The following is a 57,353-nucleotide window of genomic DNA, read 5'->3' as shown; positions in this document are numbered from 1 at the left end:
TCGACGTCCCGGTCCGCTACGTCGGCTTCGACATCCCGAACGAGTTCGTCGTCGGCTACGGCCTCGACTACGCCGAGCGCTACCGCGACCTGCCCTACATCGGCACGCTCGACCCGTCGGTCTACGCCTGAGAGCGTGTTTGGAAATTCTAGTGGGTTGAGGGGGTCGTGTGTTTCTGCTGGCGGGTGGCGGGGTATCCACGGGCGATGCGGCGGGTGATGGTGTTGATCGCGGCCCAGCGGATCATGGCTTCGGATGTGGTGGGGTGGCGTTCGTAGTCTCGGGCCAGGCGTCGGTGTGCGGTGAGCCAGGCCAGGGTCCGTTCGACCACCCACCTTCGTGGGAGGACGGTGAATCCGCGCTGCTCGGGTGGCTTGCGGATGATCTCGATCGTTGTCTGCAGGATCGTGGCGGCCCAGTCGAGCAGTCGCCCGGCGAAGCCGGCGTCGGCGTAGACGAACCGCACCCTGGTGCGCAGGTAGAGGTTGAGCAGGATCGGCTTGGCGCCGTCGCGGTCCTGTACCGAGGCCGAGCACACCATCGTGGTCAGCAGCAGACCGAGGGTGTCGGTCACGATGAACCGTTTCCGTCCGCCTGTCTTCTTCCCGGCGTCGTAGCCGCGGGAGTCCTGGCCGACGGTGTCGGCGCCCTTGACCGACTGGGAATCGATGATCCCCGCACTCGGCTCCGGATCACGGCCCTCGGCGATACGTAACTGCCCCCGCACGACCGGGAGGATCTTCTCGGTGACCTTCTGCTGTTCCCACTGGTTGAAGTACCAGTAGACGGTCTGCCAGGGCGGGAAGTCCACCGGCAACGCCCGCCAGGCACACCCGGTCCGCACGACATACAAGATCGCGTCCAGCACGTCCCGACGAGCATGAGCAACAGGCCGCCCCCGCCGCGCGAGCGGCGGTAACAACGGCTCGATCACCACCCACTGGGCATCACTGGTGTCCGAGGGGTACCGGCGCGGTCGTTCCTGCATGCCGACCACGATGGAGCACCCCAGCCGTGTCGACCATCCCGACACACCCACCATTTCCAAACACGCTCTAAGGTCCCCGCATCCGCGGGGGCGTCGCGACCGTCCGCCCCGTTCCGCCCGAAGGAGACCCCGTGCGTCGCACGATCCTGGCCCTGGCCGCCGCGCTGCTGGCCCTCACCACCCTCGTCGGCTGCAGCAGCGGTGGGTCCGACACGCTGCGCGTCGGCACCGAGGGGACCTACAGCCCGTTCAGCTTCCAGGGCCCCGACGGGCAGCTGACCGGCTACGACGTCGAGGTCGCCCGTGCCGTCGGCGCCAAGCTGGGCAAGGAGGTCGAGTTCGTCCAGACCCCCTGGGACTCGATCTTCGCCGCGCTCGAGTCGCAGCGGATCGACCTCGTCGCCAACCAGGTCACGATCAACGACGAGCGGAAGGCGAAGTACGACCTCTCGACGCCCTACACCGTGTCCGAGGGCGTGATCGTCACCCGCGCCGACGACACCGCGATCCGGAGCCTGGCCGACCTGCGGGGCCGCACCACCGCCCAGTCCGCGACCAGCAACTGGGCCGAGGTCGCCCGCGGCGCCGGGGCGAACGTCGAGGCCGTCGAGGGCTTCGTGCAGGCCGTCCAGCTGCTCAAGGACGGCCGCATCGACGCGACGGTCAACGACACCCTGGCCGTCGGCGAGTACGAGAAGTCGACCGGGGACAAGGGCGTCAAGGTCGCCGCCACCACCGGGGACACCAGCGAGCAGGCCTTCGCCGCCCGCAAGGACAGCGGCCTGATGCCCGACGTGGACCGGGCACTGGCCGAGCTGCGGGCCGACGGCACCCTGGCGCAGCTGTCCGAGAAGTACTTCGGCAGCGACGTCAGCGGGAAGTAGATGGATCCCGCCACCTGGGAGCTGATCGGCCGCAACCTGTGGCCGATGCTGAAGGCGACGGTCACGATGACCATCCCGCTGACGGCGATCAGCTTCGTGATCGGGCTGGCGCTGGCCCTGCTGCTGGCGCTGGCCCGGATATCGTCGATCGCGGCGTTGTCCTGGCTGGCCCGCGCCTACATCTCGGTCGTGCGCGGCACGCCGCTGCTGGTCCAGCTGTTCATCGTGTTCTACGCGCTGCCACAGCTCGGGCTGGTGATCGACCCGTTCCCGTCGGCGGTGATCGCGTTCAGCCTCAACGTCGGTGGCTACGCGGCCGAGATCATCCGGGCGGCGATCCTGTCCATTCCGAAGGGGCAGTGGGAGGCCGCGCAGACCATCGGCATGGGGTACGCGACGACGCTGCGCCGGGTGATCCTCCCGCAGGCCGCGCGGACCGCCGTCCCGCCGTTGTCGAACACGCTGATCTCGCTGGTCAAGGACACGTCACTGGCCTCGACCATCCTGGTGACCGAGCTGCTGCGGGTCGCCCAGCTGGCCGCGGCGCCGACGTTCGACTTCTTCGCCCTCTACGGCGTGGCCGCGGTGTACTACTGGATCGTCTGCCTGATCCTCTCGTCCGTGCAGGTGCGGGTGGAGGCGCGGCTGGAGAGGTACGTGGCGCGATGAGCGACCTGCTGACCGTCCGGGGCCTGCGCAAGTCCTTCGGGACGCTGGAGGTCCTGCGTGACATCGGGTTCGACGTCCCCGCCGGGACCGTGACCGCCGTGATCGGGCCGTCCGGCTCGGGCAAGACGACGGTGCTGCGCACCCTGAACGCGCTGGACCGGGCCGACGCCGGGGTGATCACCATCGGCGATCTCGCGGTCGACTTCGGCGCCCCCGTCGACCGGGCCACGCTGGCCCGGTTCCGGTCCCGGACCGCGATGGTGTTCCAGTCGCACAACCTGTTCCCGCACCGCACCGTCCTGGAGAACGTCATCGAGGGCCCGGTGATCGTGCAGAAGCGGCCCCGGGCCGAGGCGACCGCGGACGCCCGGCGGCTGCTGGACCAGGTGGGGCTGGCCGAGAAGGCCGACCAGTACCCCTACCAGCTCTCCGGCGGCCAGCAGCAGCGCGTCGGGATCGCCCGTGCGCTGGCCCTCGACCCGCAGCTGATGCTGTTCGACGAGCCCACCTCGGCGCTGGACCCCGAACTCGTCGGCGACGTCCTGCGGGTGATCAAGGACCTCGCGACGGCGGGCCGGACGATGGTCATCGTCACCCACGAGATCCGCTTCGCCCAGCAGGTCGCCGACCAGGTCCTCTTCGTCGACGGCGGGGTGGTGGCGGAGTCCGGTCCGCCGTCGCAGGTGCTGGTCGAGCCGGCGCAGCCCCGCACCCGGCAGTTCCTGAAGCGGATCCTGGACCCGCTCTAGACCTCGGGCGGAGCGCCGCCTTCATCGCCGTGGACCTCGATCCACTCCTCGCGGAACCGGCGCAGGAACTCCTCCAGGGCCGCGTGCCGCCGCTCGCCCATCTCGCGGCCGGCGGCGGTACGCAGCTCGCCACGCAGCCGGAGCAGCTTCTCGTGGAAGTGGGCGACGACCGAGCCGGTCGGCCCGGACCGGTAGCCACCGCTCGCGACGCCCGCCCCCGGGTCCCACAGGGGTTCGCCGATCGCGCCGCCGTAGGCGAACGCGCGGGCGATGCCGGTGGCGCCCATCGCGTCGAGCATGTCGGCGTCGTGCAGGCAGGCGGCGATCCGGTCCGCGGTGGGCGCCGTGGCCGCCTCGGAGAACGAGTACCGGCCGGTGGCCTCGACGGCGTCGAGCACCGGGTCCCACAGCTGCTCGGCGACCCCGCCGCGGCGCAGTGCGTCCCGGGCGTCGTTGCGGACCTCCGCGGGCGCGACGACCCGGCCGAGCCGGGCCTCGGCGGCCCGGTGGTGGTCGTGCACGTACGCGGCGACGGCGGCGACGAACCCGTCGAGCCCCTCCCGCACCGCCAGCCGGGCCGACAGCCCGGCGACCCGGTCGAGGTGTCCGAGGTCGTGCGCGACGTCCGCACCGGCCATGTCACCGGCGACGACGTCGCGCAGCCGCCGCAGCTCCCCGGCGCCGCTCACGCCGGGCTCCCGGCCGCGACGACACGGGGCTCGGTGTCGGCGACCGAGCCGCGACGCAGCCACAGCAACCCGGCGACCAGCAGCCCCAGGGCGCCGCCCGCCGCGTACCCGCCCGGCCCGACGAGGTCGATCATGACGCCGGACAGCGCCTGCCCGACCGAGACACCGAGCACCGCGGCCATCACCATCCAGTTGAACGCCTCGGTCGCCGCCCCGGCCGGAGCGGTCTGCTCGACGCCGAGGGAGTGCGCGGTCACCTGCGGGGTGATCAGCGCGCCTGCCGCCATCATCACCACGGCCAGCAGCACCAGCGAACCGAGCGGGGAGACGAGCCCCATCGCCGTCACCAGGACGGCGAAGCCGGCGAGCAGGACCGGCAGCCGCAGGTGCAGCGGCCTCGGCCAGGGCCGCATCCCGTAGAGCACCCCGGTCAGCACCGAGACCACCGACCAGAGCGAGAGCAGGAGCCCTCCGGCGGCGGGCGAACCGGCGAACGCGGTCGCGGCGATCACGCCGACCTCGGCGGTCCCCGCCACCAGCCCGAACCCGAGCGACGCCAGCGCCACCGTCCGCAGCCCGGGCCGCCGGAACACCCCGAGCAGCCCGGCCTCGACCGGCAGCGACCCGTCGGCGCGCTCGGCGCGGATGCGGGCCGAGCGGCGGCGTACGGCGGCGGTGAGCGCGAACCAGGTGGTGCCGACGATCTCCGCGGTCGCCGCGGCGACGAGCGCGGTGCCCGGCCACGGCGTCGCCACCACCAGCACAGCGGCCAGCGCGGGCCCCATGATGAAGAAGATCTCGAGGCTGATCGCCTCGTAGGTGTAGGCGGCCTCGCGGCGCGGCCCGGGCGGGGTCAGGTCCGACCACAGCGCTCGTGACGACCCCTCGAACGCCGGCGTGACGAGCCCGGTGACGACCGCGACCGCCACGGCGAGCGGCAGCGCCGCCCGGAACTCGATGCTCAGCACCAGCCCGGTGACGCACAGCAGGTACGCCGCGACGAGCACCAGCATCGGCCGGGTCGGGCCCAGCCGGTCCAGCACCCTCCCCTGCACGACCGTGCCGACGGCGGTCCCGACGAGCAGCGCCGCGGAGACCGCTCCGGCGACGGCGTAGGAGCCGTGGACCTCGCGGACGTAGAGCAACGTGGCGAGGCTGTGCATCGCGATCGGGAACCGACCGAGGACGGAGGCGCAGACCGGCGCGGCCGCCCCGGGGGTCCCCAGGGCGGCGCGGTAGTCGGAGAGGGCGGCGGGCACGCCCCAGGATCACATGTTCTGGGACGTCCGTACCAGAGAATTCAGCGAGCGCGTCGCGCGAGCCGCTCCGGCTCCAGGATCAGCACGCTCTTGCCCTCCAGCCGCAGCCAGCCGCGGTGTGCGAAGTCGGCGAGCGCCTTGTTCACGGTCTCGCGGGAGGCGCCGACGAGCTGGGCGATCTCCTCCTGCGTGAGGTCGTGGGTGACCCGCAGCAGACCCGACTCCTGGGAGCCGAACTGGCGCGCGAGCTGCAGCAGCGACTTCGCCACCCGGCCCGGCACGTCGGTGAAGATCAGGTCGGCGAGCATGTTGTTGGTGCGGCGCAGGCGGCGGGCCAGCACGCGCAGCAGCTGCTCGGCGATCTCCGGCCGCTTGCCGATCCACTCGCGCAGCGCGCTGCGGTCCATGGTGTAGCAGCGCACCTCGGTGACCGCGGTCGCCGACGACGTGCGCGGGCCCGGGTCGAAGATCGACAGCTCGCCGAACATGTCCGACGGACCGGCCACCATGAGCAGGTTCTCCCGGCCGTCGGGGGACTTCCGGCCGAGCTTCACCTTCCCACCCGACACGATGTAGAGGCGGTCACCGGGCTCTCCCTCGGAGAAGATGACCTGCCCGCGGGAGAACTCGGCAGTCTCCAGAGCTTCCGCCAGCGCCTCGGCGGCCTGGGGCTCCACACCTTGGAAGATCCCTGCCCGGATCAGAACCTCGTCCACTGCAATGCTCCTCGTTCACCGGCCGTGTCGTCACGGCGGGTCGTCGGCGCGTCAGTGTAGAGGTCTTCGCCACACACGTGCGCACCACTGGCCCGATCGGATTGACATCCGATCGGGTCCGATTCGTCGCGGGGCGCTGTAGCGCCTCCTGCACCCGATCTTGTCAGGCCGACGGGACCTGGCTCCGACGAGCCCCCCGACGGCGCCGGTTGCGCAGCCGGAACAGCTCCAGCGCGCGGCCCGTGCCGGACCGGAACAGGGCACGGACCTCGTCCGGCCGGGGCTGTTCGAGCATCTCGTCCAGCTCGTCCTGGCGCACGGTGGACTCCCGCATGCGGGACTCCACCCGCTCCATGCCGAGCGCGAAGAACATCACGAGCAGCGGGACGAGAACGCTCAACCAGGCAGTCATGGCGACTCCGATCCTCTCGTACGGGTTCGGAGCCCGGCCGGTCGGGGGTGGTCGCGTCGGAGGCTTCGTGACGCGTTCGTGACCTCGTAGCCCGTTCGGCGCACACCCGACCGGGGGCGGGCGCCGCTCGTCGGACGCGTCGCCGCGCCGGACGGTCGACCACGCTCCGACGCGAACCGGACCGCGCGCGGCGACGAGCGGTGCACAGCGCGACACCGTGACACGACTGTCGGTGCCCACCCGTACGCTCGGTCACGTGAGCACCTCCGCCGGACGGACGTCGCGGGCGTCGCGGCCCACCCCCCGCGCCGCAGCCGGTCTGGCCGCGCGCGTCGCGGCCGGGGAGAGCCCGATCGGGCGAGCACGCCGGGTCAACCGCATCCTGCGGGCGTTGGCCGAGGCCTACCCGCACGCGCACTGCGAGCTGGACTTCACCACCCCGCTCGATCTCGCCGTCGCGACGATCCTGTCCGCGCAGTGCACCGACGAGCGGGTCAACCAGGTCACCCCGGCACTGTTCGCCCGGTACCCCACCGCCGCGGACTACGCCGGCGCCGACCGGACCGAGCTCGAGGAGCTGATCCGCTCCACCGGCTTCTACCGGAACAAGGCGACGTCACTGATCGGGCTCGGGGCCGCCGTCGTCGAGCGGCACGGCGGGGAGCTGCCGTCGACGCTGGACGAGCTGGTGAAGCTGCCGGGCATCGGGCGCAAGACCGCGAACGTCATCCTCGGCAACGCGTTCGGCGTCCCCGGGATCACCGTCGACACCCACTTCGGACGCCTGGTGCGCCGCTGGGGCTGGACGACCGAGGAGGACCCGGTCAAGGTCGAGCACGCGATCGGCGAGCTCGTCCCGCGCCGGGACTGGACGATCGTGTCCCACCACGTGATCTTCCACGGGCGCCGGGTCTGCCACTCACGCAAACCGGCCTGCGGCGCCTGCACGCTCGCGGCGGACTGCCCCGCCTTCGGCCTCGGCCCACCGATCCGGGCGAGGCCGCGGCGCTGGTCAAGGGGCCGGAACGGGACCATCTGCTCGCACTCGCGGGGATCGCGGGGCCCTCCGGGGACGGCCGGTGACCAGGACAGGCGCCTCCCGCTCCGAGATCGTGTCGACCGTGGTCGTCGTCGTCCTGGTGGCGATCGCGGTCTGGGCGCTGTGGCCCTCGGGATCCACCACGGGCGGGGGCGCCGGCAGCGATCCCGCGGCGAGCGCGGCCCCGGCGACCGGCCCGAGACCGACCTCGCCGCCGCGGACCCGCAGGCGCTGGCCGCCGCGGGTTCCTCGGCCCGGCTGGCCCCCTGCCCGTCCCGTCCGGCGCGACACCGGCCGGTCCGCTCGCCGGGATCACCGTGCCGTGCCTGGGCGCCGACGGCCGCACCGACCTGGGCCGCCCTGGCCGGGCGTCCGACGCTGGTCAACTTCTGGGCGTCGTGGTGCGTGCCGTGCCGCGAGGAGCTGCCCGCACTGCAGGCCTACGCGCAGCGGCCCGGCGCACTGCCGGTGCTCACCGTCGACGTGCAGGACGACCCGGTGGCCGCGCTGACCCTGTCCGCGCAGCTGGGGGTCACCCTGCCGGCCGTGACCGACCCGCAGCGGGCCGTGCGCCGCGCGCTGGACACCCCGCCGCTGCTGCCGGTCAGCTACGTGACCCGCGCCGACGGCGGCGTCGCGATGGTGGACCCGCCCGTCCCGTTCCGGACCGCCGACGACGTCGCGGCCGCCGTGGAGCGGTTCCGGTGACCGCGCACGCGGACATTCCGCGGGTGCCCGAGCCCGACCCCGCGGCGACGCCGGCGTCGCTGCGCCCGCTCGTCGACGGGGCGCTGGGCCTGGACCCGGCCTGGTTCGGGTGGCGACGCCTACCGCCCGACAGCGGCGAACCGCGCCGGGCCTCGGTGCTGATGCTGTTCACCGACGCGGAGTCCGGGGGACCGGACGTGCTGCTCACCGAGCGCGCGGCGACGCTGCGCTCGCACGCCGGGCAGGTCGCCTTCCCCGGCGGCAGGCTCGACCCGACCGACACCGGCCCGGTGCACGCCGCCCTGCGGGAGGCCCGGGAGGAGACCGGGCTGGACCCGTCGGGGGTCGTGCCGCTGGCCGTCCTGCCCGACCTGTTCATCCCGCCCACCGGCTTCCTGGTGACCCCGGTGCTGGCGCACTGGGCGTCGCCGTCGCCGGTGCGGGTGGTCGACGCCGCCGAGGTCGCCCGGGTCGTCCGGGTCCCGGTGGCGGTCCTGACCGACCCGGCGAACCGGTTCACCGTGCGCGGCCCCAGGGGGCACACCGGCCCCGCCTTCGACGCCGCGGGCCTGATGGTCTGGGGTTTCACCGCGGGCCTGCTGTCCGCGCTGCTGCAGCGGTCCGGTTGGGAGCGTCCGTGGGACGCCGGCCGGGTCCTCGATCTCGACGACGCCTGGGCCCGGGCCCGGCGGCACGAACCGGAAGGAGTCCGGGTGGACGACCACGGCGTGGTGGACCGGTGAGCATCAGCTGGGTCGACGTCGTCGTCGTGATCCTCGCTCTGCTGGCCGCGGCGTCCGGCTGGCGGCACGGGGTCGCGGTGGCGCTGCTGTCGTTCGCCGGCGTGCTGACCGGCGCGGTGCTGGGGCTGCGGCTCGCCCCGTTGCTGGCCGGGCAGGTGGAGTCCCAGCAGGGGAAGGTGCTGCTCGGGATCGGTGTGGTGGTGCTGCTCGTCGCGCTCGGTGAGGCGACGGGCGTCTATCTCGGACGGTTCATCCGCGACCGGATCCGCGGCGAGGGCACCCTGAAGGTCGACTCCACGCTGGGCGCCGGCGTGCAGGCGGTCGCGGTGGTGGTGGCGGCCTGGCTGATCGCGCTGCCGCTGTCCTCGACGAGCTTCTCCACCCTGACCAGCGGCCTGCGCGACTCGCGGGTGCTCGCCGGGGTGGACGACGTGATGCCGGACGCGGCACGCAAGCTCCCCGCCGAGCTGCGCCAGCTCCTCGACGACTCCGGCTTCCCCGACGTCGTCAGCCCGTTCTCGCGGACACCGGTCGCCGCGGTCGGCCCGCCGGACTCCGCGCTCGCGCAGTCGCCGGTGGTCACCGAGGTCCGCGACCGGGTGCTGAAGGTGCGCGGGCGCGCCCCGTCCTGCCGTCGCGCGCTGGAGGGGACCGGGTTCGTCGTCGCCCCGCAGCGGGTGATGACCAACGCCCACGTCGTCGCCGGGACCTCCAGCACCACCGTCGAGGTGACGACGTCCAGCGGACGGACCCGCCAGCTCGACGCCCAGGTCGTCTACTACGACCCCGAGGTCGACGTGGCCGTGCTCGACGTGCCCGACCTCGACGAGCAGCCGCTGCAGTTCAGCCCGGACCCGGCCGCCGTCGGCGACGACGACGTGATCATCCTGGGCTACCCGCTGGACGGCCCGTACACGGTCACCCCCGGCAAGATCCGCGAGCGGATCCGGCTCCGCGGACCGGACATCTACGAGCAGGGCAGCGTGCTGCGCGACGTCTACACCGTCCGCGCGGTGGTGCGCTCCGGGAACTCCGGCGGTCCGATGATCACCCCCGACGGGCGGGTGGTCGGCGTCGTGTTCGGCGCCGCTGGACGACACCGAGACCGGTTTCGTACTGACCGCCGAGCAGGTCGGCCAGGCGTTGAACGTGGCGGCGAGCGGCGCGTCGTCCCCCGCCGACACCGGGAACTGCGCCTCCTGACCCCACCCCACGTCGTTCCACGATCCGGGAGGGAATGGCCGGATCGTGGGACGGATGCTTAGCGTGGGTACATGACCTCCGTCGACGTGACCCGCACCCGGCGTCGCTGGCTGGTGCTCACGGTGGGGGTGTTCGCGCAGACGGCGGCCTGCTCGTTCGTCTACGGGCTGCCGTTCGTGGTGCCGCTGCTGCGCGACTCGGCCGGGCTGACGCTGGCGCAGGCCGGTGCCTACGTCGGGGCCCCGACGGTGGGCCTGCTGTGCACCCTCGTCCTGTGGGGGGCGGCCGCGGACCGGTCCGGTGAACGCGGCGTGATGACGATCGGGCTCGTGCTGTGCGCGCTGGCCGTCGGGGCGGCCGCACTGCTCCCGCTCGGGCCGGGCCCGGCGCTGCTGGTGCTGCTCGGGCTCGGCGGGGCGGGGCCGCGTCGGTGTTCGCCGCCAGCGGCCGGATGGTGATGGGGTGGTTCGCCGTCCACGAGCGCGGGACCGCGATGGGCATCCGGCAGACCTCGCAGCCGCTGGGGGTCGCGCTGGCCGGCCTGACCCTGCCGACGCTCGGCGCGGCCGTCGGGCCGTTCCGGGCGCTGGCGCTGCCCGCGGTGCTGTGCCTGGTCGCGGCGGTGCTGGTGCTGACGCTGGCCCCGGATCCGCCCCGACCGCAGCGGCCTGCCGGTGCGGAGCCGGAGCGTTCCCCCGTACCGGACGTCCGTGCTGTGGCGGGTGCACGGCGCCAGCGCGCTGCTGGTCGTCTCGCAGTTCGCGGTGTCGGCGTTCGGCACCGAGTACCTGGTCCGGGAGCAGGGCTGGCACGTCGCCGCGGCGGGCGCCTTCGTCGCGTGCGCCAGGTCGCCGGCGCGGCCGGGCGGATCGCGACCGGGGTCTGGTCGGACCGGGTCGGGTCGCGGCTGCGCCCGATGCGCCAGGTCGCGGTGGCCGCGACCCTGGTGCTGCTGCTGTTCGCCCTCGGCGACGCCGTCGCCGGGTGGCTGGCGGTGACGATGCTGGCCGTCGGGGCGGTCGTCACCGTCGCCCCGAACGGCCTGGCGTTCACCAGCACCGCCGAGATCGCCGGCCCGGCCTGGTCCGGGCGTGCTCTGGGTGTGCAGAACACCGGGCAGAACGCCGTCGCCTCGGTCGTGCCGGCGGCCCTGGGGCTGCTGGTCGGCACGACCGGCTACGCGGCGGCCTTCGCGATCGCCGCGGTCGCGCCGCTGGCCGCGGTGCTGGTCACCCCGGTCCGCGAGGAGCGACGGCGTCAGGGCGACGGCGTGTAGGCGAAACCGTCCCCGGCCCGGCGGACACGGCCGGGGGGAAACGCGGGACGGCAGCGGCAGCCCGGACCCCATGGGGCCCGGACGGCCGGTGTGCCGGCTCAGCGGGTGATCGTCTGGTCCCGCCCGGGGCCGACGCCGATCGCGGACACCGGCGCGCCGGTGAGCTCCTCGATCCGCGCCACGTAGGCCTGGGCGGTGGCCGGCAGGTCCTCCCAGGTGCGGGCGGCGGACAGGTCCTCGACCCAGCCGGGCATCTCCTCGTAGACCGGGACGGCGTGGTGGAAGCCGGTCTGGGTCATCGGCATCTCGTCGACGCGGTGGCCGTCGACCTCGTAGCCGACGCAGATCGGCACCGACTCCAGCCCGGACAGCACGTCCAGCTTGGTGAGGAAGAGGTCGGTGATGCCGTTGACCCGCACCGCGTAGCGCCCGATGACGGCGTCGAACCAGCCGCAGCGCCGCGCACGGCCGGTGTTCACACCGACCTCGCCGCCGGTCTTGCGGAGGAACTCGCCCATCTCGTCGTGCAGCTCGGTCGGGAACGGGCCGGAGCCGACGCGGGTGGTGTAGGCCTTCAGGATCCCGATCACGCGGGTGATCTTGTTCGGGCCGATGCCGGACCCGACCGACGCGCCGCCCGCGGTCGGGTTCGAGCTGGTCACGAAGGGGTAGGTGCCGTGGTCGACGTCGAGCAGGGTGCCCTGCGACCCCTCCAGCAGCAGTGTCTCGCCGCGCTCCAGGGCCTCGTTCAGGAGCAGCCGGGTGTCGACGATCTTGTCGGCGAACTCCTTCGACTGCTCCAGGACGGTGTCGACGACCTCGTTGAAGTCCAGCGCGCGCCGGTTGTAGACCTTGACCAGGATCTGGTTCTTCAGCTCGAGCGCGGCCTCGACCTTCTGGTGCAGGATCTTCTCGTCCAGCAGGTCCGCGGCGCGGACGCCGACCCGGGCGACCTTGTCCTGGTACGCCGGGCCGATGCCGCGACCGGTGGTGCCGATCTTGGCCTTGCCCAGGTAGCGCTCGGTGACGCGGTCGATCGCCACGTGGTACGGCATGATCAGGTGCGAGTCGGCCGAGATCAGCAGGCCGGAGGTGTCGACGCCGCGCCGCTCCAGGCCCGCCTTCTCCTCGATCAGCGCCTCGGGGTTCACGACGACCCCGTTGCCGATCACGTTCTTCACGCCCGGGGACAGGATCCCGGACGGGATGAGCTTCAGCGCGAAGTCGCGACCGTCCGGCGTGACGACGGTGTGGCCGGCGTTGTTGCCGCCCTGGTAGCGGACGACCCAGCCGAACTGTCCGCCCAGCAGGTCCGTCGCCTTGCCCTTGCCCTCGTCGCCCCACTGGGCGCCGATCAACACGATTGCGGGCATGTAAGAGACTCCAGTTCACACACGCTCGTCACGGTCGCGGACCCGGGCGTGATTTCCGGTTTCCGCGGCGAGGAGGGTACTCGATCAGTGGTTCCGACCGATCCCGAAGCGGTGCTCCTCGACTGCCTGCCGCAGCGGCGTCACCGTCTTCCCTTCCACGGTATCCGGCCCGGCGCGCGGCGGGAACGCCCACCGTCGTCGCTGGTGTCCGATCCCGCGGTGCGTTCGGTCACCGTGGGTCCGCGCCCCGGGAAAGCGGAGGTCGACGCCCTCCTCCCGGCGCGGCGGCTCATCGTGCACGGTGACGACGCCGACCTCGCCGCCGTCCTGGTCCGGTTGCTGCGGCGCGACGCCCTCGACACCGAGGTCGCCTACCTGCCGGTGTCGCGCCGGGCCCGCGCCGCCGCGAACTGGGGACTCCCGACCCGGTTCGACGACGCCGTCGCCCTGGCCCGGTCCGGCGCCGCCCGCGAGATGCCGCTGGTGCGCGACGACAACGGCGGCGTCCTCGCCGGCCGCGGGGAGATCCCCGACCTCTACGGCGAGGCCTACTGCGATGCGACGCGGGTGCTGCACGGCCGCGTGAAGAGGCTCGTCGTCGACGCAGGGCCGGAGGGAGTCCAGGTGCGTGCGGGGCGTGGGGTGACCGGAGCGACCGGGCGGGCGATCCAGATCGGGACGACGGGTGCGACGCCCGTCCGGGACGGCGTCCCGCACCCGCGGGAGATCAAGCGCTGGGCCTGGTACAAGCACACCGAGCCGTGGCGACCGGTGCTGCCGGGCTGATCAGCGGCCGGGGTCCTCGGGGGCGAGGACGGCGTCGGTCGCGGTGACACCGACGTCGAACACCTCGTCGGTGGGGACGACGTAGCGGTTGCGGTGGTCCTGCCCGTCCGCACGACCTCCCGGGACGCCACCGGTCATCGGGCCGTAGCCGGCGGCGCCACCCCGTGCCTCCGCCGCCCGGGTGCCGGTCCACTGTTCGGTCGCACCGCCGCTCCGCGGGCCGGTGGTACGGGGCTCGGTGCCCCACGCCGTCCCGGGCCCCACACGGCTCCCCGGAGATTGCGGCTCGGCCGACGCCCCCGGCAGCCGCGCGGCGCCGCGGGAATCGCCGAACGGGGAGCCGTAGCCGCCGCGGCCCGATCCGGTGCCGCCGCCGTAGGAGCCGGTCCCGCCGGGTCGGGGCTCCGTGACGGGCCGGACGAGCTGCTGCCGCCGGGCCTGGTCGCCGAACCGGCGTGCCAGGTCCTCGCGGGTACGGGCGGCGTCCAGCATCGGGGCCCGGGTCGGGATCCGCGTGCGGTCCGATGCGGGCGGGGTGCGGAAACCCGGGGCCGGGACACCCCCTCCACCGGTGCCCGGCGCCGGTCCGTTCGGCAGCGGGACGACGGGCGAGGGCCCGCCACCGGGTCCGGCCGCGGGTCCGGCAGCCGGTCCGAGACTGCCACCCGGCCCGCCCCCGAGGGCTCCGCCTGCCCCGCCGACCGGCGGGCCGGGGGGCGCCGAACCGCCCGGGGGAAGCCCGATCCCGGCCGGTCCCGGCACGGCGGCGGAGCCGCTGCCCGCAGCGACGGGGACGTTCGCGCCGACGGAGACGCCGGGGTGCGGCCCCGACGCTCCGCCGCCCCCGGACGTCGCACCCGGGGTCGACCCGGCCGGGGGCGCGACGGCGGCCTCGGTGGTGAAGCGGTCGTCGATGGCCGAGGTCTCGGACTCGTACTGCTGGAGCGCGCGGTTCGCGATCTCGTCGTTGATCTGGTTGTGCTCGGCGATGGTGACGTGGTCGGTGCCCCGGCCCTGGAGGGACTGCCAGGCCTCGCTGATGTTGTCGCCCGCGCGCTGGATCCACGAGAACTCGGCCGGGTCCATGAACCGGACCTGACCGCGCATGCGCTCGAACGCGCTGCCGTGGTCGAGCATGCGGTCGGCGCCGTTCTGGGCGACGGTCGCGGTGCCGTCGACGCCGGTCGCGGTGCGGTCCAGGGATTCCTGGGCCGCCTGGGCGGCGGGGCCCTGCCACGAGATGCCGAGGTCGGCCATGCCGCGGTCGAGGGTCTGCTTGGTCGCCGCCATGTCGTCGACGAGGGAACGCAGGCTGTCCGCTGTCTGCCGGGTCGCCTCGGCGCCCGGTTTGCCGAGGATCCATGCCGACTTCGTGGCGATGTCGAAGGCTTCGTAGTTGTAGCAGCGGGGGAGAGGCACGGTCGGGTCCCTAACGCTCGAGCAGCGGGCCGTTGTACGGGGGAGCGGTGGATTTCAGGGTCGCCGTGTTCTCGTCCTCGATCAGGCCGTACTCCTGGGCAGCCCTCTTCAACCGGTCACGGGCCTCCGCAATCTCGGTGACGTACTCCGCGTGGATCTTCGTAATAGAGTCGATCTTCGGTTGGAAGACAGTCACCGCGTCGAGGGAGACGGGGTCCTCCGCGCAGGGAGGAACATTCTTCAGGTTCAACACATCGTGTCGCTTCGTCCTCAGCGCTCGAACCTGCTCGTCCAGCCGCTGGTACACAGCCATGACGTTCTCTACATCGACCTGGAGCATCAGTGAATCGCTGGCTGAGTTCCGAGGCTCATGGGCGGAGGTCCGCATGCTGTCGAGGCTATGTCGGCTGGCAGGCCACGACGCCGAATTGGTCAAGTAGGTTCGCAGGCGCGAACGCCGTCATCGAGAACGAGCGGCCTCCAGGTAGCTCTGCGCGAGCATCTCGGCTCGCCGGCATACGTCATCCGACGATCCACGTGTCAGCTCGTCATACCCGAAATCCTGAATCTGGACCCGAACGCTGGCGTTGTCGGCCGCGTCGAGATACAAGGTGCATAGCGGCGCCGTGTCCTCACTCTCGACCATCCGGACGGCTCCGTATCCGTCGATGACTGTGACCGTGGCACCTCGCGCCGGAGCAATGCTTGAGACCTGTGGATGACCTGGAGGGGCCGTACCCTCCCGGTGATCTTGAGGCTCTGAAGCAAGGCCGGCGGGTCAACGCCGGCCGGAAGGGTACGACCCGTGCTCACCGTAGTTCCTGGAGCTGCTGACACCGATGAACCCCGCCGGGGCGGCGGCTCGCTGATCGACGACCTGGTCCGCGAAGGCGCCCGCCGGATGCTGGCCGAGGCGTTGCAGGCCGAGGTCGATGACTACATCGCCCGCCACGCTGAGGAGCGCGACGAGCACGGCCGGCGGCTCGTGGTCCGCAACGGCACCCACCAGCCCCGCGAGGTCCTCACCTCGGCCGGCGCGGTCGAGGTTGTCGCCCCGCGGGTCGACGACCGCCGCATCGATCCCGAGACCGGGCACCGCTGCAGGTTCTCCTCGGCGATCCTGCCGCGATGGTGCCGCCGCACTCCGAAGATCACCGAGGTGTTACCGCTGCTGTATCTGCACGGACTCTCGACCGGGGACTTCGTGCCCGCGCTCGGGCAGTTCCTCGGCTCCACCGCGGGCCTGTCGGCGTCGATGGTCACCAGACTGACCGAGACCTGGAAGACCGAACAGCAGACCTTCTCCCGCCGAGACCTGTCCGGTGTGGACTACGTCTACCTGTGGGCCGACGGGATCCACGTCAACATCCGCCTCGAGGAACACAAGCTGTGCCTACTCGTGCTCATCGGAGTCCGCGCGGACGGCGGCAAGGAACTCGTCGCCCTGACCGATGGCTACCGCGAGTCGAGCGAGTCCTGGGCCGATCTGCTGCGCGACTGCGCGCGGCGCGGCATGCGAGCACCCGTGCTCGCGGTCGCTGACGGCGCGCTCGGGTTCTGGGGCGCGCTGCGCGAGGTGTTCCCGCAGACCCGCGAGCAGCGCTGCTGGGTCCACAAGACCGCCAATGTCCTTGCCGCGCTGCCGAAGTCAGCGCATCCGGGGGCGAAGAAGGCGCTGACCGAGATCTGGAACGCCGAGGACAAGCGCAGAGCCCTCGACCGCAGAGCCCTCGACGCCGTGGCCCGCTTCGAGGCCGCCTACCGGGCGAAGTTCGGCAAGGCCGTCACGAAGATCGGTGACGACCTCGACGAACTGCTCGCCTTCTACGACTTCCCCGCCGAACACTGGCAACACCTACGCACCACGAACCCGATCGAGTCCACGTTCGCGACGGTCCGCCACCGCACCCGGGTCACCCGCGGGCCCGGGTCACGCGCGGCCGGACTGGCGATGGCGTTCAAGCTCATCGAGGCCGCCCAGAACCGATGGCGCGCCGTGAACGGACCGCACCTGGTCGCCCTCGTCCGAGCCGGAGCCCGATTCGACGCCGGCCGCCTCGTCGAACGACCCGATGCCCACACCCACACCGAAGCCGCCTAAAAGATCTTCATCCACAGGTCTTGACGATTGCTCGTCGCGCCGTCGCGACTTTAGTGGCGGGCGTCTGGATAGTCTGCACAGAGTAGTTGTCGACGGAGTCGTTGTTGCCCCACCCGCACACACGACTCGGACCGTCCGCGAGGGCAACAACCGAGGGCTCATCGCCCTCGACACCGAAGCGTTGTCGAAGCTCGGGGGTCATCGCCACACAGGGGTCGACGTTCGCCACATCGATCTCCGCCGGCCTCTTCGGGAACGGCCCCTCCGGCTCCGCACTCCCACACCCCACGACCACCCCGCACACCACCAGCAGGACGAGAACGAGTCGGACCACCAGCGACGCTCCCCCGGACAGGAACAGGACCGCAGCAGGCTAGCCCGCCGCCGTCGTCCCCGGGCCCGTTCCGGTCAGGCCGCGGCCGCCGAGTCGTCCGGACGCCGGTGGTAGCTGTCCACATAGGTCTGCTCCGAGAGGTCCGCGATGGCGTCCATGATCTCGTCGGTGACCGCGCGCCGGATCGCCGGCGCGCCCTCCAGCCCGTCGTAGCGGCTGAACTCCAACGGCCGCCCGAAGCGGATCTCGACGCGGGCCAGGCGCGGGAACAGCCGTCCGATCGGCTGCACGCGCTCGGTCCCGATCAGGCCGACGGGCACGACGACGGCTCCCGTAGACAGGGCGAGCGACGCGACGCCGGTGTGCCCGCGGTGCAGCTTGCCGTCAAGGGAGCGGGTGCCCTCCGGGTAGATGCCGAACGCACCGCCGCGCTCCAGGACCTCGCGTCCGGCCGCGAGTGCGGCGAGGCCGGCACGGGCGTTGGCCCGGTCGACCGGGATGTAGCCGAGCGCTCCCAGGAACGCCGCCATCAGGCGTCCGCGCAGGCCACGACCGGTGAAGTACTCGGCCTTGCCGAGGAAGGCGACCTTGCGCGGGGCGACGAGCGGGATGAACGCCGTGTCGACGGCCGCGCGGTGGTTCGCCGCGAGGATCACCGGCCCGGTGGCCGGGATGCGGTCCGCCCCGCGCACGCGGGGCCGCCACACGAGCCGGACGAGTGGCGCGAGGACGTAGCGGATGAACAGCTGCACCGTGAACCCCGATCGATGAGCGACGTCCACAACTCCGTGCAGGGGGACCCGACGTCCCGGCGCCGAACGACGCCCGATTCTGCTCCGTGACCGACCGGTGACGGAAGCCCGCAGCCCGTTCAGTCCACGTCAGGATCGGCGAACTGGGCCCGCAGGGCCCGCAACGCCTCGCTGCGGGTCAGCCCGGTCGCCTGCAGCAGATCGATCGCGATCGAACGGACCTGCGCGACGAGCACCGCCGCCGACCCCGCGGGCGCCGTCTGACCCTCCGCCGGCCGCACGACGACCGCACCCGGGTCGGCGAGGACCGGCGCGTGCTGCACGGCCTCCAGGATCGGGCCGCGGGCCTTCTCCCGGTCGCCGTCCTGCCCGAGCTCCCCGATCAGCGCCTCGACGGCGGCGGCCAGCTCGGTGATGGCGTCCGGCAGACCGGGCGGGACCGGTTCGCCGTCCTCGATCGCGGTCATCGCGCGCCGGGCGAGCACCCGGGCGTTGCGGTGGGCGTAGTCGGCCCGTTCGGCGAGGGTCCGGTAGCGGCGCAGCATGGCCCGGCGCGGCCGGTGCATCGGCGAGACCGTCACGACCTCGCCCGCGGAGCTGACGGCGGTGCGCAGCTCGTCGATGACGGCCTGGGTGTCGCGGGCCCGGGCCAGCGCCCGCGACGCGTTCTCCCGGTCGCCCTCGCGCAGCGCCGTCGCGGTCTCGGTGAGCACGGTGACGAGGTCGTCGAGCACCCGGCGGGCGACCCGGCGCACGATCCGGACCGGGTGCGCGGGGATGACCGCGGCCACCAGGATCCCGGCGAGCCCACCGATCAGTGCGTCGATGCAGCGGTCGATCCCGCCGGTCTCGGTGGGCGGGAGTAGCGTCGTCACCAGCACCGCGGAGACCGCGGCCTGGTTGACGAACAATGTGCCGCCGTCGGTGAAGACCGCGACGACCAGCGCGAGCGCGACGACGAGCACCAGCTGCCAGAGGCCGCTGCCGATCCGCGCGATCAGCAGGTCACCGACCAGCACCCCGATGCTCACCCCGACGACGAGCTCGGCGGCGCGGCGCAGCCGCGAGTTGAGCGACATGCCCAGGCTGAGCACGGCCGCGATCGGCGCGAAGAACGGCCGCGTGTGACCGACCAGGTCACCGGCCACCCAGAGGGCGAGCCCGGCGGCCATGGAGCACTGCAGGATCGGCAGCCACGACGCGCGGACGCGCCGGGCGCCGGCCCGGCCACGTGAGCGGACCCGATCCCACGCGGCCACGGGCGTCAGGACACGCCGAGGGCGGCGAGCGCCTCCGGGTCCGAGTCGGAGATCAGCGTGCGCAGCCGCTCGACCTCGGGGGCCTCCCCGATCGCCGTGGCGGCGCGCAGCAGCGCCCCGCAGGACCGCAGGAAGCCCTGGTTCGGCTCGTGCGACCACGGGACCGGGCCGAAGCCCTTCCAGCCGTTGCGGCGCAGCTGGTCCAGGCCACGGTGGTAACCGGTGCGGGCGTAGGCGTACGCGGCCACGGTCTCGCCGGCGTCGAGGGCGCGCTCGGCGAGCACCGCCCAGGCGATCGACGACGACGGCGACCCCGCCGCCACCTCCGACGGGTCCTTGCCCGCCGCCAGGTCCGCCGCCGCGGGGTCGACCGGGAGACGCGTGTCGTCGGGCTCGAGCAGGTTGCCGTGCAGACTCATGGCGCCATCCTGGCGCGTGCCCACCGGTCGTCGCCAACCGGTGGGCACGCGATGAGGATCCGGACCAGGGCTCAGAGAGCCTTGCCCGCCGACTTCAGCGACTCGCAGGCCTCGATGACGCGCTCGCTCATCCCGACCTCGGCCTTCTTCAGGTACGACCGCGGGTCGTAGACCTTCTTGTTGCCGACCTCGCCGTCGATCTTGAGCACGCCGTCGTAGTTCTCGAACATGTGCGACACGATCGGCCGAGTGAAGGCGTACTGGGTGTCGGTGTCGACGTTCATCTTCACGACGCCGTAGGTCAGCGCCTCGTGGATCTCCTCGAGCAGCGAGCCGGAGCCTCCGTGGAAGACCAGGTCGAACGGCTTGGCGCCGGCGTCGAGGCCCAGCTTCTGCACGGCCACCTCCTGGCCCTGCTTGAGGATCTCCGGGCGGAGCTTCACGTTGCCCGGCTTGTAGACGCCGTGCACGTTGCCGAAGGTCGCGGCCAGCAGGTAGCGGCCCTTGTCGCCGGCACCGAGGACGTCGACGGTGCGCTCGTAGTCGCCGGGGGCGGTGTAGAGCTTGTCGTTGATGTCGTTCGCGACGCCGTCCTCCTCACCGCCGACGACGCCGATCTCGACCTCGAGGATGATCTTCGCCTTGGCCGCCTGCTCCAGGAGCTCGGCCGCGATCTTCAGGTTCTCCTCGAGCTCGACCGCGGAGCCGTCCCACATGTGCGACTGGAACAGCGGGTTCTGCCCCTTGTCCACGCGCTCCTGGCTGATCGCGATCAGCGGACGCACGAACGAGTCCAGCTTGTCCTTGGGGCAGTGGTCGGTGTGCAGCGCGATGTTGACCGGGTACTTGTCCGCGACGACGTGCGCGAACTCGGCGAGCCCGACCGAACCGGTGACCATGTCCTTCACCCGGGTGCCGGACAGGAACTCCGCACCACCGGTCGAGACCTGCACGATGCCGTCGGAGCCCGCCTCCGCGAACCCGCGCAGCGCCGCGTTGAGGGTCTCGGTGCTGGTCACGTTGATCGCCGGGTAGGCGAACTCGCCGCTCTTGGCGTTGTCCAGCATCTGGTTGTAGATCTCGGGCGTGGCGATGGGCACGGGGCCTGCCTCCTCGTCGTCGGCGGTCGCTGCTCCGCGCAGCGCTCCTTGTCTCCGGGTGAGTATCACGTACCCACGGCGAAGGGGGAGCCATCGTCGGTGATGGGCCTGGTCTCACCGCGGACGACGTCGCCGACCGCCGCAACGGGTGACACTGCTGCGTGAGACTGCTGCACCGGGTAATGCTGCGAAGGCTGTCGGTGGTGGTCGCTAGGGTGGTGGTCGTGGAGGAGGAGCGCGCCGAGAACGCCGTCGACCGGACGCTGGGCCGGTTGCGCGCCATCGACAGCCGACCGGCGCCCGAGGGCACCGGGCCGCATCAGTTCGCCCCGGGCACGGCGCCCGACCCGGTCGACGGGCCGGGTGGATCCGGAGCCCGGCAGGGGCCGGACACGCCGCTGACCCTGGCCGACCTCTACCGCGACCACCGGCTGCGGCTCATGCGCCTCGCGATGCTGCTGGTGGACATCCCGGCCACCGCGGAGGACGTGGTGCAGGAGGCGTTCACCGGCCTGCACCGGCACTGGTCCGGGCTGCGGGACGAGACCGCTGCCGTCGCCTACCTGCGCGCGGCCGTGGTGAACGGGTCGCGCTCGGTGCTGCGGCGCCGTCGCACGGCGCGCGAGTACGTGCCCCCGCACGCGGCGAACGCCCGCTCGGCGGAGTCGCTGGCCATGCTGTCGGCCGAGCACCAGTCGGTCGTCGACGCGCTGGCCCAGCTCCCGCCGCGCCAGCGCGAGGTCCTCGTCCTGCGCTACTACGGCGGGCTGACCGAGTCCGAGATCTCCGAGGCCGCCGGGATGAGCCGCGGCACGGTGAAGTCCACCGCCAGCCGCGCGCTCGACGCCGTCGCCCGGATCATGGCCGAGCGCGCCGGGACCGAGGCCGTCCGGCGTCCGGGAGAGCTGCGATGACCGGCCCCCAGCCGCCGCAGCCCGGCCGCGACGACGCCGCCCGCCGGATCGGCGAGGCGCTCCAGGCCCAGGCCCGCGGGCGCCCGATGCCGCGGCGTCCCGCGGCGGGACCGGCCCCCGTGCCACCGCGCGTTCCCGGCCGGATCCCGCCGCCGGTCCCGCGTCCCGCGCCGCCCCCGCAGCGCCGGCCGCAGCAGACCCCGGCGCCGGCGCCCGCCCGTTCGGCGACCGGCCAGATCGTCTGGGCCGCTGTGATCGCGCTGCTCCTCGGTGCCCTGCTCGGCGGGGGTCTCGCGCTGGTCTCGGTGCTCCTGCCGGGTGCGCTGCCCGCCCTCGGCTGAACCGCTCACAGCACCTCCACAGCGACGGCGACGTCGGCCCCCGTCACCCGGCCAGTACCGTTTCTCGACGTGACGGTTCTCGCCGCGACGCAGACGCTCGCCCTCGGTCCCGACTGGCTCGACCCGGCGGTGATCATCGAGTCCCTGGGCCCGTGGGCCCTGGTGGGCGTCGCCGCGATCATCTTCGCGGAGTGCGGGCTCCTGCTCGGGTTCTTCCTCCCGGGCGACTCGCTGCTGTTCACCGCGGGCCTGTTCGTGGCGCAGGGCGCGATCGACGTCCCGCTGTGGCTGGTCAGCCTGGTGCTGGTGGTCTCGGCTTTCGCCGGCAACGCCGTCGGCTACGGGATCGGCTACCGCGCCGGCCCGGCGATCTTCGACAAGCCCAAGTCGAAGCTGTTCAACCCCAAGCACGTCGAGAAGACCCACGAGTTCTTCGAGAAGTACGGCAACCGGGCCATCGTCCTGGGTCGGTTCGTGCCGATCGTGCGGACCTTCATCACCGTCAGCGCGGGCGTCGCGCGGATGGACCCGAAGCGGTACCTGACGTACTCGCTGATCGGCGGCGTCGCCTGGGCGGCGGGCGTGACGGTGCTGGGCTACTTCCTCGGCCAGTTCACCTTCGTCCGTGAGCACATCGACCTGATCCTGGTCGCGATCGTGCTGGTCTCGGTGCTGCCGATCGTGTTCGAGGTGCTGCGGGCGCGGGCCGCGTCGAAGCGCGGGGGTCCCGCCGGCCCGGTCGACGGCGTCGCGGGCGCCGCGGCCGGTGCTGCCGCCGCCACCGTCACCGGCCACAGCGCCGACGACGACCCGGCCGCGGTCACCATGCAGATGCCCGCCGTCGGGAACGGCCCGGCACCGCAGCACGGGCAGCCCCGGGACGGTCAGGCCCCGTACGCACCGCGGCCCGGTCGCGCACCGCAGAGTGGTCACGCCCCGCAGAGTGGTCACGCCTCGCAGAGCGGTCGCGCCCCGCAGCACGGCGGGCCCGCGCCCCGGCCCGGCGCCGGGCCCCGTCCCCAGGACGGCACCGAGCCGCCGTACCGCCACACCACCGGCCGCCCCGCGATGCCACCCCGCGCGGGCGGCTGAGCGTCGACCGGCACGTTTCCGCCCCCGGCGGGGCGGAAACGTGCTGATCACCAGGCGTCGGACAGGTCCGCGTGCTCGCGGATCCAGCTGTGCATCACGATGCCGGACGCCACGCCGGCGTTGACCGAGCGCGTCGAGCCGAACTGGGCGATCGACACGACCAGGTCCGCGGCGTCGCACAGCTCCGGGGAGAGTCCCGGGCCCTCGGCGCCGAACACCAGCACGCAGTCCCGCGGCAGCGACGGCCGCTCCAGCCGGGCCGCCCCCGCGACGTTGTCCACCGCGACCACGGCCAGACCGTGCTCCCTGGCGAACGCGACGAGCCCGCCGGCGGCGGCGTGGTAGTGCAGCCGCAGGTAGCGGTCGGTGACCATCGCGCCGCGACGGTTCCACCGCCGTCGTCCGACGATGTGCACGCCGGCGACGCCGAAGGCGTTCGCCGTGCGCACCACCGTGCCGATGTTGTGGTCGTGGCCGAGGTTCTCGATCGCCACGTGGAACGGGTGCGCCCGGCGCGCCAGGTCCGCCGCGACCGCCTCACGACGCCAGTAGCGGTAGCGGTCGACGACGTTGCGCCGGTCCCCCTGCTCCAGCAGCTCCGGGTCCCAGTGGTCGCCGTCGGGCCACGGCCCGGCCCACGGGCCTACACCGACCTGGCCGGGGACCGACCACTCGCTGGGCCCTGGCTCGCTCATCCCAGCTGCAGGTCCGCCAGCCCCAGCAGCGCGCGGTACGGCACGCCCTCCGCCTCGACCGCCTCCCGGGCGCCGGTGTCGCGGTCGACGACCGTGCACACGCCGACGACGTCGGCGCCGGCCGCCAGCACCGACCGGACCGCGGTCAGGACCGAGCCGCCGGTGGTGGAGGTGTCCTCGACGACCAGCACCGGGAGACCGGCGATGTCCGGGCCCTCGATGAGCCGCTGCATCCCGTGCTTCTTGGTCTCCTTGCGGACGACGAACGCGTCGACCGGGTCGGTGTCCGGCTCGGCCGCCGCCGCGTGCAGCACCGCCGTCGCGACCGGGTCCGCGCCGAGTGTCAGCCCACCCACCGACCGGTAGGTCCAGTCCGCGGTGAGCTCGCGCAGCAGCCGCCCGATCAGCGGGGCCGCCTCGTGGTGCAGCGTGACGCGGCGCAGGTCGATGTAGTAGTCGGCCTCCGCGCCGGAGGAGAGCGTGACCCGCTCGTGGACGACGGCGATCTCCCGGACCAGCGCGGCCAGCCGGGAACGATCGGTGTGTGCGGAGCTCATGTGCGATCCCTGTCGAACGTCGCCGTGATGCGTCGCAGCAGGCCCCGGGGCAGCACCCCGGTCGCCCCACGATCGCCTTGTACTGCCGGGAGGGCACCGAGACGACCCGGCCCCGGCCGAGGTCGGCGAGCGCCTCGTCGACGACCTGGGAGGCCTCTAGCCACAGCGGGCCGCGGCGGGCGCCGACGTCGATGCCCGCGCGCTCGTGGAACTCGGTGCGCACGTAGCCGGGGCACAGCACCATCGCGCGCACCCCGGTGCCCTGCAGCGACGCGGCGACGCCCTCGGTGAAGGAGATGACCCACGCCTTGTCGGCCCGCGTAGGTGGAGCCGCGCCCGGCCAGGAAGCCCGCGACGCTGGCGACGTTCAGCACCGCGCCGGTGCCGCGGTCGACCATTCCGGGCAGCACGGCCCGGGTCAGCTCCAGCACGGCGGCCACGTTGACCTGCAGCTGCCGGGCCAGGTCGGCGGCGTCGTTGTCCAGGAACGACGAGCCCAGCGCGAGCCCGGCGTTGTTGACGAGCAGGTCGACCGGGGCGAGGTCGGGATCGGCGAGGCGGCGCACGACGCGGGCCCGCTGGTCCGGTTCCGACAGGTCGGCCGGCAGCACCTCGACGACCACGCCGAGGTCGCGGTAGCGCTGCGCGGCGGCCTGGAGGCGGTCGGCGTCGCGCGCCACGAGCACGAGGTCGCGGCCGTCGGCGGCGAGCCGATCGGCGAACGCGGCACCGATCCCCGACGACGCGCCCGTGATCATGACGGAGGGCACGCGGAGAGCCTAGTGCGTCCGCACCCGACCGGCGCAGGCGCGACGGTGGCCGACGGGCCCGGTGTGACCCGCACGACACGGGTGTCCGGCGACCTGCGTGAGACCGGCCGCTCTCGCGTGCCGGTGCACCACGAAGCCTTTACCGTCGAGGCCATGACGTCCGAGGCGCTGCCGATCCAGCGGCCGGTCGATCCCGCCGCTCCCCCCGGCTCCTCCGACGGGCCGCACGGCGTCTACGGATCTCTGACACTTATGGACACCCGAGTGGATGTCTGTCGGTGTGAGTGATCGGTAGTCACACGGGTGTTTCGGCAGGTCAGGGTGACTTGCTTCTTCTGGTCCGTGCCCCGCGGCGACGCTTCAGCGCGGGTGATCGTCGGCGTTGTGGCTGGTGTAGTGCGGCGAACTCTGCGGTGTCGCCGTCGCTTGGGAGTGGGAGTTGTTTTATCCCGGAGGCTTATTCAGGGCCCGTGAAATAACGATCTAGCCCGGCGTGTCGGGTTGGGCGACAGCCCGTCCATCGCGAAGATTGGTTTGTCGAATCAATCCGAGATGAATGGGCTGTCGCAGTATGTACTATACCACTGGCTTTCGGCGTGATGAGATTCAGGATCTTGCCGCTCTGGTGCATGAGCAGGATCAGCGGAACGCGACTGGCCTGCGACGGCCTTGGCCGCCGATTCTGGGATTGTTCTGGTCGGTGGTGATCACGTTGGCGTATCTGCGCGGGAATCGTGTGCAGTGGGAGTTGGCGGAAACCTACGGGGTGTCGCAGTCGACGGTCAGTCGAGCGATCGCGGGGGTGACACCGTTGCTGGCGCAGGCGCTGCGGAGTGTAGTTCCGACTGCGGAGGAGCTTCGTGCCGATCGGCAGTACATCATCGACGGAACCCTGCTGCCCTGCTGGTCATGGACCGCCGTACCAGGTCTGTGGTCGGGCAAGCATCGCACCACCGGCGTCGTCGTCCAGGTCGCAGCCACCCTGGAAGGGCAGCTGTCGTGGATCTCCGACCCGACCCCAGGCTCCCGACACGACCTACATTGCCTCGACCAATCCGGCGCCCTCGACCACCTCGCCACATACCCACCGATCGGCGATAAAGGCTACATCGGGCGCGGCATGCTCACCCCGTTCAAAAAACAACCCGGCCGGGAACTTCTCGACTGGCAGAAAACATTCAACAAGAGCCTCAACCGCACACGCGCCACCATCGAGCGAGTCATCGCCCATATCAAGTCGTGGAAAGTTCTCCACACAGACTACCGCCGACCCTACGCCACATTTAAAACGACGATCTCGGCAGTCATCGGACTCATCTTCTACGCACTTACCTGACGGAGCCTGAATAAGCCTCCCGGCACCGGATGACTGGCCTGTGTTGTTGCCGGGTTACCCGTTGACGCTGAGATCCTCGGCGCCGCGTAACCCGCTCGGCAGCTAATGCGCGTTTCGCAGTGTTCACCGCGCCGACGTCATCTCGATTGACCGTAAACATGCACGTGGCGCATGCCTGCGCTGTGGTATCCCCCTGGTCGACTAACGAGGTTATCACATGTTGGGCAATTTGCCGATGTTCCTCGGGGTGGGACATCCACGACAGTGAGACCATCGCGGGTCGCGATGTGTTCGATCGCGTTTGCGGCGACGCGACGCGCTGATTGAGCTACTGTGTTGTTGACATCTTTACCCAACCCTCGGGCCTCTAGAGTGGCAAGATCTTCCAGTGCAATGATCGATGCACCGGAGGCTCGGGCGATTACCGTGACATACTGCGCGGCCAGATAAGCTAAATCTCGATTGATGCGTGCCCGTTTCTGCCCACAGGAGAGCATTTCTGCCTGCAGCGCAGACATCTTCCCTCAAGGCGCTGTCGCGTGGGTATCGAGGCTTGAGGAATAAGCTGTTCAAGACGAGCGATTTTACGGCGGAGGAACTGTCCTTGTCGCTGAAGTCGAGCTAACTTGACGGAGAGTCCATGGTCATCGAAACGGCGCCCGCGAAAATCGCTGTACATGGCGTTGCTCTGAGTGTCACGAACTGCAGTCGCCGCAACGACCATATCCTTAGGTGACCAATCAACCCCGACTGCAGACGCTGCGTCCGCAACGGAGCCTTTTTCAACCTGACGTTTGTGCTGGTCAGGTAGCTGTGATCATGAGGGTCTGGACCGCGGCGACGAGCTGGGTGGCCTGGTTGGGGCTGGAGCGGATCTTGCGGAGGATCTTCCAGTTCTTCAGCTCGGCGTTGACCCGTTCACCGGGTGCCCGTCGTCGGGCGTGGGCGGCGTTGACCGCTTTCTGATTCGCTGACAGGGGCCGGTACCGGCCGGTGTCGAGGTCGCGGCGGCGGCGTCGGTGGGGGACGGTGATCGCGGGCCCGCCGCCTTGGTAGGCGGTGTCAGCGATCGCCCGCACCCCGGCGGTGTTGACCGCGTCGATGATCCCGTGGGCGCGGGCGGCACCCATGTCGTGCCGGGCTCCGGGTAGCGGTGGGGAGATCCACACCAGCCTGCCGACGGGGTCGGCGATGACCTGCACGTTCAGGCCGTGGCACTTGTGTTTGCCGGAGTAGAACGCCCGGTCGTAGCCGGATGTCATGCCGACCCGGTCGATACGCAGCAGCGTGCCGTCCAGGATCACGAACGCCTTCCCAGCGGCGACGGTGATGGCCTGTTCCAGGGTCGGGGCGAGCGCGGCGAGCAGACCGATCGCCTCGGTCAGGTACCGGTACACCGTCGCGGTGCTCACCGCGAACCCGCAGGCCAGGGCAGCGTAGGTCTCGCCCTTACGCAGGTAGGCGAGCACCAGCAAGGCCTGCCGACCGGCTGAGAGCCGGCGCCAGCGTGTTCCACGCTGACGCCGATGCCCCCGGAGAAGATCAGCAAGATCACGGACGCTACGGCTGGACACGTTCATCCCGGATGGGTAGGACAGCACACGGGGCTCCTGGCAGACGACGGTTCGACACCCATCCGTCTACCAGGAGCCCCACCCCCAGGGCCCCGGCAAAGTCGCGATAGGCGGCGGTAGTCGCCCCACGCGGCCTTCTGATTGCCGCGCTGCACCTGCCCGGGACCAGCTATAGCGCCGAGCGGCGGCGCAGCTGCGCCGCTTGTCACGGCTCGCCACAAGATCATCTAACGACTTTGCCGGGGCCCTGCCCCACCCCCCACATCACCGCAGCTCAGGACCCACCCATCACGACTTTGCCGGGGCCCTGGCCCCACCCCGGCCGGCCTTCACGCCCCTGACCAGCACAAACGTCAGGTTGAAAAAGGCTCACGGTCGGTGGCCGAGGCACTGAGGCTTATTCAGGCTCCGTCAGGTAAGTGCGTAGAAGATGAGTCCGATGACTGCCGAGATCGTCGTTTTAAATGTGGCGTAGGGTCGGCGGTAGTCTGTGTGGAGAACTTTCCACGACTTGATATGGGCGATGACTCGCTCGATGGTGGCGCGTGTGCGGTTGAGGCTCTTGTTGAATGTTTTCTGCCAGTCGAGAAGTTCCCGGCCGGGTTGTTTTTTGAACGGGGTGGGCATGCCGCGCCCGATGTAGCCTTTATCGCCGATCGGTGGGTATGTGGCGAGGTGGTCGAGGGCGCCGGATTGGTCGAGGCAATGTAGGTCGTGTCGGGAGCCTGGGGTCGGGTCGGAGATCCACGACAGCTGCCCTTCCAGCCTGACTTTGGTCACCCGAGCCTGGTTTCGCAGCTTGTACTGCGCTGAGCTGCGGTGATGTGTTTGCGCGGGAGCGGTGTGAGGCACTAATTCGGTGCTCTACGCTCGGTCAGGTGGCGTGGGTGAGGCCAGGGCCCCGGCAAAGTCGTTAGATGATCTTGTGGCGAGCCGTGACAAGCGGCGCAGCTGCGCCGCCGCTCGGCGCTATAGCTGGTCCCGGGCAGGTGCAGCGCGGCAATCAGAAGGCCGCGTGGGGCGACTACCGCCGCCTATCGCGACTTTGCCGGGGCCCTGTGGGTGAGGCGGGTACGGACGGCCTCCGGGGCGACCGCGGTCCAGATCGCCGAGTCCGTGCAGGGCCATCGACGGATCGTGGCCCATGTCGGGTCAGCGCACACCGAGGCCGAGCTGGGCCTGCTGGTCGAGCAGGCCCGTGGGCTGATCGACGACGCTGCACAGCAGGCCCTGGATCTGGGCGTCGCGCCGTCACCCCGGCGGGCCGAGCTGATCGCGCCCACCGCGGCCGGCGGTGCCACGCAGGAGGGGCTGTTCGGCCAGATGCCGCGGCGCGCCCCGAGCACCACAACCCGGCGGGTGGGTGCGCCGCAGGTGATCACGACCGGGTCGCGGGTGCTGTTCGACATCCTCGCCGAGGTCTACGCGGGCCTCGGGTTCGCAGAGGTCGCTGATGACACGTTCCGCGACCTGGTGATCGCCCGGATCGTCGAGCCCACGTCCATCCTGGACACCGGTCGGGTGCTGGCCGGTCTGGGCGTCACCGCGGCGAGCGAAAAGACGATGCGCCGCACCCTGCTGCGCTGCACCGGGCGCAGCTACCGCGACGAGATCGCGAGGGCCTGCTTCACCCACGCCCGTGGCAGTGGGGATGTGTCGTTGTGTCTCTACGACGTCACCACCCTCTACTTCGAGGCGGAGAAGGAGGACGACCTGCGCAAGGTCGGGTTCTCCAAGGAACGCCGGGTCGACCCGCAGGTCGTCGTCGGGCTGCTGGTCGATCGCGCAGGGTTCCCCCTCGAGATCGGCTGTTTCGAGGGCAACAAGACCGAGACCGCGACGATCCTGCCGATCATCGAGGCCTTCCGGGCCCGACACCAGCTGCCGGTCGAGCCGGGCGGGATGGTCGTGGTCGCCGACGCAGGGATGCTCTCGGCCGCGAACCTGCGCGACCTCGACGAGGCCGGCCTGCGGTTCATCGTCGGCTCCCGACTCACCAAGGCCCCGGTTGACCTGGAGTCGCACTTCCACTGGCACGGCGACGCCTTCGTCGACGGGCAGATCATCGACACCCTCACACCACGCGACCGCCGCACCGGGCGCAGCGAGAACAGCCCGAAGGTCAAGGCCGAGCCCGTCTGGAACCCCAACCAGCATCCGGGATCCTGGCGGGCGGTCTGGGCCTACTCCACGAAGCGGGCCGTCCGGGACCGGCGCACGTTGACCCTGCAGGAGAACCGGGCCCGCGAGGTCATCGCCGGCGAGAAGCCCGCGCGCACACCGCGGTTCGTCAAGGTCACCAACGGCTCCCGCGCCCTGGACGAGGCCTCCTTGGCTCGGGCATACCGGTTGGTCGGGTTGAAGGGCTACGTGACCAACATCCCGGCCGGCGGCGCAGCGGCCGGGGAGATCATCGGCGACTACCACGACCTCTGGCACGTCGAGCAGTCCTTCCGGATGAGCAAAACCGACCTACGCGCCCGCCCGATGTTCCACCACCAACGCCAGTCCATCGAAGCGCACCTGACCATCGTGTTCACCGCCCTCGCAGTCGCCCGCGAGATCCAGAACCGCACCGGGCTCACCATCCGCAACGTCGTCCGCCAGCTCCGACCACTGCGCTCGGCCACCATCGCCATCAACGGCACCCAGCAGACCTTCCCGCCCGCCGTCCCCGCCGACAAACAGGCCCTCCTCGACGCGCTCCGTCAGCCCGCGGCGAAGCACTAAGACAAGTGACCGAAGTCAGGTCCAGGGTGGCTGCGACCTGGACGACGACGCCGGTGGTGCGATGCTTGCCCGACCACAGACCTGGTATGGCGGTCCATGACCAGCAGGGCAGTAGGGTTCCGTCGATGATGTACTGCCGATCGGCACGAAGCTCCTCCGCCGTCGGAACGACACTCCGCAGTGCCTGTGCCAGCAACGGTGTCACCCCCGCGATCGCTCGACTGACCGTCGACTGCGACACCCCGTAGGTTTCCGCCAACTCCCACTGCACACGATTCCCGCGCAGATACGCCAACGTGATCACCACCGACCAGAACAATCCCAGAATCGGCGGCCAAGGCCGTCGCAGGCCAGTCGCGTTCCGCTGATCCTGCTTATGCACCAGAGCGGCAAGATCCTGAATCTCATCACGCCGAAAGCCAGTGGTATAGTACATACTGCGACAGCCCGTTCATCTTGGATTGATTCGACAAACCAATCTTCGCGATGGACGGGCTGTCGCCCAGCCCGACACGCCGGGCTAGATCGTTATTTCACGGGCCCTGAATAAGCCTCACTGTTTCAGCGAAAGCGAAACGGAATAGTGCCCCGCGCCGATCAAGGGTCACCTCGGGGAGATGCCATCCGGTGATTGACCGATGATGTAAATGTTGAGGAATCGGGATATCGAGTTGAACCCAACGCCAATCGGTCCGAGAATCTGGATGTTGACGTACAGGAAGTTTGATCCGCAGTGTCAGCTCGGTGGCCGTACTGGTAACAAGCGTCGCCAGCTGGGCGTCAACGGCTCCGAGACGGACCCGGCGAGCGACAGATGGAACGGGTTGGAGCGTCGTGATCCGCAAGCCTGCCGGATCGACCCCGGGATGCAAGCGCACCCACCGAGCGATCTGCCTATGCACATTCCTCGCGAACGCACCCCCGAGGCCCGCAGTGCCGTCTGACGCACCACCAGACACCTCTGCTGCAATGGCGGCATCCCGAGAAGCCAAGGTTCGCAACGTTGATATCACCTGTGCCGTCACGATCCGCATCACACGAGATGGAACGTACATATCCTGCGGAAACTGAGGTCGCCATCCGCAACGCTGCCCCACTACCGCTGCAGCCGCAGGCAATCGACGGCCGCCCTCATCCACACCGGAATGTATACGGTCAAAAGTTTCCGGAACCCACAACTCGGAGAGCAGATCGCGTTCGGCGCCCTCCACAATGTCGAGCAGCCAACGCACCCGCTCCGTCAAGTCATCTCGCGACACGACAGCACCAGACACTTCACACACTGCTCGTGAAGCTCGAGATGTCGTTGAAGACGTCAATGAGGCTTATTCAGGCTCCGTCAGGTAAGTGCGTAGAAGATGAGTCCGATGACTGCCGAGATCGTCGTTTTAAATGTGGCGTAGGGTCGGCGGTAGTCTGTGTGGAGAACTTTCCACGACTTGATATGGGCGATGACTCGCTCGATGGTGGCGCGTGTGCGGTTGAGGCTCTTGCAGAATGTTTTCTGCCAGTCGAGAAGTTCCCGGCCGGGTTGTTTTTTGAACGGGGTGAGCATGCCGCGCCCGATGTAGCCTTTATCGCCGATCGGTGGGTATGTGGCGAGGTGGTCGAGGGCGCCGGATTGGTCGAGGCAATGTAGGTCGTGTCGGGAGCCTGGGGTCGGGTCGGAGATCCACGACAGCTGCCCTTCCAGGGTGGCTGCGACCTGGACGACGACGCCGGTGGTGCGATGCTTGCCCGACCACAGACCTGGTACGGCGGTCCATGACCAGCAGGGCAGCAGGGTTCCGTCGATGATGTACTGCCGATCGGCACGAAGCTCCTCCGCAGTCGGAACTACACTCCGCAGCGCCTGCGCCAGCAACGGTGTCACCCCCGCGATCGCTCGACTGACCGTCGACTGCGACACCCCGTAGGTTTCCGCCAACTCCCACTGCACACGATTCCCGCGCAGATACGCCAACGTGATCACCACCGACCAGAACAATCCCAGAATCGGCGGCCAAGGCCGTCGCAGGCCAGTCGCGTTCCGCTGATCCTGCTCATGCACCAGAGCGGCAAGATCCTGAATCTCATCACGCCGAAAGCCAGTGGTATAGTACATACTGCGACAGCCCATTCATCTCGGATTGATTCGACAAACCAATCTTCGCGATGGACGGGCTGTCGCCCAACCCGACACGCCGGGCTAGATCGTTATTTCACGGGCCCTGAATAAGCCTCAATACATTGGATTTCTGCCAACCCGTCACGTCGGAGGTATCGGCGCGCTCAGAGCGTGTTTGGAAATGGTGGGTGTGTCGGGATGGTCGACACGGCTGGGGTGCTCCATCGTGGTCGGCATGCAGGAACGACCGCGCCGGTACCCCTCGGACACCAGTGATGCCCAGTGGGTGGTGATCGAGCCGTTGTTACCGCCGCTCGCGCGGCGGGGGCGGCCTGTTGCTCATGCTCGTCGGGACGTGCTGGACGCGATCTTGTATGTCGTGCGGACCGGGTGTGCCTGGCGGGCGTTGCCGGTGGACTTCCCGCCCTGGCAGACCGTCTACTGGTACTTCAACCAGTGGGAACAGCAGAAGGTCACCGAGAAGATCCTCCCGGTCGTGCGGGGGCAGTTACGTATCGCCGAGGGCCGTGATCCGGAGCCGAGTGCGGGGATCATCGATTCCCAGTCGGTCAAGGGCGCCGACACCGTCGGCCAGGACTCCCGCGGCTACGACGCCGGGAAGAAGACAGGCGGACGGAAACGGTTCATCGTGACCGACACCCTCGGTCTGCTGCTGACCACGATGGTGTGCTCGGCCTCGGTACAGGACCGCGACGGCGCCAAGCCGATCCTGCTCAACCTCTACCTGCGCACCAGGGTGCGGTTCGTCTACGCCGACGCCGGCTTCGCCGGGCGACTGCTCGACTGGGCCGCCACGATCCTGCAGACAACGATCGAGATCATCCGCAAGCCACCCGAGCAGCGCGGATTCACCGTCCTCCCACGAAGGTGGGTGGTCGAACGGACCCTGGCCTGGCTCACCGCACACCGACGCCTGGCCCGAGACTACGAACGCCACCCCACCACATCCGAAGCCATGATCCGCTGGGCCGCGATCAACACCATCACCCGCCGCATCGCCCGTGGATACCCCGCCACCCGCCAGCAGAAACACACGACACCCTCAACCCACTAGAATTTCCAAACACGCTCTCAGGCGGTCGTAGCACTTGATCTTGTTGTTCGGCGAGGAACAGGATCATGACGTGCGGAAACTGTTGACTTTGGCTGATCGGGAGGAGATCTCCCGGGGGTTGGCCGCTGGCCGGCGGTTGTGCGACATCGCTGCGGTGGTGGGGCGGGATCGGTCGGTGATCTCTCGTGAGGTCGCCCGTCACGGCGGCCGGGCCGGCTACCGGGCGGGGCCGGCTGAGGAAGCGGCGCGGGTCGGGCGGTCCCGGCCGAAGATGTTCGCGGTGGACCGGTCACCGCGGCTGCGGGAAGTAGTGACCGGGTTGTTGCAGATCGGCTGGTCCCCGGCCTCGATCGCGGGCCGTCTGCCCCGGCTCTATCCGACCGACGAGACTTACCGGGTGTCTCACGAGGCGATCTACCAGTGGGTCTATGCCACCCCGGTGTCCACCCTGGCTCGCGAGTTGATCGCGTTACGGACCCGCCGGACCGCCCGTCGTGGCGGCGGTAGGCCTCCATCTGCTCCCCGGATCGTCGAACCGACCTACATCGATGAACGACCTACTGAGGCTGAGGGGCGGGCGGTGCCCGGGCACTGGGAGGGCGACCTGGTCATCGGTAAAGCAGGTAAGACCGCGGTAGCGACGCTGGTGGAGCGCACTTCGCGGTTCCTGGTCCTGGTCCCGCTGCACGGGCGTGACTCCCACACTGTGACCCGGGCGGTGGTCGCTGCGACCGCTGGGCTCCCCGAGGTGATGCGCCGCTCGCTGACCTGGGACTGCGGGGCCGAGATGGCCGCCCACCACGTGGTGTCCAAGGGCTCGATGCCGGTCTACTTCGCTCGCCCGCGCTCTCCCTGGCAGCGCGGCAGCAACGAGAACCTCAACCGCATCGTGCGCGAGTACCTCCCCAAAGGCGTGGAGATCCCCTCCGACCCCACCTACCTGTCCATGATCGCCGCCGACATCAACGACCGACCACGTAAAATCTTCGACTGGAAGAAACCCTCCGAGGTATTCAGCGAACTCATCGAGGCAAGTGCTTCCACCGCCTGAGCGCGCCCCCTGCTCCTGCAGGCGTGCCTGCGCGGCATCAAGCAGTCGTTTCTGATTCGTCTTTGACCGCAACTGATAGAACCGACCAGAAAAGGACGCAAGTAACGCCATGAAGTCATCCATCAGCTCTTCAAGCAGCGACTTGTCCGCATGAGCATGAACAGTCTCAACTGCAACTCCGACCTGCGCCAGATACCGCTCAATATAGGCGACACCAAACCGAGCCAGTCGGTCACGCCACACTACGCGAACTACCGTGAACCGCCCAGCAGCGGCGTCATCAAGTAGCCGAGTCAACCCCTTCCGATTTTCTCGCAAACCGGACGCGCGATCACGATACACTCGGAATACTGTCCCCCTGGACGTCTCCCGCAACACCGATTCCTGGTTCGCCAACGACGACTCCTGACCCGTCGAACCAGAAACACGGCAATACAACGCCTCAACCCGCTCCGCCGCTTCCGGCTGAATCGGTTCGCGCCCAAGGAGGACATCAAGATCAGCACGATCAAACAAACGCTGACCAGAGGCTGAAACTCGACACGGCAGCCGACCCTCTCGGGCAGCCTTCCGAACACCCACCACCGACATGCCCATGTACTCGGCAGCTCGCGCTATACGCATCTAAAGCAGTATGAGCTAGTACCGGATACTTTGTCAACAGTCGATGAGCCCGTCACCCCGTCATTCGAGGGTCGCGGTCGTGGGGGCCGGGTTCACCGGACTCGCCGTGGGCCTGGCCCTGCTACGGCGGGGTGTGCACGACTTCATCCTGCTGGAGCGGGCCGACGACGTCGGCGGCGTGTGGCGCGACAACACCTATCCCGGGGTCGGCGTCGACACGCCGTCGCCGCTGTACCAGCTGCGGGCCATGACCAACCCGGGCTGGAGCGAGCTCTACGCGCCCGGTCACGAGGTGCAGGACTACGCACGGCGCCTGGCCCGCTCGACCGGTCTGCTCGACCACGTCCGCTTCGACGCCGACGTGCTCTCCGCGCGCTGGGACCCCGCGGACGCCCGCTGGCGGATCGCGACCCCGTCCGGCGAGTTCACCGCTGACGTGCTGGTCAGCGCGGCGGGGCTGGTCGCGGACCCGAAGCTGCCCGACGTCGAGGGCCTCGCGGACTTCCCCGGACCGGTGTTCCACTCGGCCCGCTGGGACCACGACGCGGACCTGACCGACTCGCGCGTCGCGGTCGTCGGGACGGGGGCGACGGCGGTCCAGCTCGTCCCCGAGCTGCAGCCGCGCGTCGCCGAGCTGCACCTCCTGCAGCGCACCCCGGCCTGGATCCTCCCCAAGCCCGAACGGCCCGTCGGCGAGCGCACCCGTCGCACGCTGGCGGCGAACCCGCTGCTGTGCCGGATGCAGTTCGACGTCATGTACGTCGGCGCCGAGCTGCTCGCCGCCACCCGCCGGTCGCGGCTGCTGCGCGAGGCCCTCACCCGGGTCGGCCGCCGGCACCTCGCCGCCCAAACGCCCGACCCGCAGCTGCGTGCCCGGCTGACCCCCGACTTCGACTACGCCTGCAAGCGGCCGCTGGTCTCGAACGACTACCTGCCCGCGATGAGCGCGCCGAACACGACGCTGCACACCGGAGGACTCACCCGGGTCGAGGGGCGGACCGTCGTCTCCGGCGACGGCAGCCGCGCCGAGGTCGACGCGATCGTGCTGACCACCGGGTTCGAGGTCGGCGCGACCGCCCCGATCGCGCGCCGCATCCACGACGCGCACGGCCGCTCGCTGCACGACCACTGGGGTTCCTACCCGCGCGCCTACCTGGGGATGAGCTACCCCGGTTTCCCGAACCTGTTCCTGATGCAGGGTCCGAACGCGACCAGCGGGGCCAGCTCGACACTGCTGTTCTCCGAGGCCCAAGCCCGCTACGTCGCCGACGCCGTGTGCCGGATGGCGGCCGAGGGCATCCGCGCGCTCGACGTGAAGCCCGCCGTCGAGGAGCGCTGGACGCGGCGGATCCGGCGCCGGTCGGCCCGCACCGTGTACGAGACCGGCGGCTGCGCGAGCTACTACCAGAACGACGAGGGCGTCAACGTCGTGATGTGGCCCGCCAACACCGCGGAGTACCAGCTGCGGACCCGCCGGTTCCGACTGTCGCCGTTCGACGTCGAGCGGGGCCGGACCGGTGCCGGGCGCCCGCTGCACCCGTTGCGCCCGGTCCGGCTCGCCGCGACGGCCTGACCGTAGGATCGGCCGGTGCCCACCGGAGGCGACCGCACACCCGAGCCCGCATCGCCGGACCTGGTCGGCTCCTTCTCCGACGCCTGCGAGGCCGTCTACGGCGGGCGGATGCACCGTAACCGGGCCCGTGCGTCGGCGTTACGGGCCGACGGTGCGTCCCTGTCCGATGCCGAATTCGCGGTGATCACCCCGCTGACCGAGACCCCGGGACTGACCGTGGGCAGGCTCGCGGCCGAGGTCGGCGTCAGCTCGCCGACGCTGAGCCGGTCATTGTCCCGGCTGGAGGACGGCGGGCTCGTGGTGCGCGAACGGGTGGGTCCGTCCGGGCACCGGGTCGAGGTGCGGGTGACCGACGCCGGGCTCCGGGCGTGGGCGCAGGCACGGGACCGGACCATGGCCCGCCAGCGGCAGGCGCTGGAGATGCTGCCGCCCGGGCGGCGCGACGCCGTCGTCGTCGCGCTGCGGGAGCTGGCCGCAGCGATCGACGCGGCGGACGCCGCGGGGCCGGACGGCACGGCGCCCGGCACCCCGGTCCGCCCGGCCTGAGAGCGTGTTTGGAAATTCTAGTGGGTTGAGGGTGTCGTGTGTTTCTGCTGGCGGGTGGCGGGGTATCCACGGGCGATGCGGCGGGTGATGGTGTTGATCGCGGCCCAGCGGATCATGGCTTCGGATGTGGTGGGGTGGCGTTCGTAGTCTCGGGCCAGGCGTCGGTGTGCGGTGAGCCAGGCCAGGGTCCGTTCGACCACCCACCTTCGTGGGAGGACGGTGAATCCGCGCTGCTCGGGTGGCTTGCGGATGATCTCGATCGTTGTCTGCAGGATCGTGGCGGCCCAGTCGAGCAGTCGCCCGGCGAAGCCGGCGTCGGCGTAGACGAACCGCACCCTGGTGCGCAGGTAGAGGTTGAGCAGGATCGGCTTGGCGCCGTCGCGGTCCTGTACCGAGGCCGAGCACACCATCGTGGTCAGCAGCAGACCGAGGGTGTCGGTCACGATGAACCGTTTCCGTCCGCCTGTCTTCTTCCCGGCGTCGTAGCCGCGGGAGTCCTGGCCGACGGTGTCGGCGCCCTTGACCGACTGGGAATCGATGATCCCCGCACTCGGCTCCGGATCACGGCCCTCGGCGATACGTAACTGCCCCCGCACGACCGGGAGGATCTTCTCGGTGACCTTCTGCTGTTCCCACTGGTTGAAGTACCAGTAGACGGTCTGCCAGGGCGGGAAGTCCACCGGCAACGCCCGCCAGGCACACCCGGTCCGCACGACATACAAGATCGCGTCCAGCACGTCCCGACGAGCATGAGCAACAGGCCGCCCCCGCCGCGCGAGCGGCGGTAACAACGGCTCGATCACCACCCACTGGGCATCACTGGTGTCCGAGGGGTACCGGCGCGGTCGTTCCTGCATGCCGACCACGATGGAGCACCCCAGCCGTGTCGACCATCCCGACACACCCACCATTTCCAAACACGCTCTCAGAGCCCGAGCAGCCGCTCGGCATTGCCGTGCGCGATCCGGGCCAGGTCGGCGTCGTTGAGCTCGCGGCGGTCGAACCAGGTGGCCGCCTCGCGCATGTCCTCGAAGGGGTGGTCGGCGGAGAACAGCACCCGGTCCGCGCCGATCTCCTGCAGCGTGTTGAGCAGCGCCGGGGTGCGGAAGTTGCCGCTCGTCGTGACGTGGAAGTTGGTCCGCAGGTAGTGGCCGAAGCCGTGCCGGACGTCGAGGCCGCGCGGTGCGACGGCGAGGCGGTGCTCGACCCGCCAGATCACCCACGGGAGCACCTCGCCGAGGTGCCCGAGGATCACCTGCAGGCCGGGGTGGCGGTCGAACAGACCGCTGCCCATCAGCCGCAGCGCGTGCGTGGCGGTCTCGACGGTGAACGCCCACGCCGAGCCGTAGAGCCACGGGTGGCCGTCGTACTGCGGGCTCGTCGACTCCAGCGGGTCGCGGGGGTGCAGGTAGAGCGGCACGCCCAGCTCCTCCAGCGTCGCCCAGAACCCCGCGTAGCGCGGGTCGTCGAGGTAGACGACGGTCTCGGCGTCGCCGACCTGGGAGAAGCCGTTCACGAGCGCACCGACCAGTCCGAGGTCCTGCACCGCACGACGGAGCTCGGCGGTCGCCGCGTCGGGGTCCTGCATCGGCAGGGCGGCGAACGCGGCGAACCGGTCCGGCCGCTCGGCGACCCGGGCGGCCGCGTAGTCGTTGAGCCGGCGGGCCCAGTCGACGGCCCGGGGTGCGTCGTGCAGGGACTGGATGCCGGGGGAGAGCAGCGACAGCACCGACTTCTCGATGGCGCACTCGTCCATCAGCGCGAGGCGCTCGTCATGGATGTCGAGCAACATCGCCCGGTGCCGGGGCCACTCCTGCGGGGTGAAGTGGGTCTCGGACTGCTCGACGATGTCCGGTTCGGTGGCGCCGAAGTGCTCCTCCAGCGCGATCTTGCGGATTGGGGTGGTCATGGTCGCCTCCAAGTCGTTAGCTAACTATATAGTAGCTAGCTAACGACTTGTCGACGAGAGGTGTGACTGGTCCGTCAGCGCCAGGCGTGCACCTCGGCGAGCAGCCGCTCCGTCGCCGCGTCGTCGAGGAACGACGAGCTGAACGAGTTCGCAGCCAGCGTGCGGAGCTGGTCGTCGGTGAAGCCGAGGCCCTCGCGGACGGCGGCGTAGTTCGCGTCGGCGTAGCCGCCGAAGTAGGCCGGGTCGTCGGGGTGCACCGACACGTTCAGCCCGGCCGCGAGCATCTCCGGCAGCGGGTGCAGCCCGATCCCGGGGACGCAGGCGAGCCGGACGTTGGACAGCGGGCACACCGTCAGCGGGGTGCGGTCGCGGACCAGGCGGGCGACCAGCGCGTCGTCCTCGATGGCGCGGATGCCGTGGTCGACGCGCAGCACGCCCAGCTCGTCGAGGGCCTCGGTGACGTAGCCGGCCGGACCCTCCTCCCCGGCGTGCGCGACCGGCTTGAGCCCCAGCCCGCGGGCGCGGTCGAACACGGCGGTGAACTTCGACGGCGGGTGGCCCACCTCGGCCGAGTCGAGTCCGACCCCGACGATCCGGTCCAGGTACGGCTCGGCGGCCCGCAGGGTCTCCTCCGCCTCGGCCGCCGAGCGGTCGCGCAGGAAGCACAGGATCAGCCCGGCCGACACCTCGCCGGCGTGGGCCTCGACCGCGTCGGTCAGGCCGCCGATCACGTCACCGATCGCCACGCCGCGGGTGGTGTGGGCCTGCGGGTCGAAGAACATCTCGACGTGCCGCACGCCCTGCTCCGGGCAGGTGCGCAGGTACGCCGAGGCGAGCTCGGCGAAGTCGTCACGGGTCCGGAGGACGGCCATGTTGGCGTAGTAGACGTCCAGGAAGGACTGCAGGTCGGTGAAGTCGTAGGCGGCCCGCAGGTCCTCCACCGAGGCGTACGGCAGCGCGACGTCGTGCCGCCTGGCCAGCTCGAACACGGTCTCGGGTTCGAGCGTGCCCTCGATGTGCAGGTGCAGCTCGGCCTTCGGCAGCGGCGGGGTCCCGGTGGTCGTCACCGCGACATCATCCCGCGCCGCCCGGGACGGTCAGGAGCTGGTGACCGTCGACGTCATGTAGGCCGAGATCCGGTGGCCACGGGAGCGGTCGCGGGCCGCGGCGCTCGCCCGGGCCCGCTGCGCGGCGGTCCGCACCGGACCGGCCGCCCAGTGCCGCCCGCAGTCCCCGGCCGCGACGACGGCGCGTCCCGCACCCGGGCGGGACGGCAGGTCCGGCAGCCGGGCCGGCTCCCGGTACCCGGCACCGCCGAGCAGCTCCTCGGGCGTGGCCGGCCGGGCCTGCGCAGCAGGGGTCGTCGAGGCGGCCGTGTCGGCAGCGTCCGGGGCGGCAGCGTCCGGGGCAGTAGCGGCTGCGGTGCCGGTGGGCTGCCAGGTCGCGTCGGCGAACAGCTCGACGGCGCGCCGGGCCACCCGGACCCCCGCGGCGACGGCGCGCCGGGCCGGGTCCGGACGGGCCGGTGCGGTCTGCGGGGCGCTCACGACGAGGCCGGCGTCGAGGTCGTCGAGCACCGCGTCGGCGGCGTCGGCGGTCCACTCCGGCCGGTCGTCGCCCCGGACGGCGACGACGTGCACCTCGCCGGTCAGGGTCGGTGCGAGCGCGGTGACGAACGAGACCGCCCACGCGGCCGACTGCTCGTCCCCGCTGATCGCGACGACCCCACCGGCGCCGCGGCGCAGCATGCCGGGCAACGCGGCGTGGGTGAGACGCATCGTCGCGGTCGTGCCGAGGTCGACACTCGCCTGCGCGGGGTCCGACGCCGCGGCCGCGTCGGCGAGTGCGTCGTGCACGAGGACGTCGACGGCCGGGGCCTCCGGGCCGGCGAGGTGGGCCTCGAGCCGGAACAGGCCGTGCCGGGTGCCGAGGTCCGCGACGAGGACGTCGGCGCGCACCCCGTACCGGGCGGCGAGCTCCCGGGCGGTGGGGGCGACCCGCTCGGGGTCGCGGGTGACGAGCAGGAGGTCGTGTCCGCGCGCGGCCAGTCGGTCGGCCAGAGCCGCGCCGAGTCCCGTACCGCCGCCGGTGATGAGAGCCAGAGCCACACGATCAGGCTAGCGGTACCCGTTCGGCTTAACGCGTTCGGGTGGTCACATCGCGTTGTGATCAGTCAACGCTGCGTAGATTTCGCAGGTCAGGAATCGATCGTGGGACGACGGGCGTGCAGCCCCTCCTCCAGAGCGGTGGCGACCTCGGCCAGGTCGGCGAGCAGGTCCTGCATCCGATCGGCGGAGATCCCGACGGGCGCGGCGGCCAGCACCCAGGCGTCCTCGGCCCAGAGCAGCTCGACGTCCTCGCCGACCGCGTCGCTGGCGTCGGCGACCCGCGGGGTCAGCAGCGGGCGGACGGCGTCGGCGTCGCTGACGAAGGCGTAGCGCTCGCCGACCGGCTCGAGCAGGTCGAGGCCGGCGTCGTCGGGCAGCGGGGCCGAGGGCAGCCGCAGCTCGACGGCGGCGGGCAGCGACTCGTGCACCTGCACGGCGCAGAGCACCGAGCTGATCCGGCCGGCCTGCTCGTGGTCGAACGCGTAGGCCTTGCGCGGGCCGTCCGGGGTGGGAACGTCGCCCGAGACCAGGTTGCGGGCCACGCCGGGGCCGCCCTGGTGGATCGTCCCGTAGCGCCAGCGGCTGGGCAGGACGGGATCGGACTCGAGGTACTCCCACTCCCGCATGGAGGCCCAGCGGCGGCGGTCCCGCGTCGCACCCCCGCGGAACCGGTCGAACAGCAGCAGACCGACGCCGAGGACGATCGCGACGAGGGCGATGACGAACCAGACCGACATGCCGGGGAGCGTAGTCCCGACCGGGCTCGTGGAGTGGTAACGCCACGACACGGACGTGCACGTTCGACGCGGTCGGGGTCTCAGCCGGATGCCTCCTCGTCCCACTCGGCCGCCGTGGCCCGGCGCGCCGCGTCGTTCTTGCCGTACTCCAGCACCGTGTCCTGCCCGAGGGTCACGGCCTTGTCGACGGCCTTCCGCGCCGCCGGGTCCGCGATCCCGGGTAGCAGCCCGGTCCGCATCGTGTCCTCCAGCCGGCGTGCCACCGCGGCGGACTTCTCCAGCAGCCCGATGACCTCCTCGACCCGGCGGACGATCGTGCGCGCCAGGTCGACGGCGTCGAGGACGAGGACCGCGATGCCGACCGGCGCGGCGACCCCCACCGTCACCACGGCGCCCGCGGCCCACGCGAGCAGCTTCGGAATGAGCCGCACGACGAACTCGGCGATGATGTCGCGCACGACCGCGCGTTCGGTGCCGACGTTCGAGGCCGAGGTCAGCACGATGTCGGCCACCTCGTGGGCGGTCTCGGACAGGCGTCGCGCGGCCTCGACGCGTGTCGCGGCGGCACCGCGGAACGCGTCCCCGGCCGCGCCGGTCCAGGCGCCGGGGGCGGCGAGGACGGTCTCGATCTCCGGGACGAGGGCGGCCAGTTCGCGGGAGATCTGCTGCCAGTCCTTCGCCCGGGCCTCGATCTGCTTCGCGTCACCGCAGAGCCAGTCCAGCGGTTCGCGCAGGAAGTCGAAGTGCTCGATGGCCCAGCCGACACCGGCCGCCCCGAGCTCCTTCAGCGGGTCGGCGACCACGCTCAGCGTGTCGAGCCCGGCGACGGCCGTGGCCGTGACGACGCCGCCGGTGTCCTGCTCCCCGACCGCCTTCCCGACGTCCTCGAACGAGGAGAACACCCCCGCACCCTCGAGCGGGCCGGGCCCCTCCACCTCGACCGGCGCCGTCACCGGTCCGCCCCGACCGGTGACGGGGCCGTCGGGACGTCGACGCCGAGCAGGCCGTCGACCACCCGGCTCTCCACCTGGAGGTAGGCGGCGACGGACTCCCGTGCCGCGGTCGCCAGCTCGTGCAGCTCCGAGGCGAGGCGGTCCACGGCCTCGACCCCGGCCCGCATGGCCGAGGTGGCCTGGGCGGAGAAGAAGTCGCCGATGACCCCGTAGGCGTCGGAGTCGAGCTCGGCGAGCGACGGGCGCATCCCGGTGACGGTGGAACCGGCGTCGTCGAGAACCTCGGCATGGGTCGAGACCGTGCCGGTGTCGACCGAGAAGCCGGGGCCCGTCACCGCCCGCCGCCCGCCGTCAGCGGCTCCACGATGGCCGCCACCTGCGCCGCGGCGTCGGCGGCGGCCTCCCGGCTCAGCCGCAGGACCGTCTCGGCGAGCCGGGCCCGCGGCAGCTCCTCGGCCCGTACGCCGAGCTGCAGGTCGGTCAGCGTCCCGGACGCGTCGACGGTGACGACGACCGCGCCGTCGCGGGTGCGCGCGGTCGCCGTCACCGTCGCCACCCGGTCCCGGGCCTCCTCGGCCCGGAGCCGGATCGTGTCGATGCGGGTGCGGTACTCGTCCAGCCAGGTCCGCCCGGCGGAAGGCTGCTCGGCGGTGAAGGACTCCATGGGCCCCGACGATGACGTGCACCGTCGGGGCCCACGGGCGAACCGGTGGATCAGTTCGCGATCGCGACCGGCTCCAGTGCCTTGCCGACGACCAGGGCACCGGTCCCGCCGTCGGCCGCGGGGTCCAGGTCCACCCGGACCGTGTCGCCCTCGCGGACGCCGCCGGACAGCAGCTCGCGGGCGAGCTGGTCGCCGATCGCGGACTGCACGAGCCGGCGAAGCGGACGCGCGCCGTAGACCGGGTCGAACCCGTTGAGGGCGAGCCACTCACGGGCCGCGTCGGTGACCTCCAGCGAGAGCCGCCGCTTCGCGAGCCGCCGCGCCAGCACACCGACCTGGATGTCGACGATGTGGGTCAGCTCCTCGGTCGACAGCGCGTGGAAGACCACGACGTCGTCGAGCCGGTTGAGGAACTCCGGCTTGAAGTGCGACCGGACGACCGACATGACGGCGTCCTTGCGCCCCTTGTCGTCCAGCGAGGGGTCGGCGATGGCCTGGCTGCCCAGGTTGGACGTCAGCACCAGGATCGTGCTGCGGAAGTCCACCGTGCGGCCCTGGCCGTCGGTGAGCCGGCCGTCGTCGAGCACCTGCAGGAGCGTGTCGAAGACGTCCGGGTGGGCCTTCTCGACCTCGTCGAGCAGCACCACGCTGTAGGGACGCCGCCGCACCGCCTCGGTGAGCTGACCGCCCTGGTCGTACCCGACGTAGCCGGGAGGGGCACCGACGAGGCGGGCCACCGAGTGCTTCTCGGAGTACTCGCTCATGTCGATGCGGATCATCGCCCGCTCGTCGTCGAACAGGAACTCGGCCAGCGCCTTGGCCAGCTCGGTCTTGCCGACGCCGGTGGGCCCGAGGAACAGGAACGAGCCGGTGGGCCGGTTCTCGTCCGCGACGCCGGCACGCGTCCGGCGCACCGCGTCGGACACCACGCGCACGGCCTCGGCCTGGCCGACCACGCGCCGGCCCAGCTCGTCCTCCATGCGCAGGAGCTTGGCGGTCTCGCCCTCCAGCATCCGGCCGGCGGGGACGCCGGTCCAGGAGCTGACGACGTCGGCGACGTCGTCCGGGCCGACCTCCTCCTTGAGCATCACGTCCTCGTGCTTCTCGACGACGGCGGTCTTCTCCGCGAGCTCCTTCTCCAGCGCCGGGATGCGGCCGTAGCGCAGCTCCGCGGCCCGGCCCAGGTCGCCGTCGCGCTCGGCCCGCTCGGACTCGCCGCGCAGCTGCTCCAGCTGCTCCTTGAGCTCGCGGGTCGCCTCGATGGCGCCCTTCTCGTTCTGCCAGCGCGCGGTCAGCGCGGCCAGCTCCTCGCGCTTCTCGGCCAGCTCGGCGCGCAGCGCGACGAGCCGGTCAGCCGAGGCGGCGTCGGACTCCTTCTCCAGCGCCATCTCCTCGATCTCGAGGCGACGGACGGCCCGCTCCACGGTGTCGATCTCCACCGGGCGCGAGTCGATCTCCATCCGGAGCCGGGACGCGGCCTCGTCGACCAGGTCGATGGCCTTGTCCGGCAGGAACCGGGCGGTGATGTAGCGGTCGGACAGGGTGGCGGCGGCGACGAGCGCGGCGTCGGTGATCCGGACGCCGTGGTGCACCTCGTAGCGCTCCTTGAGCCCGCGCAGGATGCCGACGGTGTCCTCGACCGACGGCTCCCCGACGAGCACCTGCTGGAAGCGGCGCTCCAGCGCCGGGTCCTTCTCGATGTGCTGGCGGTACTCGTCGAGCGTGGTCGCGCCGACCATCCGCAACTCACCGCGGGCGAGCATCGGCTTGATCATGTTGCCGGCGTCCATCGCGCCCTCACCGGACGCGCCCGCACCGACGATCGTGTGCAGCTCGTCGATGAAGGTGATGACCTCGCCCGCGGAGTCGGTGATCTCCTTGAGGACGGCCTTGAGCCGCTCCTCGAACTCGCCGCGGTACTTCGCGCCGGCCACCATCGACCCCAGGTCGAGGGCGACGACCCGCTTGCCGCGCAGCGACTCGGGCACGTCACCGGCCACGATCCGCTGGGCCAGGCCCTCGACGATCGCGGTCTTGCCGACGCCCGGCTCACCGATCAGCACCGGGTTGTTCTTGGTGCGCCGCGACAGCACCTGGACGACGCGGCGGATCTCGGTGTCCCGGCCGATGACCGGGTCGAGCTCACCCTCGCGCGCGCGGGCGGTGAGGTCCTGGCCGTACTTCTCCAGGGCCTGGTAGCTGCCCTCGGGATCGGGGCTGGTCACCCGGGCGGAGCCGCGGACCTTGCCGAACGCCTCGCGCAGCGCGTCCGGCGTGGCGCCGTGGCGCTGCAGGAGCTGGGCGACCGGGCCGCCGGACCGCGCGAGCCCGACGAGCAGGTGCTCGGTGGAGACGTACTCGTCACCCATCTCGGTGGCGAGCTGCTGGGCCGCGGTGATGGCGGCCAGCGCGTCACGGGACAGCTGCGGCGCGCTCACCGACGAGCCCGAGGCCGACGGCAGCCGGTTGCCCAGCGCGGTCAGCTCGGATCGGACGGCGTCCGCGTCCGCCCCGACGGCGGCCAGCAGCGGCGCGGCGATGCCGTCGCCCTGGGCCAGCAGGGCACCCAGCAGGTGGGTGGGCCCGACATCGGGGTTCCCGGCCAGCGTCGCGGCCTGGGCGGCTGCGGAGATGGCCTGCTGGGTACGGGTGGTGGGGTTGAAGGAGTCCATGCTCCGCGTTCCTCCCGGTCCTTCTGTGTCGACGATCTGTGCATGAGGAGCGGCACCCCGGGCCACTGCTCTCACAGTGTGCCGGAGGGTACGCCTCTCGACAGGTTCAACAGCAGGAAAGTTGAGTCTGTTCCACTCAGGATGAGGGAGTTCGGAGGAACGACCGCGGCCCGCCCGGAAGGATCCGGACGGGCCGCGGGGTGGAACGGTGGCGCAGGGCGCGCTCAGCGGTGGTTGTCGCCGAGCACCGCGATCTGGGTGCCGTTCAGGTTGTCCTTGACGTCGACGACGTCGTTCAGGAAGTCGCTGCAGTTGCCGATGTTGGCAATCTGGTTGCCCGCGATCGGGGCGAGGACGTTGAGGTCGGCGAGACCACCCTCGGCACCGCCGCGGGCGGACGCGTCGCCACCCTCGAAGGCGCAGTTCTTGTCGCCGCCACCGTGGTGGTGACCCTTGTCGTTCCCGTAGTCACCCGCGAAGGCGAACGGTGCGGCGGCGGCGAGGGCGGCGGCGGAGCCGGCCACGACCATGCCCAGCTTCTTCTTCGACAGCATTCCTGCTTCTCCTGTGTATCCGATTCAGGACGGGTGGTCGCGACTCCCGGAGCCCGTGGGAGCCGCAACCCGTCCGATCGCCCGGATTCGACCAGACGTGCCCGGTCGGTGACGATCTGCAGCGATCAACGAGGCCGCGCCTCGGAAGTGACGGTCCGAACGTCACCTAATCGGCGCACTGTCGCGCCATCCTCGTCACCGCAGGTCAGCGACGGGTAGTACGACCGCGCAACGAACGTGATGCGCCCGACACCAGATGGGTCGTGCTCGGGAACCGCCGGCGCGGCGGTCGCGGCACGCGCGGCGCCGTCCCCCGCGCACCGAAGAAGTCGCCGCCCTTGCGGGCCGGGTCGTCGGTGCCCCAGGCCCGCCGCTGCGTCACCCGCTCCATCCGCGGGATGTGCTTGCGGCAGTGGATGTAGGCCTCCTCGACGTCCACCACCACCCAGCGCTCGGCGCGGCGGCCCGCGGCGTGGTCGTCACGCGCGCGCCCGGGGTAGACGGCACGGAAGGCGTCGTCGTCCATGATCCGGGCGCGGCCGTTGACGTGCAGCCCGATCAGCGACTCGGTGAAGTCGACCATCAGCAGCCCGATGTGCGGGTTCTCCGTCAGGTTGCCGAGACTGGCGTAGACGCCGTTGCCCCGGTACTCGGGGTAGGCCAGCGTGTGCGGGTCCAGCACGTGCAGGAACCCGGGCGGGCCCGCCCGCAGCGAGCTGTCGCACTCGCCGTGCGCGTCGGACGTCGCGACGAAGGCCATCTCCATCCGCCCGACGAACTCGATCATCCGGGGCAGCAGCCGGTCGCGGAGCTGGTCGTCGTAGAACCGGTCGGCGCGGGCGGAGCTGCCCACCTCGGCCTGCACCACGTGCTCGCCCGCGGAGCCGGGGCGGTGCGGACCGTCCGGGACCTCCCGGACATCGGAGGACGGGCCCCGCTCCGAGGGGGCGGGGACGACGACCCGCGGCACGGCCGGACGGCCCCGTCCGGGCAGGACGACGGCGGGGATTCGCAACGGCACGGGACAACCGTGCCATCCGGCACGGCCAGGACCAAACGATCACCATTCCGACCGGCCGGGCCACCGCCACGTCGGCTTTCCGCACGATGGGCGCTATCCTGAGCCCGGCGCCCCCCACGCCATGACGAGTGACCGCCGTCCCCGAACGGATGATGAGTGACGATGCGTACCCGCTCACCACACCTTGGTGAGCCGGTCGGCGTACGCCGTACCGGCGGACGGAGTCTCTCGCGTACCCTAACCGGCGGAACGCGGGCGTCGACGCCCGGTGTCACCGCGGCACGGAGCACGACCGAGGAGAGTGTCCGCCAGGCATGACTGCTGCCCAGCTGATCGCCGGCGACGTCGCCCCGCCGCGACGCCCCGCCTCGGAGGCGGATCGCACCGTCGAGCTCATCCGGACCAGCTTCGCCCTCGTCGAGCCGCAGGCCGAGGAGATCGGCAAGCACTTCTACGCCACGCTGTTCAGCAAGGCACCCGAGACGCGTGACCTGTTCCCCGTGAACATGGAGGTGCAGCGCAGCCGGCTGCTGCGCGCCCTCGTGCACGTGGTGCAGATGGTCGACCAGCCCGACGACCTCGTCCCGTTCCTGCAGCAGCTCGGCCGCGACCACCGCAAGTTCGGCGTGCTGTCCCAGCACTACGACGCGGTCGGCGCGGCGCTGCTGTCGGCGATCGCCACGTTCGCGGGCGAGAACTGGACCCCGGAGATCGAGAAGGCCTGGGTCGGCGCGTACGGGATCGTCGCGGACGCGATGCAGCAGGCCGCCGCGGCCGAGCGCGGGCCGGCGTCCTGGCTGGGCCGGGTCGTCGAGCACCGCCGGATCGGCTGGGACCTGGCCGTGGTCACCGTCGCGACCGACCAGCCGGTGCCGTACCAGGCCGGCCAGTACGTCTCGGTGGAGACGCCGCACCGCCCGCGGCTGTGGCGCTACCTGTCCCCCGCCAACGCGCCGCGTCGCGACGGGACCATCCAGTTCCACGTCCGCGCGGTCGAGGGCGGCTGGGTCAGCCGCGCGATCGTCGCGCACAGCCGGGTCGGCGAGACCTGGCGGATCGGCCCGCCGATGGGCCGGATGGCCGTCCCGCAGAACACCCGGCGCGAGCTGCTGATGGTGGCGGGCGGCACCGGCGGCGCGCCGATGAAGGCCCTGCTCGACGAGGTCGGCCGGCGCCCCCAGCCGCCGCGCACCCAGGTCTTCGTCGGCGGCCGGACGTGGGACGACCTGTACGACTTCACCTCGCTGCGCAAGCTGTCCTACAACTACCCGTGGCTCGACGTCATCCCGGTCGTGGAGTACGAGGACGAGCCCTCCGGCGCCGAGACCGGCACCCTGGCCGACGTCGTGACCCGGTTCGGTGCCTGGAGCGACCACGACGTCCTGGTCTGCGGGTCGCCGGCGATGATCCGCTCCACGGTCTCGCGGATGCTGGTCGCGGGCACGCCGCTCGACCGCATCACCTACGACCCGTTCACGATGGACTGAGCGACGCCGTACGCCACGACGGCCGCCCTCCCGCACCGGGAGGGCGGCCGTTTGCGTCGGGGGTGGGCTCAGAACGCCTCGGTCGTCCGCACCGAGAGCACGTGCAGCTCCCGGGTTCCGGTGAACGCGTCCCGGCCGTGCAGGAAGCGGTAGTTGTCCAGGACCAGCAGGTCGCCGCTCTCCAGCCGGAACCGCGGCGCCGCGTCGAACGCGGTGGCGAGCACGTCGGCGTAGGACTCGATGTGCGCGAGGTGGGCGTCCCAGTGCGGCTCGCGCGGCACCGGCAGCACGTAGTCGCTCGCCCGGACCGCGCGCCGGCCACCCCGTGTGTGCTCGATCATCCGGCGCAGCAGCGGCGTCAGCGGGACCCCGCGCGGCGGGTTCGTGCGGCTGCCGAAGAAGTCGACGTCGCTGCCGGTCAGGAACCCGTACAGCGACGGGTGCTCCGCGGCGAGCCGGTCGGCCAGCGCGTAGCCGTCGACGAGCACCGAGTCGCCCCCGGACGGCGCCGGCGACGTGCAGTGCATGAACAGGAAGTCCTCGTCGGGGTCGCGCAGCCGCACGGTGCGGCCGTGCACGTCGGCCTCCAGGTAGGCGCCGTCGTTGTGCAGACCCAGGACCGGGGAGTCGGTCCCGCCCTGCGGCCGGATGCCGAACAGCTCGCGCAGCCGTCCGCCGAGCAGGGTGGCCGCGGCGACGACCATCGCCTCCGGATCCGGACCGGCGCCGGGGATGTGGACGACGCCGTCGCGGGCCAGCACCTCCCGGGCCTCGCCGAGCTCCGCCGCGCGGGGCACCACCCCGGTCTCGTCCACCAGGCTCTTGAGCTCCGGGCGCGCCTCACCCGTGCGCCGCCCGTCGGTTCCGATCCTCGCCACGACGTACCTCCTGCCGTTCATCCGTACTCGCAGCAGTGTGGCAGGAACGAAGCGCTGTCAGAACTGTCCGGTCGGACCGGTCGTCCACCGGCGTTCCAGCCCGCGGCCGAGTGCGGTGACGAGCAGCGCCGTCCCGACGACGGCCAGCGCGGGCAGCAGGACGAGCTGCGGGGCGTTGAACAGGAACTGCCGGCCGTCGGCGAGCATCGCCCCCCACTCCGGGGTGGGCGGCTGCGGCCCGAGCCCGAGGAAGGACAGCCCGGCCACGGTCAGCAGGACGTTCGCGAACCGCAGGCACAGGTGCGACAGCAGCGGCCGGGCGAGGTTCGGCAGCACGTGCCGGAACGCGATCCGCAGCGGCCCCGCGCCGACGGCGACGGCGCCCTCGACGTACTCCCGGGCGCGTTCGCGCACCACGAGCTGGTAGGTGAGCCGGGCGAACGGCGTCCACCCGGCGACGACGATCGCCACCAGCAGCGACCACACCCCCGGGGCCCCGCCGGACGCGGCGACCACCACGAGCCCGATCAGCACCGCCGGGATCGCGACGAGCACGTCGATGGTGCGCTGGAACAGCTGGCCGACGGCCCGTCCGCACCAGGCGGCGAGCACGCCCAGCACCGTCCCGAGCCCCGCGCACAGCGCGAGCGCGACCAGGGTGAACCCGACCGAGAGCCGGGCGCCGACGGCCAGCCGCGCCAGCATGTCCCGGCCGAGCTGGTCGGTGCCGAGCGGGTGCGCGGCCGACGGCCCGGCGAAGCGGTGGGACAGGTCGTTGGCGACCGGGTCGAGCGGCAGCAGGGCGAACAGCACCAGCACACCGAGCAGGACCAGCGCCCCGACCTGCAGGACCGCCGCGCGCCGGGTGGTGCGCGCGGCGGCGCCCGCGGGGCGGGCCAGCACCGAGGCGGTCACCGGACGGCGCTCCGGGCCACCGGGTCCAGCGCGAGCGCGAGCAGCTCGGCGAGGATCCCGGCGACGGCGGCGACCAGCACGATCGCGAGCAGCCCGGCCTGCACGACCGGCAGGTCCTGGCCGAGGACGGCGTCGTAGAGCAGCCGGCCCAGGCCGGGGATCGCGAACAGCACCTCGACCACGACCGAGCCGCCGAGCAACCCGCCGAGGAACAGCCCGGACAGCGAGGTGACCGAGGTCAGGGCCAGGCGGCCGCCGTGGCGCCACAGGACCCGCCCGTCGCTGATCCCCTTGGACCGCGCGACGGCGACGTGCGGGCGGGCCAGCGCGTCGACGGTCTCGGCGCGCACCAGCTGGGCGGCGAGCGCGGCCGGGAACGCGGCCAGGGTGACCACCGGCAGCACCGCCTGGTCCACGTCACCCCAGCCGGTCGCGGGCAGCACCGGCACGGTGACGGCGAAGGCGAGCACCAGCGCCGTCCCGAGCACGAACTCGGGGATCGCGACGCCCAGCACCGATCCGGTGGTCAGGGCCCGGTCGAGCCGGCCACCGGGGCGACGCGCGGCGCGCACCCCGAGCGGGATCCCGACCAGGGCCGCGAGTACCAGTGCGGCGACGGTGAGGGTCAGCGACACCCCGAGCGCGGGCCAGAGCAGGCCCGAGACCGGGGTGCGGCTGGTCCAGGAGATCCCGAGGTCGCCGCGCAGCAGCGCGCCGGCCCAGCCGGTGAACTGGTCCCACCAGGTGCCGTCGAGGCCGTACTGCTCCCGCAGCGCGGCCAGGACCGACGGGTCCGGGTCGGACTCCCCGGTCCGGCTGCGCATGATCGCGAGCGCGGTGTCCTGTCCGGAGAACCGCGGGAGCAGGAACACCAGCACCGCCGCGGCCACGGCGACCAGCGGCAGCGCCAGCAGCCTGCGTGCGACGAGTGCGGTCACTCCGTGGTCGCCAGCCCGGGGACGACGAGCGACTTGGCCAGCGGGTCGACGGTGTAGCCGGTGACCCGGTGCCCGACGCCGTTGGCGTTGGTGTGCACCAGCGGGACTCCGACGACGTCGGCGTTCAGCTTCGCCGCGGCCTCGGTGAAGACCTTCTGTCGTGCGGCCGGGTCGGTCTCGGTGGCCAGCGGGGCGAGCAGGGCGTCGAACTGGGGCGAGCAGTAGTGGTTGAGGTTGTAGGAGCCCTGGCAGGTGTAGTCGGTGGCCAGCGTGGCGACGGCGTCCGGCACGTCGACCAGGTAGCTGCGCGAGAGCAGGTACATGTCGAAGTCACCGGCGAGCAGCTGCGGCTCGCGGGCGTCGTAGTCGCCGATGCGCACGGTGACCTCGATGCCGGCCCCGCGGAGCATCTCCTGGACGGCGGTGACCAGCGTCGGGAGCTCGGGGCGGGCGCCGTAGGACCCCAGCTCGATGCGCAGCGGGTTGCCAGGGCCGTAGCCGGCCTCGGCCAGCAGCTGCCGGGCGCGCGCGGGGTCGGCCGGCGGCGGGGCGTCCTGCGAGCCCCACGCCACGGCCGGGCCGAACAGCTCCGAGGCCGGGATCGCCGACCCGGCGAGCGCCTGCTCACCGAGCGCGGTGCGGTCCACGGCAGCCGCGACGGCCTGCCGCACCCGGATGTCGGCGAAGGGCCTGCGGGACTGGTTGAGGACCAGCGACGCGGTCCGGGGCGCGGCGACGGTCTGGTTCACGTACTCGTCGCCGGTGAACTCCAGCGCGCTGGACTCGGGGAGCTCCTGGGCGATGTCGGCGTCGCCGGCCCGCAGGGACAGTGCCCGGGCGGCCGGGTCGGGCACGAAGTTCGCGGTGACACCGGCCAGCTGCGGGCGCTCACCCCAGTAGCGGTCGTTGCGGGCGAGGGTCACCGACTGGGTGCTGTTCGTCCGGGTGATCGTCATCGGGCCGGTGCCGGTCTGCTGGACCGACGGCGGCGTGGCCCGGTACGCCGACGGCGCCAGGATCGCGGTGTTCACGCTGGACAGCCGCAGCGGCAGGATCGGGTCGGGCTTCGCCGTCGTGACGCGCACGGCAGCCGCGCCGTCCGCGGCGGCCTGCAGGCCGATCCCGCGCACCGCGCGCGGCGGCGCGGCGACGCCGGCCACCCAGTTCAGGGCGGTCGCGGCGGCCTGCCCGGTGAGCGGCTCGCCGTTCTGGAAGGTCACGCCGGGGCGCAGCTCGAACCGCCAGGTCCGCGGGTCGGACTGCTGGGCCCACGCCGTCGCCAGCGCGGGTCGGGGCTTCCCGTCCGGGCCGGACGCCACCAGGGACTCGGTCACCCCGAGCTGGGAGAGGACGAACGCGTCGTCGGTGTCCACGCCGTAACCGGCCGACGGGCCGAAGGCCATCGCGATCGTGGCCTGCCCGTCCGGCACGACCCGACCGCTCTCGCCACCGGTGCCGCCGCACGCGGTGAGGACCGCGGCGCTCACCACCAGGGCGGCGGCGACCCGCAAGCGGGAACGACGGGGTGCTACGACGGCGCGCACGGCGGCGGGCATCACGACCTGGCCTCTCCGGCGCCCTCGACCGTGTGTCACCCGGCGCCCGGGAGATCTTCGGTAAGCCTGTACAGACGGTCAAGCATCTTCATGCATGCGCATATGTCGTTGTTGCCATCGAGTCGCGGCTGCCGACGGCGACCTGGTACCACTTCGTGGTGCTCCGCAGCCTGCTCCGCCGACCCGCCGATCCCGAGTCGGACCCGCGTCCCCCGACGCCGCTCCGACCGGGCCGGTGGGCCCAGTTCCGCGGGCTCCCCCCGGTCATGAAGCTGCTGATCAGCACCCAGATGGCCTTCAACGTGGGCTTTTACATGGTGCTGCCCTACCTGGCGACGCACCTGGCCGAGGACCTCGGGCTCGCCGCGGCGGCCGTCGGGCTGGTGCTGGGGCTGCGGACGTTCAGCCAGCAGGGACTGTTCGTGATCGGCGGGACCCTGACCGACCGGTTCGGTGCGAAGCCGGTCGTGCTCGTCGGGTGCTCGCTGCGCGTGATCGGTTTCATCCTCCTCGGCGCGGCCGGGTCGCTGCCCGCGGTCATCGGTGGGGCGCTGCTGACCGGGTTCGCGGCGGCCCTGTTCTCGCCGGCGGTCGAGTCGTCGCTGGCGCGGGAGGCCGGGGAGCGGGAGCGCGCCGGTGAGGGCCCGGCGCGGACCGAGGTGTTCTCGATGTTCGCCGTCGCCGGTCAGGTCGGGACCGTCACCGGGCCGCTGGTCGGCACCGCGCTCATGGTGGTCGACTTCCAGCTCGCCTGCCTGGTCGCCGCCGCCGGCTTCGTGCTGGTGGGTCTGGCGCACTGGCGGTGGCTGCCGTGGCGCGAGCCCGAGCAGGCCGGGCAGCCGATGCTCGCCGGCTGGGGCGAGGTGCTGGGGAACCGACGCTTCCTGCTGTTCGCGGTCGGCTACTCGGGTTGGCTGCTCTGCTACAACCAGCTCTACCTGGCCCTGCCCGACGAGCTGGAGCGCGTCGGGCGCACCGCCGCGCTCGGCTTCCTGTTCGTGATGATGTCGGTGCTGGTGATCTGTCTGCAGATGCGGGTGACGGCCTGGGGGAGCCGGATGGGGGCGGGCCGCGCGGTGGTGCTGGGGTTCTGCCTGATGGCCGCGTCGTTCACCGTCGTCGCGGTGGCCCGGCTGCTGCCGGACCTGCCGGGGTGGTGGGCCCTCACTCCCGCGGTGCTGATGGTGCTCCTGCTGACCTTCGGTGAGATGTTCGCCGTGCCGGTCGCGCAGGATCTCGTCCCGCGGCTGGCCGGGGAACGCAGGCTGGGTGCCCACTTCGGGGTGCTCGCCTCGTTCGGCGGGCTGATGGTGCTCGTCGGCTCGACGGGGGTCGGGGCGCTGCTCGACCCCGCGTTCCCGCCCGCCCTGCCGTTCCTGGTCCTGGCGGCGGTGCCGCTGGCCGGAGCCGTGATGCTGGGCCTGCTGGCCCGGCGCGGAGCGCTGACGGCCGCCTGACCGGCTCGTGCACGGGCACGACGGTCGTCGCCGCGCGAGGCCCGGTCCCGCACCCCGGTTCCGACGGAGGACGCCGGGGTGCGCGACGGAGCGGGTTCAGCCGTCGTCGGCCGGGCGCCAGCGCACGACGGCCTGACGCCGGTCCACCGGCACGAGGTCGCGCCGGTAGGAGCGGTGCACCGCCGCGGTGGCCTGCGCAGCGGCGGCGCGGACCGCGTCCAGCTCGGCGGTCACCTCCTCGAGGCGCGCCGAGAGCTGGTCGACCATCTGCTCCAGTTCGATGATCCGCTTGACGCCCGCGAGGTTCACGCCCTCCTCCTGGGAGAGCCGCTGCACCTCGCGGAGCAGGGCGATGTCGCGCTGGGAGTAGCGACGTCCGCCGCCCGCGGACCGGCCCGGGCTGACCAGGCCGATCCGGTCGTAGCTGCGCAGGGTCTGGGCGTGCAGGCCGGACAGCTGCGCGGCGACCGAGATGACGAACACCGGGCTGTCGTGTGCCACGTCGACCGTCGGCGGTTCCTCCCCGTCACGGGGGGTGCGTCGTCCGGACACCGCCATCACCTCCTGGCGCTACCGAGCAGGTCGGCCCGCGGGTCGAACGACGACGTCGCCTCGGCGTAGGCCTCCAGCGCGCTCCTCGCCGCCTCGTCCAGCTTCTGCGGCACCGCCACCTCGACGGTGACCAGCAGGTTGCCCTTCTTCCCGTTCTTGCGTTCGACCCCACGCCCCGACACCCGGAACGTGCGGCCGCTGGTGGTGCCCGGCGGGATCCGCAGCGAGACGGTGCCGTCGAGTGTGGGCACCGTCAGGGTCGCCCCCAGAGCGAGCTCGGGGAAGGTCACCGGCACGGTGAGGGTCAGGTCGTCGGGGTTCTTCGACGACCGCCCGAAGATCCGGTGCGGGGTCACGCTCACGGTCACGTAGAGATCCCCGGCGGGGGCCCCGCCCCGCCCGGGCTCGCCCTGTCCGGGCTCGCCCTGTCCGGGGAGCCGGATCTTCTGACCGTCGTCGACGCCCGCGGGGACCCGGATGGACAGCGACCGGGTCCGGGTGGACACGCCGTCGCCGTGGCACTCGGGGCACGGGTCGTCGATGATGCGCCCGGTCCCGCGGCAGTCGCGGCACGGCTCGGAGAACGAGAACGCGCCCTGGCTGCGGTTCACCAGGCCCTGACCGGCGCAGGTGGGGCAGGTGCGCGGGGTGCTGCCGGGCCGGGACCCGGTGCCGCCGCAGCGCTCGCACCGCCCGGGCGAGGACAGCTTGATGGGCACCGTCGCGCCGCGCACCGCGTCCTCGAAGGAGATGGTCAGGCTGCTCTCGACGTCCTGGCCGCGGCGGGCACCGGCCGTGCCGTACCCGCCCGCACCGCCGGCGCTGTTGCGCGCGGCGCGGCCGAAGATGTCGCCCAGGATGTCGCTGAAGTCGCCCGCACCGGCCCCGGCGCCGCCCGCGCGGCCGGCCTGGCCGAACAGGTCGTTGATGTCGAAGCCCCCCTGGCCGGCGCCACCGGGTCGCGCGCCGCCGGGGAAGCCACCGCCGGTGCCGAACCCGCCGAAGCCGCCGCCACCGGCGAACATCGCGCGGGTCTCGTCGTACTCCTTGCGCTTGGACTCGTCGCCCAGCACGCCGTAGGCCTCGGAG

Annotated in this window: 53 protein-coding genes and 8 pseudogenes (2 of these 61 only partly in view); 22 read left to right on the top strand and 39 right to left on the bottom strand. The window is 71.5% G+C overall.

The genetic code is table 11. The features are described from left to right. Positions 1-131: the end of a hypoxanthine phosphoribosyltransferase gene (hpt, locus tag KPL57_RS08735; protein WP_226351184.1), read on the top strand. The gene continues 430 nt to the left of window position 1, outside the view; 131 of the gene's 561 nt are visible here — the last part of the coding sequence; the start codon falls outside the window, past its left edge; its stop codon occupies positions 129-131. Positions 132-141: 10 nt separating this feature from the next. Here the strand turns inward: hpt and KPL57_RS08730 are convergent. Then, a pseudogene (locus KPL57_RS08730) lies at positions 142-1,042 on the bottom strand (IS5 family transposase); the annotation flags it as partial. A 77-nt stretch (positions 1,043-1,119) separates the two neighbouring features. Here KPL57_RS08730 and KPL57_RS08725 point away from each other — a divergent pair. The 3 genes from KPL57_RS08725 to KPL57_RS08715 are packed head-to-tail and all read left to right on the top strand — an operon-like array spanning position 1,120 to position 3,290. Beyond that, positions 1,120-1,872: an amino acid ABC transporter substrate-binding protein gene (locus tag KPL57_RS08725; protein ID WP_020628206.1), complete on the top strand. Its 753-nt coding sequence runs from the start codon at positions 1,120-1,122 to the stop codon at positions 1,870-1,872. Beyond that, a complete protein-coding gene (locus tag KPL57_RS08720) occupies positions 1,873-2,541 on the top strand; it encodes an amino acid ABC transporter permease (RefSeq protein WP_020628207.1) in 669 nt (222 codons plus the stop codon). Continuing rightward, positions 2,538-3,290: an amino acid ABC transporter ATP-binding protein gene (locus tag KPL57_RS08715; protein ID WP_020628208.1), complete on the top strand. Its 753-nt coding sequence runs from the start codon at positions 2,538-2,540 to the stop codon at positions 3,288-3,290. Before KPL57_RS08720 ends, KPL57_RS08715 begins: the two co-directional genes overlap by 4 nt. Here KPL57_RS08715 and KPL57_RS08710 read toward each other — a convergent pair. From KPL57_RS08710 to KPL57_RS08695, 4 genes are all read right to left on the bottom strand, one after another. Beyond that, a complete protein-coding gene (locus KPL57_RS08710) occupies positions 3,287-3,979 on the bottom strand; it encodes an HD domain-containing protein (RefSeq protein ID WP_226351183.1) in 693 nt (230 codons plus the stop codon). The genes KPL57_RS08715 and KPL57_RS08710 overlap by 4 nt on opposite strands. Then, complete coding sequence (locus tag KPL57_RS08705; RefSeq protein ID WP_226351182.1) at positions 3,976-5,238, bottom strand: MFS transporter; 1,263 nt, start codon at positions 5,236-5,238, stop codon at positions 3,976-3,978. Before KPL57_RS08705 ends, KPL57_RS08710 begins: the two co-directional genes overlap by 4 nt. Before the next feature lie 41 nt (positions 5,239-5,279). Further along, the gene (locus KPL57_RS08700) at positions 5,280-5,954 is read right to left on the bottom strand and encodes a Crp/Fnr family transcriptional regulator (RefSeq protein WP_020628211.1); all 675 of its coding nucleotides are present in this window, start codon (positions 5,952-5,954) and stop codon (positions 5,280-5,282) included. A gap of 163 nt (positions 5,955-6,117) precedes the next feature. Further along, positions 6,118-6,366 (bottom strand): hypothetical protein, encoded by a 249-nt coding sequence (locus KPL57_RS08695; protein WP_043282623.1) that lies wholly within the window; start codon positions 6,364-6,366, stop codon positions 6,118-6,120. A 352-nt stretch (positions 6,367-6,718) separates the two neighbouring features. On the opposite strand from KPL57_RS08695, the pseudogene nth reads away from it, so the two are divergent. The 5 genes and pseudogenes from nth to KPL57_RS08670 all read left to right on the top strand — a co-directional run bounded on the left by nth (position 6,719) and on the right by KPL57_RS08670 (position 11,335). Beyond that, positions 6,719-7,449, top strand: a pseudogene (gene nth / locus KPL57_RS08690) (endonuclease III). Between the two features lie 79 nt (positions 7,450-7,528). After that, positions 7,529-8,113, top strand: a complete 585-nt coding sequence (locus KPL57_RS08685) for a TlpA disulfide reductase family protein (protein ID WP_226351181.1) — start codon at positions 7,529-7,531, stop codon at positions 8,111-8,113. Then, positions 8,110-8,856, top strand: coding sequence for a CoA pyrophosphatase (locus KPL57_RS08680; RefSeq protein ID WP_020628215.1), 747 nt, complete (start codon positions 8,110-8,112; stop codon positions 8,854-8,856). Before KPL57_RS08685 ends, KPL57_RS08680 begins: the two co-directional genes overlap by 4 nt. A 2-nt stretch (positions 8,857-8,858) precedes the next feature. Then, positions 8,859-10,059 (top strand): annotated as a pseudogene (locus KPL57_RS08675) (MarP family serine protease). Between the two features lie 71 nt (positions 10,060-10,130). After that, positions 10,131-11,335 (top strand): annotated as a pseudogene (locus KPL57_RS08670) (MFS transporter). Between the two features lie 98 nt (positions 11,336-11,433). Here KPL57_RS08670 and KPL57_RS08665 read toward each other — a convergent pair. Beyond that, positions 11,434-12,708: an adenylosuccinate synthase gene (locus KPL57_RS08665; protein WP_075309460.1), complete on the bottom strand. Its 1,275-nt coding sequence runs from the start codon at positions 12,706-12,708 to the stop codon at positions 11,434-11,436. A 204-nt stretch (positions 12,709-12,912) separates the two neighbouring features. Here KPL57_RS08665 and KPL57_RS08660 point away from each other — a divergent pair, with 204 nt between their 5' ends. After that, the gene (locus tag KPL57_RS08660) at positions 12,913-13,494 is read left to right on the top strand and encodes a hypothetical protein (protein ID WP_226351180.1); all 582 of its coding nucleotides are present in this window, start codon (positions 12,913-12,915) and stop codon (positions 13,492-13,494) included. On the opposite strand, the gene KPL57_RS08655 is transcribed toward KPL57_RS08660, so the two are convergent. From KPL57_RS08655 to KPL57_RS08645, 3 genes are all read right to left on the bottom strand, one after another. Then, positions 13,495-14,913, bottom strand: coding sequence for a WXG100 family type VII secretion target (locus KPL57_RS08655; RefSeq protein ID WP_226351179.1), 1,419 nt, complete (start codon positions 14,911-14,913; stop codon positions 13,495-13,497). Between the two features lie 10 nt (positions 14,914-14,923). Further along, entirely contained in the window at positions 14,924-15,301 is a 378-nt protein-coding gene (locus KPL57_RS08650; protein WP_226351178.1) for a PE domain-containing protein, read from the bottom strand. 72 nt (positions 15,302-15,373) lie between these two features. Then, positions 15,374-15,559: a hypothetical protein gene (locus KPL57_RS08645; protein ID WP_226351177.1), complete on the bottom strand. Its 186-nt coding sequence runs from the start codon at positions 15,557-15,559 to the stop codon at positions 15,374-15,376. 159 nt (positions 15,560-15,718) lie between these two features. Here KPL57_RS08645 and KPL57_RS08640 point away from each other — a divergent pair, with 159 nt between their 5' ends. Then, positions 15,719-17,014 carry an IS256 family transposase gene (locus KPL57_RS08640; RefSeq protein ID WP_226351176.1) on the top strand — a complete coding sequence of 432 codons (1,296 nt, stop codon included), beginning with the start codon at positions 15,719-15,721 and terminating at the stop codon, positions 17,012-17,014. Between the two features lie 7 nt (positions 17,015-17,021). Here KPL57_RS08640 and KPL57_RS08635 read toward each other — a convergent pair whose 3' ends face one another. The 5 genes from KPL57_RS08635 to fbaA all read right to left on the bottom strand — a co-directional run bounded on the left by KPL57_RS08635 (position 17,022) and on the right by fbaA (position 20,878). Next, the gene (locus tag KPL57_RS08635; RefSeq protein WP_226351175.1) at positions 17,022-17,348 is read right to left on the bottom strand and encodes a DUF3558 domain-containing protein; all 327 of its coding nucleotides are present in this window, start codon (positions 17,346-17,348) and stop codon (positions 17,022-17,024) included. Positions 17,349-17,422: 74 nt separating this feature from the next. After that, positions 17,423-18,100 (bottom strand): 1-acyl-sn-glycerol-3-phosphate acyltransferase, encoded by a 678-nt coding sequence (locus tag KPL57_RS08630; protein WP_226351174.1) that lies wholly within the window; start codon positions 18,098-18,100, stop codon positions 17,423-17,425. A gap of 119 nt (positions 18,101-18,219) precedes the next feature. Continuing rightward, a complete protein-coding gene (locus tag KPL57_RS08625) occupies positions 18,220-19,359 on the bottom strand; it encodes an aromatic acid exporter family protein (RefSeq protein ID WP_226351173.1) in 1,140 nt (379 codons plus the stop codon). 5 nt (positions 19,360-19,364) lie between these two features. Continuing rightward, the gene (locus KPL57_RS08620; protein ID WP_020623386.1) at positions 19,365-19,778 is read right to left on the bottom strand and encodes a DUF3151 domain-containing protein; all 414 of its coding nucleotides are present in this window, start codon (positions 19,776-19,778) and stop codon (positions 19,365-19,367) included. A gap of 71 nt (positions 19,779-19,849) precedes the next feature. Next, a complete protein-coding gene (gene fbaA, locus KPL57_RS08615; protein WP_075309450.1) occupies positions 19,850-20,878 on the bottom strand; it encodes a class II fructose-bisphosphate aldolase in 1,029 nt (342 codons plus the stop codon). 224 nt (positions 20,879-21,102) lie between these two features. Here fbaA and KPL57_RS08610 point away from each other — a divergent pair, with 224 nt between their 5' ends. The 3 genes from KPL57_RS08610 to KPL57_RS69490 all read left to right on the top strand — a co-directional run bounded on the left by KPL57_RS08610 (position 21,103) and on the right by KPL57_RS69490 (position 23,225). Continuing rightward, a complete protein-coding gene (locus KPL57_RS08610) occupies positions 21,103-21,792 on the top strand; it encodes an RNA polymerase sigma factor (RefSeq protein WP_226351188.1) in 690 nt (229 codons plus the stop codon). After that, the gene (locus KPL57_RS08605; RefSeq protein WP_226351172.1) at positions 21,789-22,133 is read left to right on the top strand and encodes a hypothetical protein; all 345 of its coding nucleotides are present in this window, start codon (positions 21,789-21,791) and stop codon (positions 22,131-22,133) included. The genes KPL57_RS08610 and KPL57_RS08605 overlap by 4 nt, the downstream gene beginning before the upstream one ends. A gap of 69 nt (positions 22,134-22,202) precedes the next feature. Then, entirely contained in the window at positions 22,203-23,225 is a 1,023-nt protein-coding gene (locus tag KPL57_RS69490; protein WP_308187912.1) for a VTT domain-containing protein, read from the top strand. A 47-nt stretch (positions 23,226-23,272) separates the two neighbouring features. On the opposite strand, the gene KPL57_RS08595 is transcribed toward KPL57_RS69490, so the two are convergent. The 3 genes and pseudogenes from KPL57_RS08595 to KPL57_RS08585 all read right to left on the bottom strand — a co-directional run bounded on the left by KPL57_RS08595 (position 23,273) and on the right by KPL57_RS08585 (position 25,235). Beyond that, positions 23,273-23,920 (bottom strand): RNA methyltransferase, encoded by a 648-nt coding sequence (locus tag KPL57_RS08595; RefSeq protein ID WP_226351171.1) that lies wholly within the window; start codon positions 23,918-23,920, stop codon positions 23,273-23,275. Then, positions 23,917-24,477: an orotate phosphoribosyltransferase gene (pyrE, locus tag KPL57_RS08590; protein ID WP_020625733.1), complete on the bottom strand. Its 561-nt coding sequence runs from the start codon at positions 24,475-24,477 to the stop codon at positions 23,917-23,919. The genes KPL57_RS08595 and pyrE overlap by 4 nt, the downstream gene beginning before the upstream one ends. Continuing rightward, a pseudogene (locus KPL57_RS08585) lies at positions 24,474-25,235 on the bottom strand (SDR family NAD(P)-dependent oxidoreductase). The gene pyrE and the pseudogene KPL57_RS08585 overlap by 4 nt, the downstream one beginning before the upstream one ends. A gap of 583 nt (positions 25,236-25,818) precedes the next feature. Between KPL57_RS08585 and KPL57_RS08580 the strand changes: the two are divergent. Continuing rightward, on the top strand, positions 25,819-26,583 hold the full coding sequence (locus KPL57_RS08580; RefSeq protein ID WP_226350834.1) for a transposase family protein: 765 nt from the start codon (positions 25,819-25,821) through the stop codon (positions 26,581-26,583). 803 nt (positions 26,584-27,386) lie between these two features. Here the strand turns inward: KPL57_RS08580 and KPL57_RS08575 are convergent. Further along, complete coding sequence (locus KPL57_RS08575) at positions 27,387-28,184, bottom strand: transposase family protein (RefSeq protein WP_226350737.1); 798 nt, start codon at positions 28,182-28,184, stop codon at positions 27,387-27,389. Positions 28,185-28,568: 384 nt separating this feature from the next. Then, on the bottom strand, positions 28,569-28,937 hold the full coding sequence (locus KPL57_RS08570) for a transposase family protein (protein ID WP_226351170.1): 369 nt from the start codon (positions 28,935-28,937) through the stop codon (positions 28,569-28,571). A 276-nt stretch (positions 28,938-29,213) separates the two neighbouring features. On the opposite strand from KPL57_RS08570, the gene KPL57_RS08565 reads away from it, so the two are divergent. Further along, positions 29,214-30,887 carry an IS1634 family transposase gene (locus tag KPL57_RS08565; RefSeq protein ID WP_226351187.1) on the top strand — a complete coding sequence of 558 codons (1,674 nt, stop codon included), beginning with the start codon at positions 29,214-29,216 and terminating at the stop codon, positions 30,885-30,887. On the opposite strand, the gene KPL57_RS08560 is transcribed toward KPL57_RS08565, so the two are convergent. After that, complete coding sequence (locus KPL57_RS08560; protein WP_226351169.1) at positions 30,796-31,323, bottom strand: transposase family protein; 528 nt, start codon at positions 31,321-31,323, stop codon at positions 30,796-30,798. The two genes, KPL57_RS08565 and KPL57_RS08560, sit on opposite strands and share 92 nt — an antisense overlap. Before the next feature lie 903 nt (positions 31,324-32,226). Further along, positions 32,227-32,991 (bottom strand): transposase family protein, encoded by a 765-nt coding sequence (locus KPL57_RS08555; RefSeq protein ID WP_226351168.1) that lies wholly within the window; start codon positions 32,989-32,991, stop codon positions 32,227-32,229. Positions 32,992-33,175: 184 nt separating this feature from the next. Here KPL57_RS08555 and KPL57_RS08550 point away from each other — a divergent pair. After that, positions 33,176-34,100 (top strand): annotated as a pseudogene (locus tag KPL57_RS08550) (IS5 family transposase). 9 nt (positions 34,101-34,109) lie between these two features. Beyond that, a complete protein-coding gene (locus tag KPL57_RS08545) occupies positions 34,110-35,120 on the top strand; it encodes an IS30 family transposase (protein WP_226351167.1) in 1,011 nt (336 codons plus the stop codon). A 63-nt stretch (positions 35,121-35,183) separates the two neighbouring features. On the opposite strand, the pseudogene KPL57_RS71905 reads toward KPL57_RS08545, so the two are convergent. Next, positions 35,184-35,744: pseudogene (locus tag KPL57_RS71905) on the bottom strand (IS607 family transposase); the annotation flags it as partial. A gap of 79 nt (positions 35,745-35,823) precedes the next feature. On the opposite strand from KPL57_RS71905, the gene KPL57_RS08535 reads away from it, so the two are divergent. Next, on the top strand, positions 35,824-37,317 hold the full coding sequence (locus tag KPL57_RS08535) for an NAD(P)/FAD-dependent oxidoreductase (RefSeq protein ID WP_308252828.1): 1,494 nt from the start codon (positions 35,824-35,826) through the stop codon (positions 37,315-37,317). A gap of 15 nt (positions 37,318-37,332) precedes the next feature. Beyond that, positions 37,333-37,863, top strand: coding sequence for a MarR family winged helix-turn-helix transcriptional regulator (locus tag KPL57_RS08530; protein WP_226351165.1), 531 nt, complete (start codon positions 37,333-37,335; stop codon positions 37,861-37,863). 1 nt (position 37,864) lies between these two features. Here the strand turns inward: KPL57_RS08530 and KPL57_RS08525 are convergent. The 11 genes and pseudogenes from KPL57_RS08525 to KPL57_RS08475 form a co-directional block, all read right to left on the bottom strand. Then, positions 37,865-38,774 (bottom strand): annotated as a pseudogene (locus KPL57_RS08525) (IS5 family transposase); the annotation flags it as partial. A 14-nt stretch (positions 38,775-38,788) separates the two neighbouring features. Then, the gene (locus tag KPL57_RS08520) at positions 38,789-39,772 is read right to left on the bottom strand and encodes an amidohydrolase family protein (RefSeq protein ID WP_226351164.1); all 984 of its coding nucleotides are present in this window, start codon (positions 39,770-39,772) and stop codon (positions 38,789-38,791) included. Between the two features lie 74 nt (positions 39,773-39,846). After that, positions 39,847-40,839 (bottom strand): adenosine deaminase, encoded by a 993-nt coding sequence (locus KPL57_RS08515; RefSeq protein ID WP_226351163.1) that lies wholly within the window; start codon positions 40,837-40,839, stop codon positions 39,847-39,849. Positions 40,840-40,869: 30 nt separating this feature from the next. Then, on the bottom strand, positions 40,870-41,880 hold the full coding sequence (locus tag KPL57_RS08510; protein WP_226351162.1) for an SDR family NAD(P)-dependent oxidoreductase: 1,011 nt from the start codon (positions 41,878-41,880) through the stop codon (positions 40,870-40,872). An 89-nt stretch (positions 41,881-41,969) separates the two neighbouring features. Continuing rightward, entirely contained in the window at positions 41,970-42,617 is a 648-nt protein-coding gene (locus tag KPL57_RS08505; RefSeq protein WP_020627000.1) for a hypothetical protein, read from the bottom strand. 80 nt (positions 42,618-42,697) lie between these two features. Further along, positions 42,698-43,570, bottom strand: coding sequence for a hypothetical protein (locus KPL57_RS08500; protein WP_226351161.1), 873 nt, complete (start codon positions 43,568-43,570; stop codon positions 42,698-42,700). After that, positions 43,567-43,905 (bottom strand): type VII secretion target, encoded by a 339-nt coding sequence (locus KPL57_RS08495; protein ID WP_226351160.1) that lies wholly within the window; start codon positions 43,903-43,905, stop codon positions 43,567-43,569. Before KPL57_RS08495 ends, KPL57_RS08500 begins: the two co-directional genes overlap by 4 nt. After that, positions 43,902-44,234: a YbaB/EbfC family nucleoid-associated protein gene (locus KPL57_RS08490; RefSeq protein ID WP_149665337.1), complete on the bottom strand. Its 333-nt coding sequence runs from the start codon at positions 44,232-44,234 to the stop codon at positions 43,902-43,904. Before KPL57_RS08490 ends, KPL57_RS08495 begins: the two co-directional genes overlap by 4 nt. Before the next feature lie 50 nt (positions 44,235-44,284). Beyond that, positions 44,285-46,906 carry an ATP-dependent chaperone ClpB gene (gene clpB, locus KPL57_RS08485; protein WP_226351159.1) on the bottom strand — a complete coding sequence of 874 codons (2,622 nt, stop codon included), beginning with the start codon at positions 46,904-46,906 and terminating at the stop codon, positions 44,285-44,287. 224 nt (positions 46,907-47,130) lie between these two features. Further along, entirely contained in the window at positions 47,131-47,460 is a 330-nt protein-coding gene (locus tag KPL57_RS08480; RefSeq protein ID WP_226351158.1) for a hypothetical protein, read from the bottom strand. Positions 47,461-47,665: 205 nt separating this feature from the next. After that, positions 47,666-48,481 carry a pyridoxamine 5'-phosphate oxidase family protein gene (locus KPL57_RS08475; protein WP_226351157.1) on the bottom strand — a complete coding sequence of 272 codons (816 nt, stop codon included), beginning with the start codon at positions 48,479-48,481 and terminating at the stop codon, positions 47,666-47,668. 314 nt (positions 48,482-48,795) lie between these two features. On the opposite strand from KPL57_RS08475, the gene KPL57_RS08470 reads away from it, so the two are divergent. Further along, a complete protein-coding gene (locus tag KPL57_RS08470; protein ID WP_226351156.1) occupies positions 48,796-49,968 on the top strand; it encodes a globin domain-containing protein in 1,173 nt (390 codons plus the stop codon). A 68-nt stretch (positions 49,969-50,036) separates the two neighbouring features. Here KPL57_RS08470 and KPL57_RS08465 read toward each other — a convergent pair whose 3' ends face one another. From KPL57_RS08465 to KPL57_RS08450, 4 genes are read right to left on the bottom strand one after another with little or no spacing between them, the layout of a single operon-like run. Next, positions 50,037-50,846 (bottom strand): TauD/TfdA family dioxygenase, encoded by an 810-nt coding sequence (locus tag KPL57_RS08465; protein ID WP_020626993.1) that lies wholly within the window; start codon positions 50,844-50,846, stop codon positions 50,037-50,039. A gap of 57 nt (positions 50,847-50,903) precedes the next feature. Beyond that, complete coding sequence (locus KPL57_RS08460; RefSeq protein ID WP_226351155.1) at positions 50,904-51,761, bottom strand: ABC transporter permease; 858 nt, start codon at positions 51,759-51,761, stop codon at positions 50,904-50,906. After that, positions 51,758-52,699, bottom strand: a complete 942-nt coding sequence (locus KPL57_RS08455) for an ABC transporter permease (protein WP_226351154.1) — start codon at positions 52,697-52,699, stop codon at positions 51,758-51,760. The genes KPL57_RS08460 and KPL57_RS08455 overlap by 4 nt, the downstream gene beginning before the upstream one ends. Then, complete coding sequence (locus KPL57_RS08450; RefSeq protein WP_226351153.1) at positions 52,696-54,210, bottom strand: ABC transporter substrate-binding protein; 1,515 nt, start codon at positions 54,208-54,210, stop codon at positions 52,696-52,698. Before KPL57_RS08450 ends, KPL57_RS08455 begins: the two co-directional genes overlap by 4 nt. Before the next feature lie 311 nt (positions 54,211-54,521). Between KPL57_RS08450 and KPL57_RS08445 the strand changes: the two genes are divergently transcribed. Then, entirely contained in the window at positions 54,522-55,712 is a 1,191-nt protein-coding gene (locus KPL57_RS08445; RefSeq protein ID WP_139320138.1) for an MFS transporter, read from the top strand. Between the two features lie 96 nt (positions 55,713-55,808). Here the strand turns inward: KPL57_RS08445 and KPL57_RS08440 are convergent, their stop codons facing one another. Together KPL57_RS08440 and KPL57_RS08435 are read right to left on the bottom strand one after the other, a co-directional pair. Next, complete coding sequence (locus tag KPL57_RS08440) at positions 55,809-56,270, bottom strand: heat shock protein transcriptional repressor HspR (protein ID WP_020626988.1); 462 nt, start codon at positions 56,268-56,270, stop codon at positions 55,809-55,811. Next, positions 56,270-57,353 carry the 3' portion of a DnaJ C-terminal domain-containing protein gene (locus tag KPL57_RS08435; RefSeq protein WP_226351152.1) on the bottom strand. The gene runs 164 nt beyond the window's last position, so the window shows 1,084 of its 1,248 coding nt (coding positions 165-1,248); the start codon falls outside the window, past its right edge; it ends in the stop codon at positions 56,270-56,272. Before KPL57_RS08435 ends, KPL57_RS08440 begins: the two co-directional genes overlap by 1 nt.

The organism is Pseudonocardia sp. ICBG601 (assembly GCF_020496245.1).
The sequence above is the reverse complement of the archived record's forward strand: the minus strand, read 5'-3'. Positions and strand labels throughout refer to the sequence as shown.

Bases quoted from the DNA above. Each gene is read 5' to 3' on its own strand.
- KPL57_RS08720 (WP_020628207.1), top strand. From the start codon at position 1,873: ATGGATCCCGCCACCTGGGAGCTGATCGGCCGCAACCTGTGGCCGATG.
- KPL57_RS08715 (WP_020628208.1), top strand. From the start codon at position 2,538: ATGAGCGACCTGCTGACCGTCCGGGGCCTGCGCAAGTCCTTCGGGACG.
- KPL57_RS08695 (WP_043282623.1), bottom strand. From the start codon at position 6,366: ATGACTGCCTGGTTGAGCGTTCTCGTCCCGCTGCTCGTGATGTTCTTC.
- KPL57_RS08665 (WP_075309460.1), bottom strand. From the start codon at position 12,708: ATGCCCGCAATCGTGTTGATCGGCGCCCAGTGGGGCGACGAGGGCAAG.
- KPL57_RS08650 (WP_226351178.1), bottom strand. From the start codon at position 15,301: ATGCGGACCTCCGCCCATGAGCCTCGGAACTCAGCCAGCGATTCACTG.
- KPL57_RS08645 (WP_226351177.1), bottom strand. From the start codon at position 15,559: ATGGTCGAGAGTGAGGACACGGCGCCGCTATGCACCTTGTATCTCGAC.
- KPL57_RS08620 (WP_020623386.1), bottom strand. From the start codon at position 19,778: ATGAGTCTGCACGGCAACCTGCTCGAGCCCGACGACACGCGTCTCCCG.
- KPL57_RS08605 (WP_226351172.1), top strand. From the start codon at position 21,789: ATGACCGGCCCCCAGCCGCCGCAGCCCGGCCGCGACGACGCCGCCCGC.
- KPL57_RS08595 (WP_226351171.1), bottom strand. From the start codon at position 23,920: ATGAGCGAGCCAGGGCCCAGCGAGTGGTCGGTCCCCGGCCAGGTCGGT.
- pyrE (WP_020625733.1), bottom strand. From the start codon at position 24,477: ATGAGCTCCGCACACACCGATCGTTCCCGGCTGGCCGCGCTGGTCCGG.
- KPL57_RS08580 (WP_226350834.1), top strand. From the start codon at position 25,819: ATGTACTATACCACTGGCTTTCGGCGTGATGAGATTCAGGATCTTGCC.
- KPL57_RS08560 (WP_226351169.1), bottom strand. From the start codon at position 31,323: ATGTACTATACCACTGGCTTTCGGCGTGATGAGATTCAGGATCTTGCC.
- KPL57_RS08555 (WP_226351168.1), bottom strand. From the start codon at position 32,991: ATGTACTATACCACTGGCTTTCGGCGTGATGAGATTCAGGATCTTGCC.
- KPL57_RS08520 (WP_226351164.1), bottom strand. From the start codon at position 39,772: ATGACCACCCCAATCCGCAAGATCGCGCTGGAGGAGCACTTCGGCGCC.
- KPL57_RS08505 (WP_020627000.1), bottom strand. From the start codon at position 42,617: ATGTCGGTCTGGTTCGTCATCGCCCTCGTCGCGATCGTCCTCGGCGTC.
- KPL57_RS08490 (WP_149665337.1), bottom strand. From the start codon at position 44,234: ATGGAGTCCTTCACCGCCGAGCAGCCTTCCGCCGGGCGGACCTGGCTG.
- clpB (WP_226351159.1), bottom strand. From the start codon at position 46,906: ATGGACTCCTTCAACCCCACCACCCGTACCCAGCAGGCCATCTCCGCA.
- KPL57_RS08480 (WP_226351158.1), bottom strand. From the start codon at position 47,460: ATGCTGTCGAAGAAGAAGCTGGGCATGGTCGTGGCCGGCTCCGCCGCC.
- KPL57_RS08470 (WP_226351156.1), top strand. From the start codon at position 48,796: ATGACTGCTGCCCAGCTGATCGCCGGCGACGTCGCCCCGCCGCGACGC.
- KPL57_RS08445 (WP_139320138.1), top strand. From the start codon at position 54,522: ATGAAGCTGCTGATCAGCACCCAGATGGCCTTCAACGTGGGCTTTTAC.
- KPL57_RS08440 (WP_020626988.1), bottom strand. From the start codon at position 56,270: ATGGCGGTGTCCGGACGACGCACCCCCCGTGACGGGGAGGAACCGCCG.